Annotated in this window: 36 protein-coding genes and 1 pseudogene; 11 read left to right on the plus strand and 26 right to left on the minus strand. The window is 73.6% G+C overall.

Features of this window, described 5'->3' with window-relative positions; all coding sequences use genetic code 11:
• Positions 1-239 precede the first annotated feature (239 nt).
• Entirely contained in the window at positions 240-602 is a 363-nt protein-coding gene (locus ABD879_RS15615) for a hypothetical protein (RefSeq protein ID WP_345022049.1), read from the minus strand.
• A gap of 188 nt (positions 603-790) precedes the next feature.
• Here ABD879_RS15615 and ABD879_RS15620 point away from each other — a divergent pair, with 188 nt between their 5' ends.
• A complete protein-coding gene (locus ABD879_RS15620; protein ID WP_345022051.1) occupies positions 791-1549 on the plus strand; it encodes a helix-turn-helix domain-containing protein in 759 nt (252 codons plus the stop codon).
• Here the strand turns inward: ABD879_RS15620 and ABD879_RS15625 are convergent.
• Both ABD879_RS15625 and ABD879_RS15630 read right to left on the minus strand, forming a co-directional pair.
• Positions 1524-2888, minus strand: coding sequence for a helix-turn-helix domain-containing protein (locus tag ABD879_RS15625; protein WP_345022053.1), 1365 nt, complete (start codon positions 2886-2888; stop codon positions 1524-1526). The two genes, ABD879_RS15620 and ABD879_RS15625, sit on opposite strands and share 26 nt — an antisense overlap.
• Before the next feature lie 565 nt (positions 2889-3453).
• Positions 3454-3966, minus strand: coding sequence for a TetR/AcrR family transcriptional regulator (locus ABD879_RS15630; protein ID WP_345022055.1), 513 nt, complete (start codon positions 3964-3966; stop codon positions 3454-3456).
• On the opposite strand from ABD879_RS15630, the gene ABD879_RS15635 reads away from it, so the two are divergent.
• Positions 3946-4791, plus strand: a complete 846-nt coding sequence (locus ABD879_RS15635) for an SDR family oxidoreductase (RefSeq protein ID WP_345022057.1) — start codon at positions 3946-3948, stop codon at positions 4789-4791. The genes ABD879_RS15630 and ABD879_RS15635 overlap by 21 nt on opposite strands.
• Positions 4792-5239: 448 nt before the next feature.
• Here the strand turns inward: ABD879_RS15635 and ABD879_RS15640 are convergent, their stop codons facing one another.
• From ABD879_RS15640 to ABD879_RS15665, 6 genes are all read right to left on the minus strand, one after another.
• A complete protein-coding gene (locus tag ABD879_RS15640; protein WP_345022059.1) occupies positions 5240-7987 on the minus strand; it encodes a helix-turn-helix transcriptional regulator in 2748 nt (915 codons plus the stop codon).
• 76 nt (positions 7988-8063) lie between these two features.
• Positions 8064-9311: an ABC transporter substrate-binding protein gene (locus ABD879_RS15645; protein WP_345022061.1), complete on the minus strand. Its 1248-nt coding sequence runs from the start codon at positions 9309-9311 to the stop codon at positions 8064-8066.
• Positions 9308-10426: a branched-chain amino acid ABC transporter permease gene (locus tag ABD879_RS15650; protein WP_345022063.1), complete on the minus strand. Its 1119-nt coding sequence runs from the start codon at positions 10424-10426 to the stop codon at positions 9308-9310. Before ABD879_RS15650 ends, ABD879_RS15645 begins: the two co-directional genes overlap by 4 nt.
• A complete protein-coding gene (locus ABD879_RS15655) occupies positions 10419-11309 on the minus strand; it encodes a branched-chain amino acid ABC transporter permease (RefSeq protein WP_345022065.1) in 891 nt (296 codons plus the stop codon). The genes ABD879_RS15650 and ABD879_RS15655 overlap by 8 nt, the downstream gene beginning before the upstream one ends.
• A complete protein-coding gene (locus tag ABD879_RS32970; RefSeq protein WP_378271206.1) occupies positions 11306-12520 on the minus strand; it encodes an ABC transporter ATP-binding protein in 1215 nt (404 codons plus the stop codon). The genes ABD879_RS15655 and ABD879_RS32970 overlap by 4 nt, the downstream gene beginning before the upstream one ends.
• Positions 12517-13299: an ABC transporter ATP-binding protein gene (locus ABD879_RS15665; protein ID WP_345022121.1), complete on the minus strand. Its 783-nt coding sequence runs from the start codon at positions 13297-13299 to the stop codon at positions 12517-12519. Before ABD879_RS15665 ends, ABD879_RS32970 begins: the two co-directional genes overlap by 4 nt.
• 257 nt (positions 13300-13556) lie before the next feature.
• On the opposite strand from ABD879_RS15665, the gene ABD879_RS15670 reads away from it, so the two are divergent.
• On the plus strand, positions 13557-14741 hold the full coding sequence (locus ABD879_RS15670; RefSeq protein ID WP_345022067.1) for a PucR family transcriptional regulator: 1185 nt from the start codon (positions 13557-13559) through the stop codon (positions 14739-14741).
• A gap of 94 nt (positions 14742-14835) precedes the next feature.
• On the opposite strand, the gene ABD879_RS15675 is transcribed toward ABD879_RS15670, so the two are convergent.
• The 3 genes from ABD879_RS15675 to ABD879_RS15685 all read right to left on the minus strand — a co-directional run bounded on the left by ABD879_RS15675 (position 14836) and on the right by ABD879_RS15685 (position 18627).
• Positions 14836-16428, minus strand: coding sequence for a substrate-binding and VWA domain-containing protein (locus tag ABD879_RS15675; protein ID WP_345022070.1), 1593 nt, complete (start codon positions 16426-16428; stop codon positions 14836-14838).
• A 96-nt stretch (positions 16429-16524) separates the two neighbouring features.
• Positions 16525-17547, minus strand: a complete 1023-nt coding sequence (locus ABD879_RS15680) for an alpha/beta hydrolase family protein (protein ID WP_345022072.1) — start codon at positions 17545-17547, stop codon at positions 16525-16527.
• A 192-nt stretch (positions 17548-17739) separates the two neighbouring features.
• On the minus strand, positions 17740-18627 hold the full coding sequence (locus tag ABD879_RS15685) for a hypothetical protein (RefSeq protein ID WP_345022075.1): 888 nt from the start codon (positions 18625-18627) through the stop codon (positions 17740-17742).
• A gap of 91 nt (positions 18628-18718) precedes the next feature.
• Between ABD879_RS15685 and ABD879_RS15690 the strand changes: the two genes are divergently transcribed.
• Positions 18719-20032: an acyltransferase family protein gene (locus ABD879_RS15690; protein ID WP_345022077.1), complete on the plus strand. Its 1314-nt coding sequence runs from the start codon at positions 18719-18721 to the stop codon at positions 20030-20032.
• A gap of 50 nt (positions 20033-20082) precedes the next feature.
• Complete coding sequence (locus tag ABD879_RS15695) at positions 20083-20715, plus strand: NAD(P)-dependent oxidoreductase (RefSeq protein WP_345022079.1); 633 nt, start codon at positions 20083-20085, stop codon at positions 20713-20715.
• A 24-nt stretch (positions 20716-20739) separates the two neighbouring features.
• Here ABD879_RS15695 and ABD879_RS15700 read toward each other — a convergent pair whose 3' ends face one another.
• From ABD879_RS15700 to ABD879_RS15720, 5 genes are all read right to left on the minus strand, one after another.
• Positions 20740-21366 carry a response regulator gene (locus ABD879_RS15700; protein WP_345022082.1) on the minus strand — a complete coding sequence of 209 codons (627 nt, stop codon included), beginning with the start codon at positions 21364-21366 and terminating at the stop codon, positions 20740-20742.
• The gene (locus ABD879_RS15705) at positions 21359-22513 is read right to left on the minus strand and encodes a sensor histidine kinase (protein WP_345022084.1); all 1155 of its coding nucleotides are present in this window, start codon (positions 22511-22513) and stop codon (positions 21359-21361) included. Before ABD879_RS15705 ends, ABD879_RS15700 begins: the two co-directional genes overlap by 8 nt.
• A 13-nt stretch (positions 22514-22526) precedes the next feature.
• Positions 22527-23267, minus strand: a complete 741-nt coding sequence (locus tag ABD879_RS15710; protein ID WP_345022086.1) for an ABC transporter permease — start codon at positions 23265-23267, stop codon at positions 22527-22529.
• A gap of 1 nt (position 23268) precedes the next feature.
• Positions 23269-24174 carry an ABC transporter ATP-binding protein gene (locus ABD879_RS15715; RefSeq protein WP_345022088.1) on the minus strand — a complete coding sequence of 302 codons (906 nt, stop codon included), beginning with the start codon at positions 24172-24174 and terminating at the stop codon, positions 23269-23271.
• A gap of 98 nt (positions 24175-24272) precedes the next feature.
• Positions 24273-27797: an nSTAND1 domain-containing NTPase gene (locus ABD879_RS15720; protein WP_345022091.1), complete on the minus strand. Its 3525-nt coding sequence runs from the start codon at positions 27795-27797 to the stop codon at positions 24273-24275.
• A 528-nt stretch (positions 27798-28325) separates the two neighbouring features.
• On the opposite strand from ABD879_RS15720, the gene ABD879_RS15725 reads away from it, so the two are divergent.
• The 3 genes from ABD879_RS15725 (at position 28326) to ABD879_RS15735 (ending at position 30630) form a co-directional block, all read left to right on the plus strand.
• Positions 28326-28766, plus strand: coding sequence for a hypothetical protein (locus tag ABD879_RS15725; protein WP_345022093.1), 441 nt, complete (start codon positions 28326-28328; stop codon positions 28764-28766).
• A 277-nt stretch (positions 28767-29043) separates the two neighbouring features.
• Entirely contained in the window at positions 29044-29187 is a 144-nt protein-coding gene (locus ABD879_RS15730) for a hypothetical protein (RefSeq protein ID WP_345022095.1), read from the plus strand.
• A gap of 3 nt (positions 29188-29190) precedes the next feature.
• On the plus strand, positions 29191-30630 hold the full coding sequence (locus tag ABD879_RS15735) for a xylulokinase (RefSeq protein ID WP_345022097.1): 1440 nt from the start codon (positions 29191-29193) through the stop codon (positions 30628-30630).
• A 22-nt stretch (positions 30631-30652) separates the two neighbouring features.
• Here ABD879_RS15735 and ABD879_RS15740 read toward each other — a convergent pair whose 3' ends face one another.
• On the minus strand, positions 30653-31072 hold the full coding sequence (locus tag ABD879_RS15740) for a hypothetical protein (protein ID WP_345022099.1): 420 nt from the start codon (positions 31070-31072) through the stop codon (positions 30653-30655).
• 204 nt (positions 31073-31276) lie between these two features.
• The gene (locus ABD879_RS15745) at positions 31277-32092 is read right to left on the minus strand and encodes an SAM-dependent methyltransferase (RefSeq protein ID WP_345022101.1); all 816 of its coding nucleotides are present in this window, start codon (positions 32090-32092) and stop codon (positions 31277-31279) included.
• Between the two features lie 193 nt (positions 32093-32285).
• On the opposite strand from ABD879_RS15745, the gene ABD879_RS15750 reads away from it, so the two are divergent.
• Positions 32286-33464, plus strand: a complete 1179-nt coding sequence (locus ABD879_RS15750) for a cytochrome P450 (RefSeq protein ID WP_345022103.1) — start codon at positions 32286-32288, stop codon at positions 33462-33464.
• 13 nt (positions 33465-33477) lie between these two features.
• Here the strand turns inward: ABD879_RS15750 and ABD879_RS15755 are convergent, their stop codons facing one another.
• From ABD879_RS15755 to eccCa, 6 genes and pseudogenes are all read right to left on the minus strand, one after another.
• Positions 33478-33864 carry a YchJ family protein gene (locus tag ABD879_RS15755; protein WP_345022105.1) on the minus strand — a complete coding sequence of 129 codons (387 nt, stop codon included), beginning with the start codon at positions 33862-33864 and terminating at the stop codon, positions 33478-33480.
• Between the two features lie 37 nt (positions 33865-33901).
• Positions 33902-35104 (minus strand): MDR family MFS transporter, encoded by a 1203-nt coding sequence (locus ABD879_RS15760; RefSeq protein ID WP_345022107.1) that lies wholly within the window; start codon positions 35102-35104, stop codon positions 33902-33904.
• A gap of 322 nt (positions 35105-35426) precedes the next feature.
• Positions 35427-37205 carry an ABC transporter permease subunit gene (locus ABD879_RS15765; RefSeq protein ID WP_345022109.1) on the minus strand — a complete coding sequence of 593 codons (1779 nt, stop codon included), beginning with the start codon at positions 37203-37205 and terminating at the stop codon, positions 35427-35429.
• Positions 37206-37252: 47 nt separating this feature from the next.
• Entirely contained in the window at positions 37253-38743 is a 1491-nt protein-coding gene (locus tag ABD879_RS15770) for an ABC transporter substrate-binding protein (protein ID WP_345022111.1), read from the minus strand.
• A gap of 16 nt (positions 38744-38759) precedes the next feature.
• Positions 38760-39299 carry a GNAT family N-acetyltransferase gene (locus ABD879_RS15775; protein ID WP_345022113.1) on the minus strand — a complete coding sequence of 180 codons (540 nt, stop codon included), beginning with the start codon at positions 39297-39299 and terminating at the stop codon, positions 38760-38762.
• A 107-nt stretch (positions 39300-39406) separates the two neighbouring features.
• Positions 39407-43369: pseudogene (eccCa, locus tag ABD879_RS15780) on the minus strand (type VII secretion protein EccCa); the annotation flags it as partial.
• Between the two features lie 150 nt (positions 43370-43519).
• Here eccCa and ABD879_RS15785 point away from each other — a divergent pair.
• Complete coding sequence (locus tag ABD879_RS15785; protein WP_345022115.1) at positions 43520-44257, plus strand: DUF6882 domain-containing protein; 738 nt, start codon at positions 43520-43522, stop codon at positions 44255-44257.
• 131 nt (positions 44258-44388) lie between these two features.
• Here the strand turns inward: ABD879_RS15785 and ABD879_RS15790 are convergent, their stop codons facing one another.
• Positions 44389-44649 carry a hypothetical protein gene (locus ABD879_RS15790; protein WP_345022117.1) on the minus strand — a complete coding sequence of 87 codons (261 nt, stop codon included), beginning with the start codon at positions 44647-44649 and terminating at the stop codon, positions 44389-44391.
• A 1681-nt stretch (positions 44650-46330) separates the two neighbouring features.
• Between ABD879_RS15790 and ABD879_RS15795 the strand changes: the two genes are divergently transcribed.
• Positions 46331-47279: helix-turn-helix domain-containing protein (locus ABD879_RS15795; protein ID WP_345022119.1), on the plus strand; the 949-nt coding region annotated here is incomplete at its 3' end.

Genomic DNA, 47279 nt, shown 5'->3' on the forward strand with positions numbered 1-47279 from the left:
CACCGAGACCGCGACAACCCCGTGACCAGCGTGATCAGGATGGAAAAGGCTCACTCACCCGCGAAGGGCCTGCGTGACACGCAAGCCCCGGTGTTGCTGTCCCAGGCGATATCCCGGGTCCCACTGCCGATACGTCACACGCAGCACCTCACCCCGTGACGCTGTCTCGCCCTCCGGAACCGCCACCAGCGCCACCGTCACCTCTGGGACACGGCACCGCAACGCGAGCGCGGCTCCCCTCACAGCGGCGCGACGCCGCCGTAGAACATCTCCACCTGACCGATGGCCGCTCTCAGACCATCCGGGGAGTCGCTCTCCAGCAGGCGAGCCCACGGGTGCGGCACCCGGGGCGTCGCCCAGTAGTGCCCGGTGACACGGCCGAACCACACCACCCAACCCGTCGTTCGTTCGATTTCCCTCGCGATCACGTCCTCCGGCCGTCTCGCCAGCAGAGCACGAGCCGCAGGAAGCGCAACCGCCACCGGGTTCTGTGCCTTCAGCCCGTAGGCGGTGTAGTCCACGACCATTCGACTTGCGGACAAACATGTACCCAACACCGCCAACTGATTGAAGTAGTCTTTTTCGCCCCTAAGATCGGGCATAGGCCGGAACTCCCTCCGGTCAAGGACTCGGCCAACGGGGCAATCGCTGCGTCCGAGCCCGCCTCGTTTTGCGTCTCATGAGGATGCGCCCTCTTTGCCGGACGCTTGAACACCGTTCCCGGGACGTCCAGGACGTTTTCGCGTTACCGTTTAAGAACGTCCCAGACGTCCAACCGAGGGGGCCGGCTGTGGCCAACGACGCACTGCGGCAGGCCATGAACAGTGCCAAACTGACAGAGCAGGAACTAGCCGAAGCGTGTCAGGTTGACGTTAAGACCGTGTCCCGGTGGGTAGCGGATGAAGGTCGCACGCCGCACCCGCGTCACCGATGGGCAGCTTCAGAGGTCTTGGGAGTTGATGAGGCCGTGCTGTGGCCCGACGTCATCCGCAAGAACGTGAAGACCGGACCAGACCGCGAAATCGTGGCGGTATACCCCTATCGGTCGGCTTGTCCGAAGTCCGTCTGGCGTCGACTTATCAGCGAAGCGGGCAGGGAACTTACGTTCGCGGGATACACCAACTACTTCCTGTGGCTGGAGATCCCCAGCCTCCGGACCGTCCTCCGCCGCAAGGCCGAGCGGGGATGCCGAGTCCGCTTCTTGCTCGGAGATCCCGAAAGCGACGTCACGCGGCGCCGGGAGGAACTCGAGCAGGTGCCCCTGACCGTGAGCACCCGAATCAAGATCACCCTTGACGAGTTGTCAAAGATCATCGACGTCCCGGGGATCGAAGTCCGCTTCGGCGATGAGCACATCGCTATGAGCGTCTTCGTCTTCGACGATGAGATGCTCGTGACGCCGCATCTGGCGCACTTGGTCGGCCACGACTCCCCCATGCTGCATGTGCAGCGCCACCAGGAAGACGGCCTCTTCGACCGGTTCGCCTACCACGTTGCCGAACTGTGGAACTGCGGGCGCCTCATCACCGACCAGCAAAACCGTGAGTGAGACGGCGAACCCAGCAGCGAGCGGGCCCGGCCACGAACACGGTCACGCATGACGCGGAAGGCGCCCACGCCGCAGCCAGGCCCGGGCTGTCAGTGCGGGATGCCCATGCGCGAGGCCATGCCCGCAGCTCGCGCGCGAGTCCCGTGGCTCTGACTCTGCCCAGCAGGTAGGTCACGGTCTCGCGGGCCGCCGTGCTGTTGCGCATACGCTGCGGCGCGGCGTTCTCAGCCTGCTTCAGCGTCATGACCGCCTCGCGTTCCTTGCCACGCTGATGCGCCAGGGAACGCCCGACCTCAAGGTTGAACTGGCATCGCCGGTTCCTGGGCAGCGGCGACACGTCGACGTCGCGCGCCAACCCCACGGCCGTCGGATAGTCCCCGGATTCGGCGGCGACCATGACCTGCCACACGCCGACATTCACAGCGTTGAAGGACAGCCCGAACGCATTTCCGCCCCCGGAGAGGCGCCCGGCCAGATCCGCAGCCTCGGCCAAATGGGCGTTCACGCAATCCATGCGGTGGGAGTTGGCGGACGCGGCGAGGGCGGCCGTCAGGTGGAGCATGCCGTACACCTGGATGCCGACTTCATCGGTGACGTGGGGTTCCAGCCTGTTCACGGCGTCTTCGCTGATCTTCAGGATGCGGTCCCACGATCCGGCCCGCGGCGCGGTCATCGCCCGCATGAAGTCGGCGACGCCCTGATAGACCGGATCATCCAGGCAGCGGGCCGCCTCCGCCGCCTGCACCGCCGCGAGCCGCGCCAGATCGGGGTAGCCGAGGATGGAGCAGACGAAGGCCGCCGGGTGCACCACCTCGACGAGCAGCCTGAGCGCGTCCGCGCGCTGCCGCTCGTCACGAGCCGTCGCGACGAGGCAGTGAATCTCATCGATCATGTCGGGCAGAAGGCCCCCCAGGACCGCGAGATTGGACTCCTGCCGAAGTTCGGGCACCGTGGTGACACGGCCGTCGCCCACCTCTACCGTGGTGCGCCCATAAAAGATGTCTTGCAGTTGCGCCGGAGACCGCGCCCGGTCGATGAGAGCGTCACCGATCTCGTTCGTCGCCAGCGCCCTCCGCATAGCGGCGATCTTGGCGTGCGGCCCGTTCTTCCCATCGTCGGCGGTCATGTAGGGCTGGCCGGTCAGATCGACCTCCGACACCCGCAGCGCGGCGGCGACAGCAGAGATGTGCGACCGCCGGTCGAGCATCCGATGACCGTGCTCGACCATCGATATGAACGAGGTCGACAAGCCCGCTTGGTCCGCAAGCTGCGATTGCGTCATCCCCCGCCAACGCCGCAAAGCCCGTAGCCGGGCCCCGATGGTGACCTCGTCATGCATCCGACCCGGCACCTCCCGCGCATCGGCGACACCCACAGGCTAAAACGCGTGATCGTGCACGTCATGGGCCCGGATGTAATGCACCCATATGCCCGTCGGACGCATCGATCCGAAATGCATCGATGCCGCCGGCCAGCCCCCGACAGCGGCCTCAAGGGGGCTGCCCATCCGCCCCCGGTCCGCGTGCACGAGCCGCCCTGAGGCCGGAGCACGATCGGCGGCTGGAAGATCGAGTTCACGATGCCCGTCATCACCCGGATGCGCCGGGAGCAAGCCGCCGCCCAGGTGAGCATCTCCGGCTACTCCCAGACGCGCGCCTCGGGCAGGCCCGCGTCGTTGTTCCAGTGCGGTCCGACCGGAATGAGGAGCCGGTCGGCGGCCGACACGGCGTGAAAATCCCAGCCGTTCAGCGGCCTGGGCGATGGTCACGATGGCCTCGGGACCGGCGTACGGGGCGACGATCGGCAGGGCGACGCCGATGCGCGGTGTCCGCACGGTGGATGCGACCTCCAGAAATGTTGTCCGGAGGTGAGTCGCAGCGACCTGCGGGATCTCGGTCGGGGGCTCAGCGGTCGCGGGTGATGCCGCGTAGGAGCAGGTCGGAGATCTGGCTGCTCGCCGTCTCGTCCAACGGGGCGTGGTTGAGCATCAGCCGGTACCACAGCACCCCGTACACGACGTCGATCACCGTCTCCGGGTCGATGTCGGGTGCGACCTCGCCCCGGGTGGCGGCCCGTTCCAGGATCTTGCGCATCGCGGCGCGGCGGCTGGCCAGGAAGCGGTCGCGGAAGGCTCGGGCGAACGCGGGGTCGAGCAGCGCCTGCGCCATCAGGCCGATCAGCACGGGACGGCGGCCGCGCTGGTCGAACGTGGCCTTCAGGAACGCCATCAGGTCCTCCGGCAGCGACCCCCGGTCCGGGACGGCGATGTGCGTGTCCGCCATGTCGATCAGGGCGTCCAGGACCACGTCCGCCTTGGACTGCCACCACCGGTAGATCGTCTGCTTGCCGACGCCCGCCCGCGCCGCGATCCCCTGGACGGTCAGCGCGGCGTACCCGTGCTCCTCCAGCTCCCGCATGGCCGCGTCGAGGATCGCCCGCCGCGCCGCCTCGCTGCGTGGTCGACCGGGACGCCGCTGCTCGGTCATGCCCGCAGTTTACAAGACGCCCAGTCTCGAATTAGTATCGAGACGCCAAGTCTCGAAAAGGAGTGCGTGATGCGTGCAGTGATCTTGGGTGGCACCTCCGGCATCGGCCTGGCCACCGCCGAGCGGCTGGCCGCCGAGGGCGCGGAGGTGATCGTCACCGGTCGCGATCCGGACCGGCTCGCCGCTGTCAAAGACCGGGTGACCGCAGCGGAGGCGGTCGACGGCACGTCCGAGGAGGATCTTGCGGCGTTCTTCGGACGCGTCGGGGAGTTCGACCACCTGGTGGCGGCGTTCAGCCCGGGTCCGGTGGGCCTGGGGCCGATCCGCGACGTCGCGGCGGCCGATGTCCGCGCCGCGTTCGAGGGCAAGCTGTTCGGCTATCTCGCGGCCGTACGGCACGCCCGGGTCACCGGTTCGATCACCTTCGTCTCGGCGGCGACCGCACGTGCGGCGGTGCCCGGCACGACGGTGCTGGCGGCGGTGAACGGGGCGATCGAACGGATCGTCTCGCCGCTGGCGGCCGAGCTGTCACCGGTCCGTGTCAACGCCGTGGCGCCGGGTGTCATCGACACGCCGTGGTGGTCCTTCCTGCCGGAGGAGCAGAAGCAGGCGCAATTCGAGGAGGCAGCGGGCGGGCTCGCGGTCAAGCGGGTGGGCCGCCCCGAGGACGTCGCCCAAGCGATCTGCCACCTGATCGACGCCACATACGTGACCGGCACGATCCTCCCCGTCGACGGCGGCTTTACCGTCGCCTGACCACGGCGCGGGGTAGACGGCGGTCACGGCGACAAGCCAAGCGATCCGCAACTGCAGGGCGGTCACCCCTACTTGGCCATGCCACCGCCACCCCCCCCGCCCGCTCACCCCAGGCGCGCTACGCCCACACCGCCGCGTCACAGTTCGCGAAGACCCGCACAGCAACACACAAATGGCCACCGGCCTCGCAAGGACCGCAATCACTGCAACAAGACGGCCAACCACAGCTACCGAGCAGCCGACCGCTCCACTCCGGCCGCACCGCCGTCCGGTTCCCGCCCAACGCAGTTCAGCCTGGGCGCGTTCGGCCGACACTGCCGTGTTGTAGTTCGCGAAGACCGGTGCGGCGGCTCGGGTGGACGTCTGGCGGGCCGTAATACAGGTGCGTTGTGGTTGGCGGCTACCTCCACGGTGGTGCGCGTGGACGTTCGGTAGGGCGCCGGTGGTTTCAGGTGAGCAGGCGGGCCAGTTCCACACGTGAGCGGATGCCCAACCGGGAGAAGACATTGCGGAGATGATGATCGACAGTGCGAGGACTGATCGTGAGGCGGGCGGCGATCTCGCGGTTGGTGGCCCCTGCGGCGACGAGCCGGGCGATCTGGAGCTGCTGAGCGGTCAGCCGGTTCAGGCCGGCCGTGCCGCCGCCGTCCACCGCGTCCCCCGCCGCGCGCAGCTCGGCCCGGGCGCGCTCGGCCCATGCCGCCGCGTCGTAGTTGGCGAAGATCTGCACGGCGGTGCGCAGGTGGCCCCGGGCCTCCCGGGGGCGGCGGTCGCGGCGCAGCCGGTGGCCGTACAGCAGTTCCGTGCGGGCCAGCTCGAACGTCGCGTCGCAGTGGCCGTGCAGCCGCAGCGCCTCCTCGAAGTGCTCGGCGGCCGTGTCCTCGTCGTCGGCGAGCAGGGCGTGGCAGCGGTGGGCGAGGGCGCGCCGTCCGGGGCTGCAGGTGTTGCGCGCCCACCGGTCGTACACCTCGAACGCGCGGCGGGCCTCGTCCCGGCGGCCGCAGCGGGCGGCGGCCTCCACCAGGTGGGCGATGGCCAGCACGCGGACGGCGGGATGGGCCGAGTCGGTGCCGGTCAGCAGCCGCAGCCGGGCCAGCGCGTCGGCGGGGCGGTCGTCGGCCAGGTCCAGGCACGCCAGGGCCCAGGACCCGTATGCGGCGGGACGGGCGAGCCCGTGGCGTCCCACGGTGTCGTTGAGCCCGTCGAGGTGGCCGAGCGTGGCGGCGCGGTCGCCGCGGAACGCGGTGACCAGCGCGATCGTGGCCAGGTGGTCGGCGGCGATGTTGCGCTGCCCGGCGGCGCGGGCCAGATGCAGCCCCTCCCGGGCGATGGCGGTCGCCGCCGGGTAGCGGCCCAGGAACAGTTCGGTGTGGGCGAGGATCGCCAGCGCCTGCGGCTCCAGGACGCGCGCGCCGCCGCAGCGCGCGCTCGCCAACGCCCGTGCGGCCAGTTCCCGGGCGTGCCGTCCGTCACCGACCACTATGGCGGCGTACGCCGCGTACATGACGGCCGTGCAGTCGTCGGTCCGGTCGGCGAGTTCCAGTGCCCTGGCCAGGTTCCGGGACGCGACGTCGAACCGTTCCCGGAAGGTCGCCGCCAAGCCGACGAGGTGCGCGGACACCAGCTCGGCGACCGGGCCCCGCGCGTGGAGGGCCGCCGCGTGGTCGGCGATGGCGGCGAACGAGTGCAGGTCGCCGCCCGATTCGGCGGCGTGCGCGGCCTTCATCAAGGTGGTGGCGGCGAGCGTGGGGTCCGCGTCGGCGAGGCGGCCGGCGGCCTCGCGCAGGATCCCGGCGGCGATGGCGGGCGTCCCGTCGTACAGCTCGATCTCGCCCTGGAGCAGCCGGGCGCGGCCGAGCCGCTCGGGGGTGTCGGCGAACGGCAGCACGGGACGCAGCATCGCGCGGGCCCGGCGGGGCAGTCCGGCCGTCCACGCGTCGGCGGCGGCGGACACGTACCGGTCGGCCTTCAGGTCCAGGCCCGTGGTGAGTTCGGCGGCGCGCTGCCAGGTGCGCGAGGCGTCCAGGTACTGGCCGGTCGCGCGGGCGGAGGCGGCGGCGTCGGCGAGCTCGTCGGCGAGGGAGTCGTCCGGGCGGTCCGCGGCGGCGGCGCGGTGGCGGCACCGCCGGGCCCGCTGCCCCTCCTGGTCGAGGACGTCCGCGAGCCGCGCGTGCGCCCACCGCCGTTCGGCGGGCGGGGCGTCGGCGTACACCGACGACCGGACGAGCGGCGGCACCTCCACGGCCTGCCCGTCCACTCGCAGCAGTCCGGAGCCGAGCGCCGCGTCCAGGTCGGCGAGGTCGGCGGCGCGGGCGAGGGTGTCCAGGTCGAGCCGGTCGTCGGCGGCCGCCAGCAGCACCAGCCGCCGGGCCCCGGGCGGCAGGCCGAGGTAGCGCCGCCGGTAGCGGGCGCGCAGGCGGCTGCCGGCGGGCAGCGCCCGGGGCGGCGCCGCCGTGCCCGCGAGCTGCCCGGGGGTCAGCGCCTCGGCCAGCTCGACCAGTGCCAGCGGACGGCCGGCGGCCAGCTCGACGAGTTCCTCGGCGAGCTCCTCCCGGATCAGGCCCCGGGTGAGCCGGTCCAGCAGGCGCATCGAGGCGGCGTCGTCCAGCGGGGGGACGGTGAGCCGGGGCACGTCGGCCGGGCCGTCCCACCCGCACACGGTGAACACCATGGCCACACGCTCGCCGCGGACGCGCCGCGCCGCATACGTCAGCGCCTCCAGCGACACCCGGTCGAGCAGGTGCGCGTCGTCCACCCAGCACAGCAGCGGACGGGCGGCCGCCGCCTCGGCCAGCAGCCCGCACACGGCGGTGTACAGGGTGAACGGCGCGGCCGTGACGCGGCCGCCGTGCCCGAGCAGCGGGGCGAGCACGTCGGCGTGCCGGGAGTCCTGCGCGGGGGACGACCGCCGCGCCGCGTCCGCCAGCGGGCGCAGCAGCCGGTGCAGACCCGCGTACGGCACGGCGATCTCCTGCAGGATGCCCCGGGTGCCGACGGTGCGGAACCGGGGCGGCGCCTGGCGGACGACCGCTTCCAGCAGGGCGGTGCGGCCGATGCCGGGCGGCCCGGCGATCGCCAGCGCGCCGCCGTGTCCGGTGCGAGCCCGGGCGAGCAGCCCGCGCAGGGCCGCCATCTCCTGGTCCCGCCCGTAGAGGGGGGTGGTGGTCGTTGGGGCGAGGTCGGTTCCGAGGGTCATGTCGCACCTCCAGCCGGATGCCGCTCGTGCGATGCGGCTCGCGGCTCAGTGGCTCGCCGACCGGGGCCGCCCGCGGTCAGCCGCGGCTCGGCGCGGTGTACCCCTTGGCGAGGTCGGACTCGGCGGCGTCGCGCACCATGCGGGTGCCGCCCACCGCCTTGGCGTCGGGCTTGACAATGTAGCTGGCGCGCGACGCGGGGCGGTCCCACTTGGAGAAGTCCTGCGGCGCGCCGCCGAAGCCGAGGTCGAAGCCGGTGTTGGAGCGGTGGGCATTGACGATGCCGTCACGTGTGAGGTCCTTGCCGGCGCACGCCTTCTTGAGCGCCTCACCGACGATCCCAGCCGTTGTGTAACCCGAGTAGACGGAGCTGTCCAGAGGCTGCCCCTTGTAGGCCGCCTGGTATTCGCTCGCCAGCTTGCGCACGGCCGGGATGTCGGCGCTGAACGGCGGCGCGGCGGTCAGCACGTAGTAGTCCTTCTGCAGGGCCGCGCCGACCGGGGTGGCCAGCAGCTGCTGCGCGAACGCCGAGTTGCTCGCCGCGAACGGCACGTCCAGCCCGGCGGCCGCCGCCACGCCCACCAGCGACGCGGCCTGCTTGGGGCTGACGCTGACCAGCACGGCCTTCACCCCGGCCTTGCGGAACGCGCCGACCTGCGCGGTCATGTCCGCGTCGGTCGCCTTGACCTGCTGCTCGACCAGCGTCATGCCGAGCTTGCCGGCCGCGTACCGGGACCCGGCGAGGGCGCTCTGCCCGTAGTCGCCTTCCAGGTAGATGTGGCCGACCTTGTCGCCGCGCTTGAGGCCCTTCTCCTGCGCCAGGAACGCCAGCCCGTTGATCATGTCGATGTCGTAGGTGGTGCTGGTGACCTGGATGTAGCGGCTGCCGAGCAGGTCGTGCGCCCACGCCTGCGGGATGGTCAGCAGGTGGTCGGCCTCCACCCGGGCGCGCAGCGCGTTGGTGATCGGCGACCCGATGACCTGCGGCAGCGCCGCCGACCGGGGGGCGACCTCGCTGTAGGCGGCGACGGCCTTCTGCACGTCGTAGCCGTGGTCGCGGACGACCAGCTCGACCTTGCGTCCGCACACCCCGCCGGCCGCGTTGAGCTGGTCGAAGTAGAGCTTCTGCGCCTGGGTGACGCCCTTGCCGAGCGCGGCGTAGGGGCCGGTGAGGTCGGTCAGCGCGGCCACGGTGATCTTGTCGTCGGTGACGCCGGGGCCGGTCTTGACGCCATCGGAGGACGAGCCGCCGGTGGCCTTGCCGCTGCACCCGGCGGCCGTCAGGGCGAGCGCCAGCGCCGTCGCGGCGACGGTGAGGGTTCTCATGCGGGTGACTCCTCGGGTCGGGAGGGGAGGGGGGACGCGGGGCGGCGGCGCGCGCGGAGGCGGACCCGGATCCGCGCGGCCAGGCCGAGCACGCCGCCGGGCAGGTACAGCAGGACGGCGACGAACGCGACGCCGTAGAGCAGCCGGGCGGCCTCGGCGGGCGACATGCCGCCGGACGAGCCGGGCGGGGCGACCAGGGGGACGGCGTCGCCATAGCGGGTGAGCAGCATGGGCAGCACGGACACGAACACCGCGCCGGTGACCGCGCCCGCCACCGTCCCGAGCCCGCCGATGACGATCATGGCGAGGTAGTCCAGGGCCAGCGCCAGGCCGAAGTACTCGGGCACCGTCCGCTGGAACGCCAGCGCGACCAGCACCCCGGCCAGGCCCGCGTACATGGACGACAGCACGAACGCCGCCGCCCGGTACCGCGCGACCGGCACGCCCATCGCGCCCGCCGCGATCTCGTTGTCGCGGATCGTGTTCAGCGCGCGTCCGGGACGGGAGCGCAGCACGCCCCGCGCGAACAGCCCGGCGAGAACGACCAGCAGCAGGGCCAGGTACCAGAGCCGTTCCAGCCCGCCGAACGGCACGCCCAGCACGTACAGCGGTTCGGGGGTGTCGGCGAACCGGAATCCCAGCAGCTCCATCGGCGGGACGGCGCGTCCGTTGACACCGCCGGTCACCGAGTCGGCACGCAGCATCACATGCTGGCCGAGGAAGACCAGTGCGAGCGTCGCGATGCCCAGTGCGGGGCCTTTGAGGCGTCCGGCGATGGGGCTGCACGCGCCGCCGGCGATCCCGGCGGCGGCGACCGCCGCGACCGCCGCCGCCCACGTGGGCCAGCCCAGCCCGGACAGGGTGCGCCCGGCGGCCTCCTCCGGCTCAGCGGCCAGCCACACGTAGGTGTAGGCGCCCACGGCGAGGAAGAACGCGTGCCCCATGGACAGCTGACCGGCCGCGCCGGTGAGCACGTTGAGCCCGATGGCGCCGATCGCGGCGGCCATCGCGAACAGTCCGGCCTGCAACCAGAACGGCCCGGCGTAGAACGGCACCGCCAGCAGCACGGCCAGGCCGACGGCGGCCGCGGCGGCCGTCACACGTCGCTCAGACACGGGCGGGCTCCCTGGTTCCGAACAGCCCGGCGGGGCGGGCGAGCAGCACGACGGTCATCAGCAGGTAGGGCGCGATCTCGGCGAAGCCGCCGCCGAACAGCGCCACGTCGTTCTGGTAGCCGACGACGGCCGCCTCGGTGATCCCGATCAGCACGCCGCCGACGAGGGCGCCGGTGGTGGAGTCGATCCCGCCGAGCACGGCGGCGGGCAGCGCCTTGAGCGCGGCGAACGAGGTCGTCCGGTCCAGACCGGGGGTGGGGAACACGCACATGAACAGCGCGGCGAGCGCGGCCAGCGCCCCGGCGACGGCCCAGGCGCCCGCCGAGACCCGGCCGAGCCGCACGCCCATCAGCGCCGCCGTCCGGCGGTTCTCGGCGGCGGCGCGCATCGCCACGCCCCAGGAGGTGAACCGGAACGCCAGCAGGAACGCGGCGATCACGGCGACCGCGACGATGAACGCGGCGATGCGGGTCTGCGCGATCGTCACGTCGCCGATCCGCACGACGCGGTCGCCCCACGGGTCGCCGAGCGGCAGCACCTCGGTGCCGATGCGGCGGGTCAGCTCGACGGTGAGGACGATGTCCACGCCGATCGTGACGATGCTCAGCGTGGCGTGCCCGCCGGTCCGGACGCGGCGCAGGACCACCAGCTCCACCAGCGCCGCCAGTGCCGCCGTCGCCGCGACGCCCGCCAGGACGGCGCCGGCGAAGCCGATGTCGTCGTGCAGCACCGCGACCAGGTAGCCGCCCGCGAGCAGCAGCGACGGATGGGCGAAGTTGATCACCTCGGTGGCCTTGAAGATCACCACGAAGCCGAGCGCGATGAGCGCGTACACCGCACCGGACGCCAGCCCGTTGACCAGGACCTCCACGACCGTGCTCACCGCTGCTCCCCCTCCCCGGCCGCCGCCGAGGCCCCGGCGGCTTCATCGACCTCGCCGCTTGCGCCGGCGCCGGCCGTGCCGCCGGTCCCGTCAGCGCCTGCAGCGCCGGCGGTCCGGGAGGCCGTCCCGACCGTGTCGGCTGTGCCGGCAGCACCAGCGGATCCGGCGGTGTCAGCAGTCCGGTCGGTCCCGGTAGCCGCATCGGCGGTCCCGGCAGTGTCGGCGGTCCTGGCGGCCGTGCCAGCGATTCCGGCGGCGCCGTCGGCCCCGGCAGCCGTCCCGGCGGTCCCAGCAGCGCCGGCGATCCCGGCGGCCGTGTCGGCGGTTCCGGCAGTGTCGGCGGCTCCGGCCGCGCCGGCGGTCTCCACGGTGTCGGCAGTCCCCGCGGTGTCGGTGGTCCCCACGGTTTCGGCGGCCCCGGCCGTGGCGGTGCGGGGGGTGCCCAGGTAGGCGCGGATGACCTGCGGGTCGCGGCGGACGGCCGCGGGCGTGCCGGTGGCGATGCGGCGGCCGAAGTCCAGGACGGTGACCTCGTCGGCCAGCCGGGCGACCAGGTCCATGTCGTGCTCCACCAGCAGGATCGAGATGCCGAGCGAGGCGCGGACCTGGCGCAGCACGGCGGCCATCGCGCGCCGCTCCGGCGCGTTCATCCCGGCGACCGGCTCGTCCAGCAGCAGCACGCGCGGCTCCAGGCACAGCGCCCGGGCCAGCTCGACGCGCTTTTGCACCCCGTACGGCAGCAGCCCGACGGGCCGGTCGAGGTGCTCGGCGACGCCGACGAACTCGGCGATCTCGGCGACCCGGGCGCGGTGGCGGCGCTCCTCGCGGCGTGCGGCGGGCAGCCGCAGCCCGCAGGCGACGAACCCGGCGCGGGTGAGGCGGTGGCGGCCGAGCATCAGGTTGTCGGCCGTGCTGAGCCGGGGCGACAGCGCGAGGTTCTGGAACGTGCGGGCCACGCCGAGCGCGGCGATGCGGTGCGGCGGCAGGCCGGTCAGCTCGGTGCCGCCGAGCCGGACGCTGCCCGCCGCGGCCCGGTAGACGCCCGACAGCACGTTGAAGCAGGTGGACTTGCCCGCGCCGTTGGGGCCGATGAGCGCGTGCATGCTGCCGGGCGTGACGGTGAAGCCGACGTCGTCCAGCGCGGTGAGGCCGGCGAACCGCACGGTCAGCCCGGTGACCGCCAGTTCGGGGGCGACCGGTGCGGCGGTCATCCGGCCCACCTCGCCAAGGTCCGCTCCGGGACGCCGGCCGGCTCGTCGTCGTCCGCGTCGGCCCCGCCCAGGTAGCGGCGGCGGACCTCCTCGGAGGCGGCCAGTTCGGCGGACGGCCCGGACAGCGCGACCCGGCCGACCTCCAGCACGTAGGCGTGCGCGGCCAGCTCCAGCGCCAGCGCCGCGTTCTGCTCGATCAGCAGCACGGCGGTGCCGTGCCGGTTGATCGCGGCGATCGTCTCGGCGATCCGCTCGACCATGATGGGCGCCAGGCCGAGGGACGGCTCGTCGAGCAGCAGCAGCCGCGGCTCGGCCATCAGCGCCCGGCCGATCGCGAGCATCTGCTGCTCGCCGCCCGACAGCAGGCCCGCCTTCTGCCGGTCGCGTTCGGCCAGCACCGGGAACAACTCCAGCACGCGCGCGCGGATGGCGGCCGTGCGGCGCCGGTCGCGCCGGACGCCCAGCGCCCCGGCGCGCAGGTTCTCGCCGACGGTCATGCGGGCGAACACCTCGCGCCCCTCGGGTACCTGGACGACGCCGGCGGCGACGATCTGGTCGGGGCGCAGGCCGCGCAGCGGCCGTCCGCCGGCGGTGATGTCGCCGGCGCGCACCGTCCCGCCGTGGAACCCCAGCACGCCGGATACGGCCCGCAGCAGCGTGCTCTTGCCCGCGCCGTTGCCGCCGAGGACGGCCACGAACCCGCCCTCGGGCACCTCCAGGGACACCTCCCGCAGGGCTCGGACGGGGCCGTAGTCGACGGTCAGGCCGCTCACGCTCAAAGCGGCCCCGGGACCATGCCGTACGCGCACCTGTGCCTCCTCGCGGTCGCGTCGCGGGGGGTGGGGAGGCTCACACCAACACGGGTCGGCGGGGCAGGTCTAGAGCGCCGTTCTAATACGGGGAGCGGACGCAACCGGCGCCGCCCGCGGTTGTGAGCGCTCACAATGCGGCGGGTCTGGGTCTGGTCACGGCCCCGCCCGGATGCGACCATGAGCGCCCTGCGGCGGCACCTGCGGTGGCGTTCGAGGAGGCGCGCATGGCGATGCTCACGACGGTGCCCGACGGCGCCGACCGGGCGATCGTCCGCCGGGCGGTGGCGCGGCTGCGCAAGCGGCTGCCCGATCTCGCGGGACGGCTGGTCGGCGAGATCCTCAGCGGCGAGGGCGGCGACCGCCCCAGCGGGTCGCGCGAGGACCTGTGGGAGGTCTGCCACACCGGCCTCGGCCACGGCCTCGCGGCGATCCTCGACTCCGGCCGGGGCCGCGCCGACCTGGCGTGGGCCGAGGAGCTCGGCCGCCGCCGCGCCGAGCAGGGCCTGCCGCTGGACCGGCTGCTGCGCTCCTACCGGCTGGCGGGCACCGTGTTCTGGGACGCGCTGGTGGAGACCGTCACCGAGGACGACCCCGCGCACGTGCCCGCGCTCGTCCGGCAGGCGACCCGCACCTGGCAGGCCATCGACCAGCAGTCCAGCACCGCCGCGGCGGCCTACCACCGCACCGAGTACGAGCTGCTGCGGCGCAGCGTGGAGCGGGTCAACGCCGTCGTGGACGCGCTGCTGGAGGGCCGCGGCGACGGCGGCCTGATCGCCACGGCGGTGTCCGTGCTCGGCCTGCCGCCCAGCGGCCGCTACGCCGTGGTGATGCTGCGCCAGGACGAACCGGTCCGGCTCGCCGACCCGGCCGCGGGCGGCATGCGGTTCATCTGGCGGGTGCGCGCCGACGCGCAGGTGGCGGTGGTCGATCTCGGCGAGGCCGGTCTGGACGACCTGGAGGCGGCGCTGCGCCCGCACCTGCGCGCGCACGCGGGCGTCAGCGCCGTCGTGGACGGTCTGGCCGACCTCGGCTCGGCGCGCTGGCTCGCCGAGCTGGCGCTGCGCACCTGCCGTCCGGGCGAGCCGGACATCGCCCGCATCGACCGGCGCCTGCCCGAGGCGCTGCTGGTGTCGCAGCCGGAGCTGGCGGGCAGGCTGCACGAGCGGGTGCTGGGCCCGCTGGCCGAGCTGGACCCCGGGACCCGCGACGTGCTGATCGAGACCCTGACCGCCTGGCTGGAGTGCGACGGGTCGGCCGCCCGCGCCGCGACCCGCCTGTACTGCCACCACAACACCGTGCTGAACCGGCTGCGCCGCGTCGAGAACCTCACCGGCCGGCGGCTGGGCCGTCCCCGCGACCTGGTGGAGGTCGTCCTGGCCCTCGGCTCCCGCCACCTGTCCGGCGACTGAACGGCCGCGCCGCCCGGCGGCCCGCCGCCGGAAGCCGACCGCCGGGCTCGGGCGGTCGGCCGCCAAGGGCCGCCGCCGGCCCGGAAGCCGGGGGTCAGCAGTCGGGGGCGCACATGCGGCGGGCCATGGCCGTCCCGAAGATCTTGCGGATGTCCGCCGGGTCCCGGGCGATGTGCACGCCGCCGCGGGTGACCTCGGTGATCCGCCGCAGCTCGGCCGGGTCGACGTCGGCGCCGAACCCGATCACGATGATCTGCACGGGGCGCCCGGGGTCGTACTCGCGGCGCAGCGCCGCCACGGTCGCGTCGAGCGTGGGGCCGTCGGCGTCGTCGTTGCGGCCGTCGGTCATCACCAGCACCGAGTTGACCATCTCGGGCTTGTAGGTGCGCCGCATGTACCGGAACGCGGCCAGCACCGACTCGTACAGCCCGGTGCGTCCGCCCGGCTCGGGGCGCAGCGCCGCCAGCGTGCTGAGGATGCGCTGCCGCCGCGTCGCCGATCCGACGCGTTCGCCGAGCGGCCCGACCGGGACGGTCTCCCGCCAGTCCCGCGCCCCGTCCAGCCGGGTGGCGAACACCCACTGGCCCAGCTCGGTGTCGTCGGGCTGGAACGCCAGCCCTTCCTGCGCGGCCCGCGTGAGGACCTGCATGCGGCTGGCGCGCGTGCCGGGCACCGTCTGCGCCATCGACCCGGACACGTCCAGCAGCGACAGCATGCGCGTGCCGAGCGACAGCCGCGCCCACGACTGCACCGCGTCCCGCACCTCGCCGGGGTCGAGCACCGCGGGTTCCCGCCCGGTGGCGCGGAACCCGAGCGAGCGGACGGCGCGCCGCGCCCGCCCGTCCCGCAGCGCCCGCTCCAGCATGCGCGCCGCCGCATCCCGCGTCCCGGGCCGCGGCGCCGTCAGGACGACGGGATAGTCCAGGTTGAACGACCCTTCGCTCGGATGCACGGCCGCCTCCCGCCCGGCGGCACGTGACACCGCCTGCTCGGTGGTCAGCACCACGTCGGCGGACACCGCCGTGCGCGCGTCCGGGGTGAGGTTCTGCCGCATGGCCCGCACGACGTTGACGAACACCGCGTCCGGCCGCCGCGTGCCGCGCGCCAGCCACCGGGTGAGCAGCAGCGCGGTGATACCGGCGCCGTCGCGCGCCGGGTCCGGCACGGCGATCCGCTTGGCGGGCTTGTCGTCCCGCGTGCCCAGCAGGTCGTGCCAGGACGGCGGCGCCCCGCCCCTCGGCCGGCCGGGCAGGACGGCCACCAGCGGAGTGGTCGCCACCGACGTGCGCGTCACCACGGCGCCGGACGACGCCCCCGCCAGGTGCGCCCACGCCGAGGTGTCGGGGATCCACACGTCCGGCCGCCGGAGCCCGCCGACCGGCGGGGCGTTGCCCGACAGCGCGGCGGCCATCGCGTACGGCTCCACGGCCCGCACCCGCGCCCGCACGCACCGCCCGCCCGCGACGTGCCGCTCGGCGCCGAACCGCGCGGCGACCGAACGCACGGCGGGCGCGATCTCCGGTGCGGCGGCGACGTCCAGGACCAGCGCGTCCGGGCCGCCGCACCCGCGCACCCGGACGACGCCGTACGCGACGGCCGCCGCCAGCACCGCCGCCCCGGCGGACACGGCGACGACGGCGCGGCGCCGGCGTCCGCCCATGCCGCGCACCCGATGACGGCCGCTCATCGATGGATCGACCTCGCTTCGACGTTCCGCACGAGATGGCCCGGCGGCGGTCGCTGCGGGGGAGAGCGACCGCCGCCGGGCGGATGTGTCACCCGCTCAGACGGGGCAGGTGTCGCGGTAGTCCGAGATGGTCAGGTCGTTGGGGGCCGGGCACAGGAACTGGCTGTAGCGGGTGTCGTCGTCGATGAACCGCTTCATCCAGCTGATCATGTACTTGGCCATGGTGGTGTTGGACGTCTGCGGGAAGAAGTGGCTGGCGCCGCGCAGCTCCAGGTACGCCTTCTCCGGCGCGTTGCTCAGCGTCAGGTAGAAGGGGATGGAGTGGATGGCCACCGGCGCGATGGCGTCGGCCTGGCCGCCGATGATCAGGGTGGGGGTGCGGACCTCGGGCCAGGTCGTGTCGAGGTTCCACGGGGCGATCGGGATGGCGGCCTTGAGCGAGGGGCGGTCCTTGGCGGCCTCCAGCGTGCCGCCGCCGCCCATCGAGTGGCCCGCCACGGCCAGGCGCGAGGCGTCCACCCGGTTGCGGACCGAGCTGCGCTGGGTCAGGTAGTCCAGCGCGGCCAGCAGCTGGGAGCCGCGGCTGTCGGGCTGGTCGAGCAGGGTGTTGGTCTCGATGCCGAACACCACGAAGCCGTGCGAGGCCAGGCGCGGCCCCAGCCAGTCCAGGCTCGCCCAGGTGGCGGTGAAGCCCGGCGAGATGGCGATCGCGCCGAACGTGCCCTCGCTGGTGGTGGTCGGGTAGTAGATGACGCCGCCGCCGAAGCCGGTGACGCTCAGGCGGGACACGACGGTCTGGGACGTCGCGTACGGGCCGCGCGGCGACTCGATGAGGTCCTCGGTCGGGTCGGGCCCGTGCTGGTACGGGCTCACCGCGGTGACGGCGGACGCGGCGGCGGGAGCGGCGTTGGCGGCGGGGACGGCGAGCGCGCCGGTTCCGGCGGCCAGCGTGACCGCCAGGGCCGCCTTGGCGACGGCCCGCAGAGCGCGGAGGCGGGAGGCACGGTGGCGGGGGGCCGGAGCGGTCAGGAGCCCGGATCTGATGGGCGGGGCGCTGTCAGATGGGGTGTTCCGGGACTGCACGTCGATGCACTCCTGTTCGGCGAGGAACCACGGCATGCGGGAGCCATGACGTGGTTCACACGGATATCGACGTGGAGAGCGTGCAACCTCCCGCGCGCGCAGGCATCGGCGAAATCGCCTGCCTCGTTACGCCGTTGGCCCCCACCAGGGCCGTTACCGCCAGGGCCGTTGCGGCCCGGCCGTCCCGCCCCCGCATCGCCCGCAAGGTCGTCGAGTGCCTGGGGAAAGTTACCGCCACCCGTGGGCCGCGGCCTCGGCGTCCCACGCGGCGGCCCCGCCTTTCAGGGGCCACGCCCGCGTCCGCACCTCGTCGTAGGGAACGGCTGCGGCCGTCCGCGCGAACCCTTGGACGAGCGCGTCGATCTGCCGCCGCGCACCGGGTTCCGGCCGCCGCCGCAGCTTCTCGATGGTGCCGGTCACGTGGCCCTCCACGGCCTCCAGGATTGCCCTTTGGCCCGCGGCGTCGATCCCCCGTGTCAGGACGAGCATCGGTGGGGTGACCTGCTCGGCGAGTGCCGCGGCCAAACGGTCGTGACCGTCCAGCACCACATGCCCGTCCAACCCGCTGACGGCCCACAGCAGCACGGGAGGCAGCACACGTTCCCGTACCAGCTTGCGGTATGCCTTCACCCGCCCCGCGTCAGGCGGGGAGAGCGGACGCAACGGCAGGATCCCGCCCCACCCGTTGCCGAGCCAGTCGACGTAGGCGGACGGTTCGGGTTCGGCGCCGACAAGGCCCCACTCCCACCAGTAGGACAGCGGCTCCCAGACGTTCGCGTTGAACATCCGCAGCACCCACCGGCCCTCGTGCAAGGGGGAGGTGTCGGCCTCGTCCAACCACGCGGCGAACCGGTACGCCCAGTCGCGGTATTCGCGCACGCGCGCCTCGGCGGCGCGCAACGGCGGCAGCGGCGAGGCGTAGCGTCCTGTACGGAAGACGCGCACGCCGTACCGGTCCTCGTCCACCAGGCCGAGCAGCACCGCGTCGCGTCCCTGCCGCAGGAGCATGCGACGTGGATGCGCCACCTGCATGCGCAGTCCCGGCACCCGCGCCCGTGCCACGGTCAGGCCGAGCGCGCGCCCGTTGCCCAGGGCTTCGATCTCCACGTAACGCATCACGGCCATCGTCCCACCCGCCCCTGGGTATTCAGGAAACGTTCAGGGAAACGTCAGCATCATTGGAGCGTCCGCATCTAGCGTGGCTCCGATGCTCGTGTCCGCGCTCGCGTCCGTGACGGCGCCCCTCCACCGCTCCCGTCCGCAACCGACCGAACGCATACCGAACAAACGCGCACCGAACAAACGCGCACCGACCGAACGCGTACCGCCCGGTGCGCGGCGCCTGGCGTGGCTGGACGGCCTGCGCGGCCTGGCGGCCATGGTGGTGGTCTTCGAGCACTCGCTGGACGTGCTGTTCCCCGAGGTGCGCCGCACCGCGAGCCCGTGGTTCGACTTCGGCCGGTACGGCGTGTTCGTGTTCTTCCTGGTCAGCGGCTACATCGTGCCCGCGTCGCTGGAACGGCGCGGCGACCTGCACGCGTTCTGGGTCGGCCGCCTCCTGCGCCTGTACCCGCTGTTCGCGGTGGCCGCGCTGCTCGGCGTCACCCTCGCGGCCACGGGGGTGGCCTGGCCGCTGCCCGGCCCGCTCACCGACCGCCCGTGGACGTCCGCGCTCGCGCACGCCACGATGCTGCAGGACCTGCTGGGCGTGCCGAACGTCGTCAACGTCTTCTGGACCCTCTCCTACGAGATGGTGTTCTACCTGCTGGTGACGGCGATGTTCGCGGCCGGGGTGCACCGGGCGAGCGCGGGCGCGGCGGCGGTGTTCGCGGCCGCCGCCGCGGTGGCGGGCGCCGCGCTGCCGATGTGGCTCATCGCGCGCAACTGGCCGACGGCCTCGATCGCGGCCACCGCCCTCGTCTTCGCCTGCGGCCTGCTGGCGGTGATGTACGGCAGCAGACGGCTCCGCCTCTGCGGCGCGCTCGCCGCGGCCGGCCTCGCGCTCGTCCTGCTCGCCGTCAACAGCCGGATCGGCGGCATGGAGAGCCTGGCGATCCTGGCGACGATGTTCGCCGGCACCGCCCTGTACCGGGTCGAACACGGCCAGATCGCCCGCCGCACCGGGCTGGCGCTGGTCGCGCTGGTGCCCGCGCTGACCGTCGCCGCCGGGGCCTGGCCCGCCCTCACTTCGGGCGACGCGTCCTGGGGCCGGCCGCTGGCGGTGACGGCGGCGTGGCTGACGTTCCTGCTCGGCTGGGCCCTGCGGCACCAGCGGACACCGAGGGTCCTGGCCTGGCTGGGCCTCGTCAGCTACTCGCTGTACCTCCTGCACCCGCTGCTGCTCCAGGTCGTGTGGCGTCTGACGGGTGAACCCGACGACATGGCCCTTGCGCACCGCCTGGCCTGGGGCGCGGCGGCCGTCGCCTGCCTGCTCGCCGCCGCGGCGCTCACCTACCGCCACGTCGAACGCCCCATGCAGAACCTGGCCCGCCGCCTCTCCCGCCGCCGAGCGGCTACCTGAACACCGCCCCCGGAGGGCGGGGTGGTGGGGGCACTGCGAACATGGGGGACATGCGACTCACCCTTCTGGGCGCTACCGGAGGCACGGGTCGGGCGCTGCTGGACCAGGCCCTGGAAGCGGGGCACGAGGTCACCGCGGTGGTGCGCAACCCCGACGGGCTGCCGGAAGCCGTCCGCGACCGCGTCACCGTCGTGCGGGCCGAGCTCGCCGACCATGACGCGCTGGCGGCGGCGGTCGAGGGCGCCGACGCGGTCATGTCCGCGCTCGGTTCGCGGGCCGGGCGCGCCCCGACGACGGTCTGCACCGACGGGGCCCGCGCCATCATCCGGGCGACGGGCGGGAAGGGCCGCGTGCTGTTCGTCAGCGCCTCCGGGCTGGAGACCGATGCGGGCGACGGCCCCGCCGCCCGCTACCTGGTGAAACCTCTCATCCAGCGGATCTTCCGGGCCCAGTACGACGACCTGCGGGAGGCCGAGCGGCTGCTGCGCGCCTCCACGCTCGACTGGACGATCGTGCGGCCGGCCCGGCTCGTCGACGGGCCGCGCGGCGCCCGGCCGCGCACGGCCGTCGACCGCAGCGTGCGCGGCGGCCTGAAGACCCGGCGGGCGGACCTGGCGGCCTGCATGCTCGACCTCGTCGACGACGAGACGTCCGTGCGGCACATCGTCTCCGTCGCCTCCTGACGCGCCGCGCGCGGACCGAGCGCGTCAGGGCAGCAGGTGCCGCTCGTAGGCGGCGGCCACCGCCGCGGCCCGGTCCTTGACGTCCAGCTTCGCGTAGATGTGGGTGAGGTGCGTCTTGACCGTGGCCTCGCTGATGAACAGTTCCGCGGCGATCTCCCGGTTGCTGGTGCCGCGGGCCACCAGGCGCAGGATCTCCAGTTCGCGGGCGGTCAACGACTCGCCGCGGGGCTCGCGCACGCGGGAGACCAGGCGGGCGGCGATGGCCGGGGACAGCACGGTGCGGCCTTCGGCGGCGGCGCGGACGGCGTCGAACAGGTCCTCGCGGGGGGCGTCCTTGAGCAGGTAGCCGGTGGCGCCGGCCTCGATCGCCGGGATCGTGTCGGCGTCGGTGTCGTAGGTGGTGAGGACCAGGACCTTGCAGGGCAGGCCGCGGCGGGCGAGTTCGGTGATGGCCTCCACGCCGCCTCCGCCGGGCATCCGCAGGTCCATCAGGACCACGTCGGGGCGGAGCCGTTCGGCGAGGGCCACCGCCCGGCGCCCGTCGGCGGCCTCGCCGACCACCCGGAAGCCGGTGGTCGCGGCGAACATGCCGCGCAGCCCGTCGCGGACCACCGGGTGGTCGTCGACGATCAGCACGGTGATGTCAGCCATGGCGGATCAACGGTACGCGGACGGACACGGCCGTGCCCCGGCCCGGCTCGGATTCGATCTCCAGGGTCCCGGCGACGCGTTCGGCGCGTTCGCGCATGGCGGTCAGGCCGAAGCCGCCGGATGGACGGGTGAAGCCCCGGCCGTCGTCGCGGATGTCGAGCGTCACCTCGTCGTCCATGTAGGAGAGGGTCACGCCGATGCGGTCGGCGTGCGCGTGCCGGGTGGCGTTGGCGAGGGCCTCCTGGGCGATGCGCAGGAGGGCCGCCTCCAGTTCGTCGTGCAGGGGTTCCGCCGTTCCGGTGATGGTGAGGCCGGCCTTTCCGTCGGTGAGCTTCCTGAGGGCCTCGGGGAGCGTGTCGTGCTCCAGTTGGGCGGGTGCGAGGGCGTGGACGGAGCGGCGGGCCTCGTGCAGGCTCTCGCGGGCGAGGGCGATGGCGCGGCGGACGTGCTCGTTGTCGTCGGCGGCCTGGAGCTGGGTGATGATGCCGGCCAGGCCCTGGGCGATGGTGTCGTGGATCTCGGCGGCCAGGCGGCGGCGCTCGTCGGCGACGCCGGCCTCGCGGGCCTGGACGATGAGCTGGGCCTGCAGGGCGGCGTTCTCGGCGAGGGCCTGTTCCAGGCGGGCGTTGGTCCGTTCGAGTTCGGCGATGGTCTCCGCCTGGATGCGGGCGCGCTCGGTCTCTCTCCTGCTGAGGCGGCCGAAGAACAGGACGAGCCCGGAGTTGAGGACGAGCAGGCCGCCGAAGGCGGCCGCCTGGTGGAGGCCGTCCGGCGGCATGCCGCCCGCCTGGGCGCCGGCCATGGTGACCACCGTGACGGCGAAACCGGCCGGCACCCGGCGGCGGGGCAGGTAGTGCGCGGTGTCGAAGTACCCGAGCACGGCGTAGACGCAGAAGAAGGGGTTCAGCCAGGTGAGGGCGAAGGCCAGGGCGCTGCGGGCCCAGTAGTGGACCTGGCCGGGGATCTTCCCGGCGACGTGCAGGATCTGGAGGGCCAGCGCGGTGAGCACGAGGGTGACGGCCGTCCGCTGCTCGGCGGGCGACATGACGGCGTCGCGCACGAGCAGGGCCAGCAGGCTGCCGAGGAGCAGCAGGCCGAACGGCCCCCACCGGTAGAACCGTTCCCACTGCTCCTGAATCGTTGCCATCACCACTATGTTCCTATTCCCAGCGGAACCAGCGCACTGCGGCCGCGATCAGCACGGCGGCCCAGGCGGCGGTGATGCCGAGGTGCGTCCAGTCGGGCGACCCGCCCTCGGCCGCCCGGTAGAGGGCCTGGGAGGCGGCGCCGAACGGCAGGCACTCGACGACGCGGCGCAGCGGCTCGGGCATGGTCTGGACGGGCCCCCAGACGCCGGCGGCGAACATGGCCGGGAACAGCACGACCGAGCCGACCACGGTCGTGGCCTTGACGGTGGGCGTGACCGCGGCGACCGCGGCGCCCATGGCGAGCGCGCCCAGGGCGCCGAGCAGGACCGCCAGCAGGTAGCCCGGCAGCCGGTCGGGCGGCGCGACGTCGAAGGCCAGCCGCCCCACGGCGACGACCAGCAGCGCCGAGCCCAGGGCGGCCGCGAAGTGCAGGACGATCTGCGCGGCCAGCAGCGCGGCGGGCCGCATGGGCGTGGTGGACATGCGGCGCAGGATGCCGCGCTCGCGGTAGCCGGACAGCACCGGCGGCAGCGCCTGCACCCCGGCCATGATCATGGCGAGCAGCACGTTGACCGGGACGTACAGGTCGATGACCCGAGCCCCGCCGAGGCCGGGGTCCGGGGTCCGGAACGACGGGATCAGGCCGAGGACCGCCAGCAGGACGCTGGGGAAGGCGACGATCCAGAACAGGGCGAACGGCTCGCGTCCGAAGAGCCGCAGTTCGGCCTTCAGGACGGCGGTGGAGGCGGACATGTCAGTTCTCCCGGTCGTCGGTGAGTTCGAGGAAGGCGTCGTCCAGCGTCGAGTCGGTGATCCGCAGCCGGTGCGCGGTGATCCGGCGGCGGGCGAGCAGGGAGATGACCGCGTCGACGGTCGTGTCGGTGCCGTGGATGGTCAGGTGCCCGTCGCGGCGTTCGACGGTGGCGGCCTCGGGCAGTCCGGCCAGATCGTCGCGGTCGAGCGGGCGGGACGGGGCGAACGAGATCACGGTGGCGCCGGAGCTGCGGCGGATCAGCCCGGCGGGGGTGTCGAGTGCGGCGACCCGGCCCCGCTTGAACACCGCGATCCGGTCGCAGAGCCGCTGCGCCTCCTCCATGAAGTGCGTGACGAGCAGGACGGTGACGCCGCCGTCGCGGACCTCCTCGATCAGCTTCCAGGTGTCGCGGCGGGCGCGCGGGTCGAGCCCGGTGGTCAGCTCGTCCAGTACGACGACCCGGGGGCGGCCGATGAGGGCCAGGGCGATGAACAGGCGCTGCTTCTGCCCGCCGGACAGCCTGCCGAAGCGGGTGGTGAGCCTGCCGGTGAGGCCGAGGCGCTCGGCGAGCTCGCGCCAGTCGGCCGGGGCCGGGTAGAGGGCGCCGTAGAGTTCCAGGGCCTCCCGCACGGTCAGCTTCTCCTGGAGTTCGCTCTCCTGGAGCTGCACGCCGAGGGTCCGGGTGAGCCGGTCGCGGTCGGCGCGCGGGTCGAGGCCGGCGACGCGGACGGTGCCGGCGTCGGGTTCGCGCAGGCCCTCCACGCATTCGACGGTCGTGGTCTTGCCTGCGCCGTTCGGACCGAGGATTCCGAAGATCTCCCCCTCTTCGACGGCGAACGTGACGCCGTCCACCACGGGGCGGCCCCCGTAGGTCTTGCGCAGGCCGTTGACTTCGATGATGGGCATGGCTTCGAGCATCGCCTCGGGCGGCGCCCGCCCACATCGCCCGAGTCGCTCGTCCCGCCATCAGCCGATCGGTTGATGCCGCCGTACGACCACGGGGTTCAGCCGCAGGGGGCGGGGAGCGAGAAGCGCCGCGACCACCTGCGCAGCGCGGCTCCGTCGGTGGTGGCGCAGACGCGGTCGATGGCCGGTTCGAGCTCGGTGGACCACAGGCGCAGGACGCGGTCGTCCCCGGCGCTGGCCACGGTGCGGCCGTCGGGGCTGATGGCGGCGCTGTCGAGGGCGCCGGTGTGGCCGCCGGTCATGGGGTTGCCGGACGGGTGGGCGTGGGCCGGGTCGAAGACGTTCCACAGCCGCACCGTGCCGTCGTCGCCCGCGCTGGCCAGGGTGCGGCCGTCCGGGAGGAACCCGACCCAGCGCACGGGCAGGCTGTGCCCGACCAGGGGGTGCCCCAGCGCGGCGGGGCGCGCGGGGTCGCGCACATTCCACAGCTGGACGGCGTGACCGGCGCCCGCCGTGGCCAGAAGCCTCCCGTCGGCGGAGAAGGCGCCCCACAGGATCCCGCCCTTGTCGCCGGTGACGATGGACGGCAGCGCGCGGGGGCGTGCCGGGTCGCGGACGTCCCACAACCGCACCTTGTCGTCGGAGCTGCTGCTGGCGAGGGTGCGGCCGTCCGGGCTGAACGCGGCCCAGTGGAGTCTGCTGATGTGCCCGGTGAGGGGCGGCCCCAGCCTTCTGGGGTGCGAGGGGTCGGACACGTCCCACAGCCGTAGCGTGAAGTCGCGCCCCCCGGTCACCAGGACGCGCCCACCCGGGTGGAACGCCAGCGCGTCGGCGACGTCGTCGTCCCCGATGGGGATGGACGACAGGGGGCGGGGACGGGCGGGGGCCGACACGTCCCACAGGCGCGCCGTGCGGTCGCGGCCCGCGGTGGCGAGCATCCGGCTGTCGGGGGTGAACACCGCGCGTGTGACGTCGTCGGTGTGCGCGGTGAGGGGCGGCCCCCAGGGGCGGCGGGTGCGCGGGTCCCAGAGCCGTACGGTGCGGTCGGCGGACGCCGTGGCGACGGTGCGGCCGTCGCGTGCGTAGGCCACCGCGTTGATGGTGCCGGTGTGGCCGGTCAATGCGGTCTGCGGCAGGTTCCACAGCCGCACGGTGCGGTCGTTGCCCGCGCTGGCCAGCCAGCGGCCGTCGGGGCTGAACACGGCCCAGACGACGAAGCCGGTATGGCCGACCAGGGGCGGCCCGAGGGGTCCCGGACGGGCCGGGTCGGACACGTCCCACAGGCGGAGGGTGTGGTCGGCGCCGCCGGTGACGAGCGTCCGGCCGTCCGGGCTGAAGTTCACGGCGAGGATCGTGTCGGTGTGCCCGGTGAGCGGCCTGCCTAGGGGCTTGGCATGGGCGGGGTCGGACACGTCCCACAGCCGCACTGTGCGGTCGTCGCCGACGCTGGCGAGGGTCCGGCTGTCGGGGGAGAACGCGACCGCGTACACGTCCGAGCGGTGTCCGGTGAGGGGCTGCCCCAGCGCCTTGGGGCGGGTGCGGTCGGCGACGTTCCACAGCCGGACCGTGTGATCGTGGCCCGCGCTGGCGACCGTGCGGCCGTCCGGGCTCAACGCCGCGGACGCGACCGAGTCGGTGTGGCCGGTGAGCGGCTCGCCGAGGGGCCTGGCATGGGCGGGGTCGGACACGTCCCACAGCCGGACCGTCCGGTCGTACGAGGCGGTGACGAGGGTGCGGCCGTCGCCGCTGAACGACACCGAGAACGCGTAACCGGTGTGTCCGGTGAGGGGCTGCCCCAGCGCCTTGGGATGGGCGGGGTCGGACACGTCCCACAGCCGTGCCGTGCGGTCGCGGCCCGCGCTGGCGAGGGTGCGGCCGTCGGGGCTGAACTGGAGCCAGTTGACCGCGCTGGCGTGCCCGGTGAGCGGCGCCCCCAGCGGGCGGGGACGGGTCGGGTCGGAGGTGTTCCACAGGCGGATGGTGGCATCGACCCCGCCCGTGGCCAGGGTGCGGCCGTCCGGACTGTAGGCGACCGCGTACACCGCCTGGGTGTGCCCGGTCAGCGGCCTGGACAGGGCGATGTTCTGCGTGTCGAGCAGGCCGGTGCGCGCCTTCTTGGTAGGGCGCAGGCGGTAGGCGGCCAGGTCGAGCCGGGCGGCGAGCGAGGGGTCGGTGCTCGCGAGGTGGTCCGCGCCCGCCATGATCCGCTCGGCGGTGGCGCGGTCGCGTTCGGTGCGGGCCGCCGAGCGCTGCTGGAAGGCGACGGCGGCGGTCACCGAGGCGAGCAGCGCCAGCGCGGCCAGCGCGGCGACGGCGGCGCGGCGCAGGGCGGCGGCGCGCCGCTCGTGCCGGGCCGAGGCGGTGAGGAAGTCGCGCAGCCGGTCGCCGAGCAGCACGTCGTCGCGGTGCCGTTCGGCCCACTCGGTGGCGGCGGCCAGGCGGCTGCCCTGGTACAGCAGGTGCGGGTCGCGGTTCTCGCGCTCCCAGATGCGGGCGGCCTCCGCCAGCCGCTGGTAGGTGAGCAGGTCGGCGCGGTCCTCGTCGCGCCAGCGGCGCAGCCGCGGCCAGGCGTCCAGCAGCGCCTCGTGCGTGATCTCGACGGTGTCGGCGTCCAGCGTGACCAGCCGGGCGCGGGCCAGCGCGTCCAGCACCGCGTCGACGTCGGGGTGCCCGGCGCCCAGGTCGTCGCGGTGGACGCGCCGTTTGGTGTCCCCGGTGCCGTCGCCGAGGGCGACCAGGCGCAGGAAGACGCCGCGGGCCAGCCGCTGCTGCTCGGCGGTCAGGCCGGTGTGGACGGCCTCGGCGGTGCGGGACAGGGCGTGGCGGATGCCTCCGGCGGCCTCGTAGCCGGCGAGGGTGAGGGTGTTGCCGCGGCGGCGCCGCCACGTCTCGCGCAGCGCGTGCGACACCAGCGGCAGCGCGTTGGCCTGGCCGCCCGCGTCGCCGATCACCCGGGCCAGCAGGGCGCCCTCGACCACGCATCCGGCGCGGACGGCGGGCTGGGTGATGGCCCGGCGCAGCTCGTCGGTCGTCATCGGCCCGACCGGCACCTGGGCGTCCCGCAGCGCCTCCACCAGGCCGGGGTGCTGGGAGCAGCGGGCGTAGAAGTCGGCGCGGACGCCGAGGACGACGCGGGTGCGGCTGTTGGGGGCGTGCACGGCGGCGAGCAGGGCGTCGATGACGCGGGCGCGTTCGGCCTCGTCGGCGCACAGCGTGAACACCTCTTCGAACTGGTCGACCACGAGCAGCAGGTCGGCGTCCGCCGGGTGCTCGGCGAGCGTCTGCAGCACCGCCAGGTGCAGGGCCCGCGCGTCCTCGGCCAGCTCCTTGCGCAGCGCGGGCGCCGAGCCGCCGCCGACCGCCGCCAGCGACACGGCGCACTCGTCCAGCGGATGCGGGCCGGGGGTCATCAGCACGGTGGGCCACGGGGCGCCGGACGCCGCCGTCTCGGCGCGGATCCGGGCCAGCAGCCCGGCGCGCAGCAGCGAGGACTTGCCCGAGCCGGACGCCCCGAACACGGCCAGGAACCGCTGCGCACGGACGCGGCGGACCAGATCGTCGGTGAGCCGTTCCCGGCCGAAGAACCATTCGCAGTCTTCCGGCTGAAATGATGCAAGACCCACATAGGGGACTCTTTCCTGACCGTTCGCCGACCCGGATGTGTCAGCAGCCGAATCAGAGGATTCGCCAGGCTCGCCGGAATTGTCGGCCGCCAGTTCCTCGATCGCCCGGCGCCATCGCTCCTCCCATTCCGCGACGTCTCCATCACAAGCCTGGACATATGCGAGCGTGACTGCCAAACTGGGCAATCTGCGTCCAGACGCGGCCTCTGCCAGCGTGGACGCCGAATAATGCGCCCGCCGCGCCAGCTCGCGATAGGGCGGGGAACCCGCTTTCGCCCGCAGCAGCCGAAGATCGGCGGCAAATCGCGTCACCACCCCGCCGTCCTCGTCGAGCGGCCGTTCAGGACGAGGCATCGCCACCCCAAATGGTCGACGTCGCTGCGTTCATTGTCCGGGGCCTGTTGTCCGGTGTCCACTCACCGACACCGGACAACTTTCAGCCGTTACAACTCGATCTCAGAAGGGCCGGCCACACCATCCGGAGGGATATCCGGTCATCAACGAAAACCTGCAAAAGGAGAGAAAACCATGAAGCTGTCCACCACCGCCCGCATCGTGGCGGGCACGGCACTGGGCATCGGCCTGGTGGCCCTCGCCCCGCCGACCGACGCCCCCGCGAGCACCGTCCCCTCCGCGTCCCGGGCGGGCTCCTCCTCCGCTGCCGCGCTCAGGCAGAACTGCTGGCAGGGGCGCCCGGTTTCGATCAGAGGCGCCCGCATGGAGTACCAGGAGTGCCGGCGGGACTACGGGGGCACGCAGCAGACCGCCATCCGCATCCGGGTCAAGGACACCCGCCGCGACGGCAAGTGCGCGGTGGCGCGCGGAGACATCGGCTACACCTGGGACCAGAGCACCGTCCACCCCCGGGTGCGGGTCGTCAGCTGCCGCACGGGCCGCTGGTCGGCCTGGGTCAGAAGCGGCTGGTGGAACGGCAACCAGGGCTACGAGTACGTCTACCTCTACCGCTGACGGCCGCGGCGGCTGACGGCCTCTCCTCCACCTGACGCACGGGTTCCCCTCCACCCCCGGCGGAGGGGAACCCGTGGCGTCGCGACCACATCGTCGTAGGGTGGGCGACCGGCGCGTCACGGCGCCCGCGGCGAACGCGCTCATCGCCGCGGCCGCCGTGCCGCAGCCTGAACGCGGGGAGCGAGGGCGGAGCGACACCCACCTGCCCCGGCGCACCTGCGAGTTCATCACTGCGGACACGCGGCCGCAGTATGAAAGCAGGAAGGAGCGGAGCGACATGGCCAGAGTGGGGCGCGCGCACGCGACCACGTTCGACTGCTCCTCGTCCGCTGTGGTCTCGCCCGCCTTGGACGACGAGGCCGGCGCCCGCGTGGCCCGGCACGCCCACAACAGGTCGGGCTCAGCAGCGGCGCGGGGCTGAGCCATGGGGGTTCCCGTCCTGGTCGGCATCGACCTCGGCACGAGCGGCGTCAAGGTGGTGGCGCTCGGGCTGGACGGCGTGGTCCACGCCGAGGCGGCCCGCGAGTACCCCGTGCACAGCTCCGCCCCGGGGCAGGCCGAGACGCACCCCGAGGACTGGTGGGACGCGGTCGTCGCAGCCCTGGGGGAGGCCCTGTCGTGCGGTGCGCTGGAGGTCGCCGGGGTCGGCCTCGACGGGCAGATGCACGGCCTGGCGCTCGCCGACGAGGACGGTTCGCCCGTACGGCCCGCGCTGCTGTGGGCCGATTCCCGCGCCACGTCCGAAGTGTCCGCGTGGGAGGAGCTACCGGGCCCGCTCCGGCACAGGCTCGCCAACCCGCTCTCCCCCGGTATGGCGGGGCCGCTGCTGCTGTGGGTGCGGCGCAACGAGCCCGCCGCCTACGAGCGGGCGCATGCTGCTCTGCTCCCCAAGGACTGGTTGCGTCACCGCCTCACCGGCGGGGAGTTCGCCACGGACCCGTCTGATGCCTCGGCCACGCTGCTGTGGGACGTCCCCGGCGACGGGTGGGCGGAGGACGTCGTCACGAAGGTCGGCCTGGACGCCGCGTTGCTGCCGCCCGTACGGCCCTCCGGCGCACGGGCCGGTGCGTTGTCGGGCGCCGGGCTTTCGGGTGTGGACGCAGGTGTCCCCGTGGCGGTCGGCGCGGCGGACACGGCGGCGGCCCTGCTGGCCACCGGGCTCACCGACCCAAAGGACCTGCAGATCTCCGTGGGGACGGGCGCGCAGATCGTTCGTCCCGTCCGCGACCCCGTCGTCACTCCGCACCCGCGTACGCACCTGTACCGCTCCGCAGCGAAGGACAACCGGTGGTACGCGATGGCGGCCGTGCAGAACGCGGGGCTCGCCCTGGGCTGGGCACGGCGCGTGCTGGGTTTGAGCTGGGAGGAGCTGTACGCGGCGGCGGACGGTCCCCCGGGCGCGGGTGGGGTGACGTTCGTCCCCTACCTGACCGGTGAACGTTCCCCAGTCCTCAGCGCCCAGGCCCGTGGCGCGTGGCTGGGTTTGGACCTGGCCAGCGACCGCGCGTCCCTGGCCCAAGCAGCCGTCGAAGGGGTGGCGTTCGCGATCCGGCACGCCCTGGAGGCGCTGCCGTCAGCACCGCTGGAACACGCGCGTCTCGTCGGGGGCGGGACCACCGCACCCGGCTTCCGCACGCTCCTGGCCGACGTGCTGGGCATCCCCCTGCGTCCCGTGGGCGTGCGCAGCGCGTCGGCCGTGGGAGCGGCCATGCTCGCCGCGCAGGCCGCGGGGCTTCCCATGCCACCGCCGCCGGTCACCACCGACGCCGTCGTCGCCCCCACCGGCCGCGCCGGGCGGTACGAGGGCCCGTACCAGCGTTACCGGGACCACGCCGAAAGCCTCGCGGGGGCGCGCTCCCCCTGAACCGCCGCCTGCGCCGGGCTCGTCACAGGAACACCGACGTGGAGTCCTTGGCGCGAAGCTGCGCCGTTCCGTTGGTGGCCATGCTGATGACGGCCCCGACGCTCGCCGGCGTCTTCCTCTGCCACCCCCCGACGAAGGTACCGACGGGCTTGGCCGTCACCGGGCGGCTGTAGAGCTTCCCATCGCACGAGGCGGGCACCTTCCCGGCGGCGACCCTCCGCGGCAGCTCGTCCCCACTCTGTGAGACGGCGACGCTGAGGGTGTTCCCCTTGGTGCAGCTGTACGTCACCTTCACCGCCACGTCGCGTCCGCCCTTCAGCACCATGGCCCCGTCGACCCGGACGACGTCGTGCGCGATGGTCTCGGCGGCCGCCACCGGCGCGGTGACCAGCAGCGCGGCCGCAGTGGCGCCGAGCGCGTACCCCCGTTGCCTCGCCTTCATGGGTGCCCTCCACTTCCCTCGTGCACGTGGCCCGTGCCTGCGGCCCGTGCCCGCGGCTTGGTGTGTGCATGGCTCATGTGCGCAGTTCATGCGCGTGGCGTCATGCGCGCGGCTCTGTTTTCCACGCTTGCGGAAGGGCTGCGTTTTCCCAACCAAGCCCGCGCCAATATTTGCGCTGCGCGGCGCAAGGCGGTGCGGGGGCGATCAGGGGAGGTAGGCCACGCCGCCGTACATGGAGACCTTGTCGACGGGCGGGCGCGCTTCCGGCGCGTCCTCGGGGCGCCACTCGACGACCGAGGTGATGCCGGGCGGCAGCAGCTCCAGTCCGTTGAAGAAGCGGGTGAACTCGTCCCGGGAGCGCAGCCGGAACGGCACTCCGCTGCGTTCGTTGGCCGCGACGGCCTCGGCGTACTGCTCGGGCGTCAGATAGTCGCCGGTCGCGTGCGTGATCACGACATGGCTGCCGGGCGGGAGCGGCTCCAGCAGCCGGGCGAGGATGCCGTAGGGGTCATCGTCGTCGGTCAGGAAGTGCAGGATCGCGACGAGCATCAGCGCCACCGGCCGCGTCAGGTCCAGGGTGGCGTGCAGCTCCGGATGCGACATGATCTTGTCGGGTTCGCGCAGGTCCGCGTCCAGGTAGGCGGTCGCGCCCTCGGGCGAGCTGGTGAGCAGCGCGCGGGCGTGCACGAGCACGATGGGGTCGTTGTCGACGTAGACGACGCGCGCGCCGGGGTCGATCTCCTGGGCGACCTCGTGGACGTTGCCCGCCGACGGCAGGCCCGTGCCGATGTCCAGGAACTGCCGGATGCCGCGCTCGGCGGCCAGGTACGACACCGCGCGCTTGAGGAACCGCCGGTTCTCCACGGCCGCCAGGCGCACCGTGGGGAACCCGGAGGCGACCGTCTCCGCCGACTCCCGGTCCACGGCGAAGTTGTCCTTGCCGCCGAGCCAGTAGTTGTACCTGCGGCTGGGGTGCGCCTTGGTCTGATCGATCCCCGGGGGTGCCCCTTCGTTGTCCACGATGACCTCGTTTCGCCGGGAACGCCGCGTGCGGGTGTCGGGTGGGCGCGTCCCATTGTGCCTGGACGCGCACAGCCCGGAGCGTCCACCTTGTCTCAAACGCGAAACTTGTCGGCAAACAGCTGGCGTGTCACTACAAATCAGGACATGATCGGCTCGTTGCGGCGGCCCGCCGAGCCGGAAGGCGTAGACGATGGATCTCTTCTACAGCCCGTACGACTTCGACGTGCAGGAGGACCCGTACCCGGTCTACGCGCGCCTGCGCGAGGAGGCGCCCGTCTACCGCAACGAGCAGGACGACTTCTGGGCGCTGTCCCGGCACGCCGACATCCTCGCGGCGCTGCGCGACTCCGACCGCTTCTCCAGCCGCAACGGCCTGCGCATCGAGCCCGCGTTCTGGGGGCCGGACGCGGAGAAGTTCTTCTCGTTCGTCGCGATGGACCCGCCCAAGCACACCCGCATGCGCGGCCTGGTCTCCCGCGCCTTCACCCAGCGCCGCGTGCAGGCCCTCGAACCGCGGCTGCGCGAGATCGCCCGCGCCCACCTCGAACCGCTGCTGGACGGCGGCGCCTTCGACCTGATGGAGTTCGCCGGGCGCTTCCCCACCGACGTGATCTCCGAGCTGGTCGGCGTGCCGGAGGCCGACCGCGACCGGCTGCGCGACCTCGGCATGGCCATCATGTACCGGGACGAGGAGGCCACCGACCTGCCGCCGGAGGCGCTGCAGGCCATCGGCGCGCTCGTCGGCTACTACACCGAGCTGACCGCCGAGCGCGCCCGCGAGCGCCGCGACGACCTGCTGTCGGGCCTGCTGGACGCCGCCGAGGGCGACGACCGGCTCACCCCCGAGGAGATCGTCGGGGTGCTGATCCTGCTGGTCGGCGCGGGCATCGAGACCACGATGCTGCTGCTCGGCAACGCCTGGCACGCCGCCTGGAAGCACCCGGACGAACGCGCCCGCGCCTTCGCCGGACGCGTCGAGGACTGGATCGAGGAGACCCTGCGCTGGGACCCGCCCACGCAGGCGCTGGCCCGCACCACCAGCGAGGACGTCGAACTGCACGGCGTGAAGATCCCGGCGGACGCGCGCGTCCTGCTGCTGGTGGGGTCGGCCAACCGCGACCCGCAGGTGTTCTCCGACCCCGACCGCTTCGACCTCGACCGGGACACCGGGCCGTCCCTGGCGTTCGGCAACGGCCGCCACCACTGCCTGGGCTCCAACCTGGGCCGCCTGGAGGCCCGCATCGCCCTGGGCGAGCTGGTCGGCGCCATCGCCGACTACGAGATCGACGACGACGCCGTCGAACGCGTCCACTCCTCCAACGACCGCGGCTTCGCGTCCCTGCCGACCCGCATCACGGCCCGCCGCTGAACCACGGCTTCGGCTAGAGCACCTTGCCCTGGACGTAGACCCAGGCGTCGTCGTGCCGGACGAACCGGCTGACCTCGTGCAGTTCGCCCGGCTGCCCGCCCTGCGTGTAGTGGGCGCGGAACTCCACCGTGCCCTTGCGGTCGGACGGCCCGCCGTCGGCGACGCGCAGGATCTCCAGGCGCCGCCAGCGGATGCCGGGGTCGAGTTCCAGGTGCGGGGGCCGCGTCGCGGGATGCCAGCTTTTGAGCAGATAATCCGTCTCCCCCACGGCGAAGGCGCTGTAGCGGGACCGCATGAGCTGCTCTGCCGTCTCGGCCTGCGCGGTGCCCCCGTGCAGCCGTCCGCAACACTGCGCGTACGGCACCGACGTCCCGCACGGACACGCCCGACGTTTCCCCATGTCCCCATTCTGGGGCCGAACGGGAAAGGACCGGCCCCTATGCGCGCTGGGGCCGGGGCAGCAGCACCAGGGACGCCACAGGGACCACCGCGAGGACGAGCCAGGGCACGGCCGGGGGCAGCGCCGAATCCAGCAGTGAGCCCGTGGCCGCGCTGCCGACGAGCACGATGAGCCCGGAGATCGACGACATCGCGCCCGTGTACAGGCCGAGACGACCGTCCTCGGCCAGATCGGGCACCCACGCCCGCGCGGCAGGGGCGACCAGCATCTGCCCCAGGGTGAGCAGGACGACGAACCCCGCAGCGGGTACAAGGCCACCTATGCCGGTCCACCCGGCCGGGCGGACCGCCGCCACCACCGCGAACCCCGCCGAGATGGCCAGCAGGCCCGCGGCCACGGAGCGGCGCAGGTCCAGCCGGTCCGCCGCCCACCGCGTCACCGGCAGTTGCGCCACGACGACCAGCAGGGACGACAACGCGAACAGCCACGCCAGGGGAGCCTGCGAGCCCGCGGCCCGTTCCACCTCTTCGGGCAGGGCGAGGTACAGCTGGTTGTACGCCAGCAGGTAGGCGCCGTAGGCGCAGCACACGGCCAGGAAGCGGCGGTTGCGCAGCATCGGCCGCACGCCTCCGCCAAGGCGTGTCCTGGCGCGGCCGGGGATGTGCTGGGGCAGCAGCCGGAAATGCCCGGCGAGCACCGCCACGAACACGCCCGCCCCGGTGAGGCAGGCCGCGCGGAAGTCCACGGCCAGCAGCAGCGCGCCCAGCAGCGGCCCCACGAACGCCCCCGCCTGGCTCGCCACGGTGAACAGCGCCAGCACGTTCGCGCGGGGGCCGCCTCCCGCCTCCTCCCAGCACACCGCCTGCCGGGCGATCTCCGACTCCACCGCGGGGGAGAACAGCGCGGCGGCGAACCCGATCAGCAGGACGGCCCCGACCACCGCCCAGACGGCCTGCGCGTATCCGAGCCAGGCGAATCCGGCGATCCGCAGCGCGCAGCCCACGAGCACGATCGGCCGCACCCCGAACCGGTCGACGAGCGCGCCCCCGACGACGAACAGGCCCTGCTGGCTGAACGTCCGCAGCCCCAGCACCAGCCCGACCAGCCACCCCGCCAAGCCGACGGTGCCGCCGAGGTGCTCCGCCAGGAACGGCAGGACGGCGTAGAAACCCACGTTGAAGGCGAACTGCGTGAGGATCAGCAGACGCGGCAGCGCAGGCAGGCTCCGCCACGTCCCCATCCGCCGACCCCCGCCACGAACCCGCCTCCGGACCGCTGCCAGGGAGCCGATCACCTGACCTCCTCCAAGACCGCGGGCGACCTCCAGGACGCCACCGACAGCCGCCACAGCGCGAGCGGACTCCACCCCCTCCACACCCGCCGAGACCTGCTACGGGCCCGCCTGGCGGCCACAGCCAGGAAGCGGATCCCGCGGCGTTCCCCGGGGACAGCGAGCGCCCTCCAGAGCGCCTCCAACAGGCACGGCAGCAAGGCCAACTCCGCCAACGTCCGCACTGGCCGGAACCCGCTGCGAGGTCGTCTCGCGGCCGCAGGCAGGGGGATCACGGGGCGTCCGCGGAGGGCACGGTGGGCGCGGTTGCCTGGGCGGCGTTGTGCGGTCGGCGGCGGCGCCACGGGTGGCGCACTCCACCGGCTGCCATTACCGCGAATGCACCCAGCAGCGCCAGGGCGCATGCTGGGGCCAGGACGGCCCAGGGGGCGCGTTCGGCATACGGCTGGTTCTCGGCGAGCAGCAGGCCCCATTCCGGGGACGGCGGTTGTGCGCCCAGCCCGAGAAAGCCCAACGCCGCCAACGCCAGGGCGATGCCCGGCAACCGCAACAGGGCGTGCCGCACGACCGGGGGAAGGATCGCAGGCAGCAGTTCGTACCGCAGCAGGTACCAGCGTCCCGCCCCAAGCGCGCGCGTCGCGGCCAGGTGCACGGTGGCGCGTTCCTGCCGGAGCAGCGCGGACGTGTGCGCGGCCAACGGCGACCAGGCCACCGCCGCCACGGCGAGGGCGGGCGTCCACGGGGTGCCGCCCGCGATCCCGGCGGCGAGCAACCCGGCCAGTACGGGCGGCACGGCGTTGACCGTGTCCACCAGAGGACCGGACAGCCGGGGCAGCAGGCCCAGCAGCACCCCCGCCACCAGGGCGACGGCGCTCACGGCGCAGGCGATGGCGAGCGTGCGGAACGCCCCGTGCCCCACCCGCGCCAGTACGTCCCGTCCCAGCGCGTCCGTGCCGAACGGGTGGGCGAGCGAGGGCGCCTGGAGTCGGGCGGAGGTGTCCACCGCCAGAGGGTCGTGCAGAAGCCCCAGCCCGATGACGCCGAGCAGCAGCCCCCCGTACACCCACGGCAGCACCCGGGGCGCGGACCGCGTCGGCCGGTGCAGCGACTGGAGCGCACCGTCGCGCAGGGCGCGGCCCAGCAGCAGCCGTGCTGCGAGCCGGGCGAGCCCTCCGGCGGTGGCGGCGAGCAGGATGAGGGCGAGTGTTCCGGTCTGCAGGACGGGCAGGTCCTGGGCGATGGCCGCGTCCAGGGTGAGCCGTCCGAGCCCGGGGATGTCGAAGACCTGCTCCACGGCGACCGAGCCGCCGGTCAGGCCCACGGCGAAGACCCCCAGGTTCGGCAGCACACCGGGCACGGCCCGCCGCACCGCCTGCCGCGCGATGCTCCGCCCCGGCAGGCCGCGGGCGGCGGCGGCCAGCGCCCAGGGTTCGCCGAACGCGCCGGGGAGGAGGTCGTCCAGCATGCGTCCCAGCACCGCGCCCGTGGGCAGGCCCAGGGCGAGCGCGGGCAGCACCATCCACCGGGGCCCGTACCAGCCGAGTGCGGGCAGCCAGCCGAGCTGCACGCCGACCACGGTGGCCAGTACGGAGGCGGTCAGGAACTCCGGCAAAGCCGCCAGCACCGCCGCCCCGCCTCCGGCCGACCGCCCGACGGGCCGTTGCCGCGCCCCGAGCCACAGCGTGCGCGCGCACACCGCCGCCGCCGTCAGCGCTGCGACCACCAGTGCCCCGGCCATCAGCAGCAGGGACACGCCCAATCCCTGCGCGACGGCGGGCAGCACTTCGGTCCCCGACACCCACGAGGTGCCCGCGTCCCCGTGCAGCAGCCCGCCGAGCCACCGGCCGAGCAGCCGCACCGGCCCCGCGTCCAACCCGAGTTCGTCCCGGATCGCCTGCAGCACCTCGGGCGTGGGGTCGCGTTCGGCCGAACGCGCCTTCAGGACGGTCAGCGCGGGGTCGGTGCGCGACAGCCAGGGCAGCAGGCCGATCCCGCACAGCAGCACGGCGACGAGCGCCCCCCGCCAGAGCAGAACCGGCCCGTTGCTCATGGCGAATCCCCTGAGGGCGGCACGCATGCTTCCCCCGCCGCGCCCGCTCAGCGCCGTGTTCCGGTGCCGACCAGCAGCCGCTCGTACGGGTCCAGCACCGCCCCCCGCACCGAGGACCCCACCCCGGTGATGACCTTCTGGTGGACGAGCGGGACGACCGCGTCCGTGCCCAGCACCGCCGCCTCCGCCGCCATGACCGCGTCCCGCCGTTCGTCCGCGCCGGCCGCGGAAGCGGCACGCGCCACGGCCTGGTCCACCTTCTCGTCGCACAGCCGCGCCAGGTTGTAGCCGCCGTCGCAGGTGAAGTCGCCGGCCAGGACGGACACCGGGTCGCCGGTGTCGAGCATCATGTTGCGGGCCGCGACGACCGCGTCGAACTTCCCGGCCAGGGCGTCGCTCTCCAGCCGCGAGTAGTCCCGGACGACCAGCTCCACCTTGAAGCCCGCCCGCTGCAGCCGCTGCTGCAGCACCTGGGCGACCTCGGGCAGCTCGGGCCGGTTGTCGTAGGTGGCCAGCGTGATGGCCGCGCCGCCGGGGCCGCTCGGCCGCGCCCGCCCGGACGGCTGCACGCGCCGGTCCGCCGCCCAGGTCAGCGCGGGCCCGAACAGCCCGTCACCGGGGTCGGCGCGCCCCTCGTACACGTCCTTGGCCAGCGCCGCGGGGTCGACCGCCTCACGGGCGGCGGCGCGCCGCGCCGGGTCGCCGAACACCTCCGACCGGGTGTTGAGGTACAGCGCGGTGAGGCGGGGCGTGGCCGTCTCCCGGACGGCGCCCTTGTCCAGCGAGGACGCCTGCGCGACGGGGATGGCCTCGGCGATGTCCGTCCCGCCCGTGCGCACGGCGTTGGCGCGTGCGGTGCCGTCCGGGACGAACCGGGCGTCGATGCCGGAGGCGTGGGCGCGTCCGCCCCAGTAGCCGTCGTAACGTTCCAACGTCGCGCCGCCCGTGCCGCTGACCTTCGCCAGCCGGAACGGGCCGGTGGCCGTGCCGACCGGATTCACCCGGCCGCCCGCGTACGCCTTCGCCGAGAACACCGCCAGGCTCGGGTTGGACAGCCGCAGCGGCAGCACCGGGTCGGGTTCGGCGGTGCTGACCCGCACCCGCCGCCCCTCGGCCGCCTGCGCCGTCAGCGTGACGCCCGACAGCGCGGCCGGAACCGGCTTGGCCTGCGCCGCGCGGTTGAGGGAGGCGGCGACGGCGGCCGGGGTGACCTCGGTGCCGTCCTGGAACGTGGCCTCCCGCACTGTGAACAGCCAGCTGCGGCCGTCGCGCTCGCTGTGCCAGGACTCGGCCAGCGCGGGCACGGCGCTGCCGTTGGCGTCCAACCGGGTCAGCCCTTCGGCGACGCCGAGCCGGGCCAGGGTGACGCCGTCCTGGCCGTAGGGCGAGAAGTTCTGCGTGGGCGGGAACGCGAGCGTGACGCGCAGCCGCGCGCCGCCCCCGGAATCCGCCGAGCCCCCGCCGGACTGGGCGAAGCAGCCGGACAGCAGCGGGACGAGCAGCACACCGGGCACCAGTCGGCGACACAGCGAGAACATGGTTCCTCCCACGGGTCTACCGGCCGGGCATGGGGATCTCGAAGTGGACGATGCCCTGCCCGCCGTCCGGCTCCTCGGCCCGCTCGTCGCACACGACGGTGCCCAGCGACCGCCAGAAGCTCTCCGCGCCCGGCACGGACGGGTCGGTGTGCAGGTAGACCGCGGCGTAACCGCCGTCGGCCGCCGCGAACTCCAGCAGCCCCCCGACCAGCCGCCGGGCCAGCCCGCGCCGCCGGTGCTCCGGGCGCACGTACACCCGCCGCAACTGCGCCGTCTTCCCGGACGGGAACCGCGCGGCCACGCGCCACGGATTCGGCGGGGCCTCGGGCCCGCGCGAGTCCAACGCGGCCGTGGCGACCACGCCGTCGCGCTCGTCCACCGCCACCAGCAGTGTGTGCCGGGGGGACGCCAGGTAGGCGCCCTCCGGGTCGATGATGTCGCGGTGCCAGCGCGGCACGTAGCCCGTGCCGAAGTCGCGGTACACGGTGTCGAGCATCACCGACCGCGCCCCGTCGAGATCGTCCGCCCGCGCCGTCCTTATGCGATATGAGTGCACCTGCGAATGATATGCAACAAGCCGCTAGGGCATCACCGCCCGCCCTCCGGCCCGGGCACCGGAACGCCGCCCGCCGGCTTCGGCGCGTCCGGCTGCGGCGCGTCGGGCTGTGCCTCCGCCACGGCGGTCTGGATCAGCCGCGGCGTGCCGCCCCGCTGGATCCAGAACCCCCTGCCGGGCGGCTGCGGAGCCGGATACAGCGGCGGGAACAGCTGCCCCTCGGACCGGTCGCCCGACATCAGCAGCACCGCCGCGCCCGTCTCCCGGACGGCCAGCAGCAACGGCTCGTACAACCCCCGCGCCGCCCCGGCCACCCGCCGCGCCACCACGAAGTGCAGCCCGATGTCGCGTCCGCTCGGCACGAACGGCACGAACGGTTCGAGCGGCTGCTGCCCGGCCGTCGTGAGCAGGTCGTAGTCGTCGACGAGCACGACCACCCGCGGCCCGCCGCTCCAACGGCCCTCGGCCGAGTCGGAGTCGGGCATCCGGGCCTCCAACTCCTTGGCGACGCCCACGGACAGCCCCGCGGCCGGCCGCGCGCTGCCCGCGTAGCCGCCCAGATACGGCTCCGGCACCACCTCGCGCAGGCGGCGCCGCGGATCCATCACCGCGAACACGACCTCCTCCGGCGAGTACCGGCCGACCAGCCCCTCGGCGACGAGCCGCAGCAGGTTCGTCTTGCCGCACCCGCCGTCCCCCAGCACGATCAGGTTCTGGTCCTGGTCGAACAGGTCGAGCCCGACCGGTTCGAGCGCCCGCTCGTCCACGCCGAGCGGCACCGCGTCCGGCATCCGGGCCGGGCCGGGCAGTGCCGCGGCGGGCAGCCGGTGCGGCAGCACCCGCACCGGCGGCGCGGCCGGGCCGGTCCAGGACGCGCGGACCGCCCGCGCCACCGCCTCCACCACGCCGCCGAGGTCGTCGGTGTCGGGCACGCCGTCGAACCGCGGCAGCGCGACATGCCCGAACAGCCTGCCGTCGGTGAGGGCCCGCCCCGGCAGGTCCGCGGCGATGGTCTCGGCGAGCTTGCGGTCGACGGCCGAGTCGGTCGGGTCGTTCAGCCGCAGCTCGACCCGCTGCCCGAAGTTCGACTGCATGGCGATGCGCACGTCGTTCCAGCGCAGCATCCCGGCCACGACGTGGATGCCGTAGCCGCTGCCGCGCTGCAGCAGGTCCGACACCGGCTCGTCGATCTCCTCGAAGTCGTCGCGCAGCGCCCCGAACCCGTCGATGACCAGGACGACGTCGGCGCACGCGAGCTCGGGCACCCGCCCGGCGGCGTGCAGCCGCCGCAGCCCGGCGACCGAGTCGATGCCGTGCAGCCGGAAGACCTCCTGGCGGTGGTCGAGCATGCCCAGCACCTCCTCGACCGTGCGGCGCACCCGCTCCCGGTCGGCGCGCCCGGCGACGCCGCCGACGTTCGGCAGCCCCGCCAGCGCCTGCAGACCGCCGCCCACCAGATCGACCCCGTACACCGCCACCTGGGCGGGGGAGTGGGTCAGCGCCAGCGACAGCACCAGCGTGCGCAGCAGCGTCGTCTTGCCCGTCTGCGGCCCGCCGATGATCGCGATGTGGCCGCCCGCGGCCGTCAGGTCGAGGTCCCAGCGGCCCTGCCACTGCCGGCGCGGATCGTCCAGCAGCCCGACCGGCACCCGCAGCGGCGCGACCCGCGCGGACGCCCGCATGCCGTCACCGGTGACCCCCACCGGGCCGGTGACGGCGTCCAGCGTGACCGCCGCGGGCAGCGGCGGCAGCCAGATGGTCTGGACGCGCTCGCCCGTCAACTGGCCGACCAGCACGTCCAGCAGCGTGGGCCCGGCCGTCCGCTCCGGCAGCCGCCCCTCCTCGCCGGCGGACGGTCCGGCGCGTCGGCGGCCGCGTTGTACACGGTGTACGGGCGCACCGGCGCGGGCCCCGCGTCCTCGGGCTCCTCCACCACCGGCCCCTGGTACGGCCCCGACACGTACCCGCCCTTGAACCGCTGGTAGAGGCTGGTGTCGACCTTGAGGTACCCGAACCCCGGCAGCGCGGGCAGATGGAAGGCGTCCGGCGTGTCCAGGACGGTGCGGGACTCCTCCTCCGAGAACGTGCGCAGCCCGATCCGGTACGACAGGTACGTGTCCAGGCCGCGCAGCTTGCCGCCCTCGATGCGCTGGCTCGACAGCAGCAGGTGCACGCCGATGCTGCGCCCGATCCGCCCGATCGACAGGAACAGCTCGATGAAGTCGGGCCGCGCCGTCAGCAGCTCCCCGAACTCGTCGATGATCACCAGCAGGTGGGGCAGCGGCGGCAGGTCGGGCCGGTGGTGGGCGCGCTGGTAGTTGTAGTCGCCGATGTTGGCGATGTTGCCGGCGTCCCGCAGCACCTGCTGCCTGCGCTGCACCTCCCCCGACAGGCTCGCGTAGGCGCGCTCGATCAGCCCGGCGTCGTCCTCCAGGTTGGTGATGACGCCCGCCACGTGCGGCAGCTTCTCGAACGGCGCGAACGTGGCGCCGCCCTTGTGGTCCACCAGCACCATGGACACCTGGTCGGGCGGGTGCGACAGCGCCAGCGACAGCACCAGCGTCCGCAGCAGCTCGCTCTTGCCCGACCCGGTGGCGCCCACGCACAGCCCGTGCGGCCCCATGCCGAGCTGCGCCGCCTCCTTCAAATCGAGGATGACCGGCCGCCCCGCGTCGTCCACCCCGATCGGCACCCGCAGGAACGCCCGCTCGCTGCGCGGCGCCCACAGTTTCGCCAGATCCAGCCGTTCGGGCTCGTCCACGCCCAGCAGCCTGGTGACGTCCAGCGTCCCGCCCTGCGACGCCGACTCCTCCTCCCACCGACTCCCGCGACAGCCGCAGCGGCGCCAGCATCCGCGCCAACCCCAGCACGGTCGGCGCGGGCACCCGGTCGAGCGTCCCCTCCAGAACGGCCGGAGCCTCGCCGCGCAGGTCCTCCACCCGCACCTGCTCGCCGTCCACGGTGATGCGCACGCCCACGTCCCCGGGCTCCTGCGTGCGGTCCGCCACCAGGTGGATCACCGTCGCCGCCAGGCCCGCCGGGCCGATCGTCTCGTCCGGCCGCACCAGGTCGGCGGCCACGCCCCCGTACAGGTCGTGTACCCCCACCAGCCGCCGCAGCAGCCGGTACGCCTCCCGCTGCCCCAGGCCGCGCCGCACCTCGGCGGCGAAGTCCGTCCGTTCCTTCAGCTCGTCCGCCAGCAGCGCGCTCAGCGCACGGGGAGTCGGCGCGACCAGCCGCAGCGGCGCCCCGCCGTCCCTGCGCCTCGGATCGAGGACGTGCGGCAGCCACTTCACCCAGTCCCAGTCGCCGATCCGGTCCGCGTCGGCGGCGACTGCGAACGCCGCGTCCTCCGGCGCGTGGAACGCGGCGAGCTGCGCCAGCAGCGCCCGCATCACCGCCAGCACGTCGTCCCGGGAGCCGATGACGCTGACGTTGCCCGCCATGTCCAGGGGCACCGTCAGCGGCATGTCGGGGGCCGTGCCGAACCGGCGGACCGCCCCCCGGGCCTCCGCCAGCATGAACGGATCGCTCGGCGCCAGCGCCGTGCCGCGCTCGCGCAGCTTCAGCTCCGCCCCCGGCATCGTCCCGGTGCCGATGCGCACCCGCAGGAAGTCCGGGTCGCGCCGCCGCCGCTCCCACAGCCGCGCCGGGTCCCGCACGACGTCGTACAGCGCCTCCGGCGGCGGATCCAGCAGCCGCGCCCGCGTCCGCGCCTCCCGCTCGGCCCGGCCGAGTTCCTCGCGCAGCTCCTCCAGGTACTCCAGGTACCGTTCCCGCTGGTTGCGCCGCTGCCGGGTGACCTGCCCCCGCCGGGAGAGCAGCAGCGCCGCCCCCACCAGCACCGCCGCGACGAGCATCACCGCCCCGAGCGCGATGAACGCCGGATTGCGCAGGACGGTCATCACCGTCAGCGACCCCATCATCCCGACGATCGGCAGGATCGCGAACACCTGACCGCCCACTCCGCCTGCCTCGGGCAAGGTCGGCGGCGCCTCCACCTCCCGCGTCTCCTGCGCCGCCAGCGGCTGCACGGTCCGCGCGGGCCGATGCACGATCCGGACCGTCACGACTCCTCCCCGCCACCCTTGACCCGATCAGACAAGCCGTGTCATGCGGGAAGCGTATTACGCGCCTCCGACATCGCCCTGGCCCGCTTTCCCCGTCGCCCCTTGCGCCCGGGTCACCGCCCGTCGTACCCCTCCAGTAGCCTGCCTCGCATGTCCGAAACGATCACTCTTGCCAATGTGCTCGATGACGCAGCGCTACTCTCCCTGGAGCACCAGCTGCACTTCGCGGAGGTCGTCGGCGAGCACAACTGGAGCGTCGACCTGCGGGAACAGCGGTTCGAGTTCACCGGCAGCCGCAACCTGACCTGCACGCGCGTCCACCTGCTCGGCAGCGCCGCCCCCGGCCCGCAGTCGTGGCTGTGGGCGTGGGCGAACCCGACCGGCTACCCCGAGTCCCTGACCGCCGCGTCCGCGAAGGTGCGCGACTTCGGGCGGCAGTACGGCATCCCCGAGCTGGCGTCCGCGGAGGTCCCGTTCAGCGCGCTGCCCGGCCGCTCCGCCGACTTCCGCCTCGAACCGGCCCGCGTCGCCGCGATGCTCCTGGACGCGGCCAAGGTCGTGTCGGGCGTCTGGACCTACTACCACGCCGACGTCGGCCGCGGCACCCGCGCCGCGTTCCTCCTCGAGCACCCGGAATTCCAACTGCCGCGCCCGGAGTTCCCCCGCGTCATGCGCATCCTGCAGCAGGCCGTCACCGAGGCGCCCCTCACCGACCACCGGCGCGCGATCCACAGCTACGCCCGCCTGCGCGGACTCGGCGCCGCTTTCACCCCCGACCGCAGCGGACTCACCATCACCGGCCCCGACTTCACGATCGAGGCCGCCTTCGACCCCCACGGCCGCCTCAGCAACCTCACCGCCCAGAACACCCCGCCGAGCGCTCGCTGACGAGCCCCGCCGATAGCGCGCCGACGCTGGTCACGGGAGCACCAGCGTCGGCCGCTATCCGGCCGGACCCCCACGAGCGACGGCTCGCCGTAGGGGAACCCGTGTTCAGGCGGGACGCTGATACTTCGCGACTACGGCTCAATCCAGAACACCGCTCCGGTCACGTCGTCGCGCCATGCCCATCCCACCGTCCCGAGACGGTCGTACGCGGGCTCCCCGGACAAGCTGAGCGCCACCCGCCACACCGCCCCTCTCGCCGCTCCCGACGCGCCCTGGAGGACGGCGTGCACATTGCGCACCGCGGCGCTCCGGTCGTCGGTCACCCCTCCCACGCTGAGCCGCTGCCCCTGGACGTCCCACGAGAACAGCACGGGCCACCGGTCCGCCCTCATCGCCCGGGCACCAGAGCCGCGCCGAACACCCGCCGCCAGAACCCCACCCTTCGCGGCGCAACGTGCCGCCCACCGCCGGACTGTGAGAGCCACCCCACCCAAGCCGAACGCCTCCGCCCTCCAGGACCCGTCCGCCCCTCGGAGGCCGGAAGCACCCCCACGTCGGAAGCCGGGTGCGAGCGCGATCCGGGAGCCGGACGCCCCAGCGCTCCAGGAGCAGAGGGCACCTGCATCTCCGAAGCCGAACGCACCCGCCGTCCGGAAGCCGGACGCGCTTGCATGCCCGAGGCTGTGACCGCCCCCATCCGCGTCGCGGAAACGGGACGCTCCTGCACCCCAGCCCCCGGACGCCGCCGCGCTCCGGAAACCGAAGACTCCCACACGGCCGGAGCCGGCCCCGTCCGCATCTCAGAGGCGGGACGCCCCTGCATCTCAAGCCCCGGAGACGCCCCCACCTCAGGAGCTGGGCGTGTCTGCATCGCAGAAGCCGGACGCCCCCGCTCTCCAGGCTCCGAAGGCACCCCCATCACGGACACCGAACGCGCTTGCACGCCCGGAAAGGAACGCGCCTGCGCTTCGGAAGCCGAAGACTCCCGCATCCCAGAGGCCGGACGCTTCCGCACCCCAGAAGCCAAGGGTGTCTGCACTACCGGAAAGTCCATCCCAGCCCCCGGGCGCGCCTGCGCTTCAGTCCGCTCCGGAGCCGGCCCCTCCCGCGTCTCAGACGCCGAACGCCCCTGCGTCCCAAGGGCCGAAGGGGGCTGGACCGCAGGAGCCGGACGCGCCTGCACTGCCGCGCCCGTCCCGCCGTGAGCCGGGGGCGTGCTCCCCGCAGAACCCCGCATCCCTTCCCGAGGCGCGTCATCCCTCGCTCGTCCCCTGGGATGAGAGGCACCGTCTGACACCGCGGAGGCACCGGAATGCATCCTCTCCAGCCACCACGCAAGCTCCTGTGGCGACTCGGCCTCCAACAGCCGGTCCCGTCCGTCCTGCTCCACCAGGGCCCAGAAGTGCTTCGTGTACAGCCCCCACCACAGGCACACGCCCGGGAAGCGGCGCCGCAACTCCGCAAGCGCGCGCTCGACCTGAACGCTGAACGGCGCCGTCATCACGTCTCCCCCCGGCCGGGCCAAGTACCCCCGGATCGCCACGACCGCGTCGGTGACGTTGTCGATGGGCGCGATCGGTCCCTGCCAGTTCGTGTAGAACCACGGCGCGTTGCCGTCCTCGGGACGCGGCCTGCACGTGACGACGACCCCGGCCGCCTCCGCGCCACAGCCCTCCACCTGCGGACTCGTCACCCGCAGTCCACGTGCGGTCAACTCGGCCACCAGCCCCCCGGCGGAAAGCCGCATGGCCAACAGCCCCAGCGGATCGGTTTCGCCCCTAAGCTCATGCATGGGTTCGGACCCCTTCTGTCCGGATCAAGGGCCCGGTCGGCGCCGCATTCGCCGCGTCCGGGCCCGCCTCATGTCTGGGCACCCGCCTTCGCGGGCCGCTCACGAGCGTGACGGGACGATCACCGTCCGCCAACACCTGTTCAGCCCATGAGGATCACGGACCTATAGGCCACATTGGCCTACCCGCCAAATGAGCACCGGAGATGATGATGTTGATGAATTGCTTAGAGTGACGCCGAAGACTCGACCGACCACAACCGAATTGATCGGGAAGGGGTGCGATGAACGAGCAGACGAATGATCGAATCTGCCCGGCATGCCGAATCACCCGATTGAGCCGCTACAACCCCGACCCGCTGTGCGCGCCCTGCCTCCCCCAGGTGCGCGACAGCGGCGCGAACCCCCTCTGGACCTGGGATTCGGTTCCCCTCCGCAAGGCCCTCGCCCGCACCGACATGCCCGCCGTACTCGCGATCATCCGCGGGGCCACCGGCCTGAGCCAGATGGAATTCGGCCAGCTCATCGGCTGGTCCCAGTCGGTGGTCTCCAAGATCGAAAGACGCAAGCGAGACACCTTTTACGACATCCGAGAGATCCTGCGCATCGCCGATCTTCTGGGCATGCCACGCAAAGCCCTCGCTCCCCTCCTTCTCGGCGACCGAAATGGCATCCTGGGAGAGGACGACTACGTCGAGCCCCAGGGAGCCGGTATGGACATGAGCCGCCGAGAATTCCACGAGATGACGGCCGGACTGGCGGCCGGAGCGATGCTCCCCACGTTCAGCATTCCCGAAAGCGCCGACATGGGGCACGTCCGCTACCTCCAAGCCTGCCGCCTGAAGGTGGAAACCGCCTTCGACACCTCGGGCAGCGTCGCGGCCCTGGAGCAGGCCCGGCGTCACTTCGCCTGGGCTCGCCATCTGCTGGACGAGGCCGACTACACCGAGACCGTCGGCCGCCAACTCCTGGCGGCAGGAGCCCAGCTTGGCGAGATCACCGGCTTCATGGCCTTCGACCGCAACGACCAGCCGCTAGCCCAGCACATCTACGCCCAGGCCGCGGAAATGGCCGAGCACTGCGGCGACCCGGCCGTCCAAGTCGAGTCATACACCGATCGCGCCCAGCAACTGACATTCATCGCACGCGAGACCGGCAATCGAGGCCCCGCTCGCAAGGCCCTACGGTTGACGTCCCGAGCCGCATCCGCCGCCCAGCACCTCCCCTCCCCAC

It is taken from the genome of Actinomadura keratinilytica, assembly GCF_039539665.1.
GTDB lineage: Bacteria > Actinomycetota > Actinomycetes > Streptosporangiales > Streptosporangiaceae > Spirillospora > Spirillospora keratinilytica.

What these genes read in the sequence shown, in the direction of transcription:
- ABD879_RS15770 (WP_345022111.1), bottom strand. Translation starts at nt 38,743, where the DNA reads ATGTTCTCGCTGTGTCGCCGACTGGTGCCCGGTGTGCTGCTCGTCCCG.
- ABD879_RS15615 (WP_345022049.1), bottom strand. Translation starts at nt 602, where the DNA reads ATGCCCGATCTTAGGGGCGAAAAAGACTACTTCAATCAGTTGGCGGTG.
- ABD879_RS15755 (WP_345022105.1), bottom strand. Translation starts at nt 33,864, where the DNA reads ATGGGGAAACGTCGGGCGTGTCCGTGCGGGACGTCGGTGCCGTACGCG.
- ABD879_RS15630 (WP_345022055.1), bottom strand. Translation starts at nt 3,966, where the DNA reads ATGCGGGAGCTGGAGGAGCACGGGTACGCCGCGCTGACCGTCCAGGGG.
- ABD879_RS15765 (WP_345022109.1), bottom strand. Translation starts at nt 37,205, where the DNA reads ATGAGCAACGGGCCGGTTCTGCTCTGGCGGGGGGCGCTCGTCGCCGTG.
- ABD879_RS15785 (WP_345022115.1), top strand. Translation starts at nt 43,520, where the DNA reads ATGTCCGAAACGATCACTCTTGCCAATGTGCTCGATGACGCAGCGCTA.
- ABD879_RS15680 (WP_345022072.1), bottom strand. Translation starts at nt 17,547, where the DNA reads ATGCCGTGGTTCCTCGCCGAACAGGAGTGCATCGACGTGCAGTCCCGG.
- ABD879_RS15760 (WP_345022107.1), bottom strand. Translation starts at nt 35,104, where the DNA reads ATGGGGACGTGGCGGAGCCTGCCTGCGCTGCCGCGTCTGCTGATCCTC.
- ABD879_RS15705 (WP_345022084.1), bottom strand. Translation starts at nt 22,513, where the DNA reads ATGGCAACGATTCAGGAGCAGTGGGAACGGTTCTACCGGTGGGGGCCG.
- ABD879_RS15735 (WP_345022097.1), top strand. Translation starts at nt 29,191, where the DNA reads ATGGGGGTTCCCGTCCTGGTCGGCATCGACCTCGGCACGAGCGGCGTC.
- ABD879_RS15750 (WP_345022103.1), top strand. Translation starts at nt 32,286, where the DNA reads ATGGATCTCTTCTACAGCCCGTACGACTTCGACGTGCAGGAGGACCCG.
- ABD879_RS15700 (WP_345022082.1), bottom strand. Translation starts at nt 21,366, where the DNA reads ATGGCTGACATCACCGTGCTGATCGTCGACGACCACCCGGTGGTCCGC.
- ABD879_RS15670 (WP_345022067.1), top strand. Translation starts at nt 13,557, where the DNA reads ATGGCGATGCTCACGACGGTGCCCGACGGCGCCGACCGGGCGATCGTC.
- ABD879_RS15685 (WP_345022075.1), bottom strand. Translation starts at nt 18,627, where the DNA reads ATGCGTTACGTGGAGATCGAAGCCCTGGGCAACGGGCGCGCGCTCGGC.
- ABD879_RS15625 (WP_345022053.1), bottom strand. Translation starts at nt 2,888, where the DNA reads ATGCATGACGAGGTCACCATCGGGGCCCGGCTACGGGCTTTGCGGCGT.
- ABD879_RS15730 (WP_345022095.1), top strand. Translation starts at nt 29,044, where the DNA reads ATGGCCAGAGTGGGGCGCGCGCACGCGACCACGTTCGACTGCTCCTCG.
- ABD879_RS15740 (WP_345022099.1), bottom strand. Translation starts at nt 31,072, where the DNA reads ATGAAGGCGAGGCAACGGGGGTACGCGCTCGGCGCCACTGCGGCCGCG.
- ABD879_RS15675 (WP_345022070.1), bottom strand. Translation starts at nt 16,428, where the DNA reads ATGAGCGGCCGTCATCGGGTGCGCGGCATGGGCGGACGCCGGCGCCGC.
- ABD879_RS15695 (WP_345022079.1), top strand. Translation starts at nt 20,083, where the DNA reads ATGCGACTCACCCTTCTGGGCGCTACCGGAGGCACGGGTCGGGCGCTG.
- ABD879_RS15710 (WP_345022086.1), bottom strand. Translation starts at nt 23,267, where the DNA reads ATGTCCGCCTCCACCGCCGTCCTGAAGGCCGAACTGCGGCTCTTCGGA.
- ABD879_RS15645 (WP_345022061.1), bottom strand. Translation starts at nt 9,311, where the DNA reads ATGAGAACCCTCACCGTCGCCGCGACGGCGCTGGCGCTCGCCCTGACG.
- ABD879_RS15715 (WP_345022088.1), bottom strand. Translation starts at nt 24,174, where the DNA reads ATGCCCATCATCGAAGTCAACGGCCTGCGCAAGACCTACGGGGGCCGC.
- ABD879_RS15690 (WP_345022077.1), top strand. Translation starts at nt 18,719, where the DNA reads ATGCTCGTGTCCGCGCTCGCGTCCGTGACGGCGCCCCTCCACCGCTCC.
- ABD879_RS15790 (WP_345022117.1), bottom strand. Translation starts at nt 44,649, where the DNA reads ATGAGGGCGGACCGGTGGCCCGTGCTGTTCTCGTGGGACGTCCAGGGG.
- ABD879_RS15725 (WP_345022093.1), top strand. Translation starts at nt 28,326, where the DNA reads ATGAAGCTGTCCACCACCGCCCGCATCGTGGCGGGCACGGCACTGGGC.
- ABD879_RS32970 (WP_378271206.1), bottom strand. Translation starts at nt 12,520, where the DNA reads ATGACCGCCGCACCGGTCGCCCCCGAACTGGCGGTCACCGGGCTGACC.
- ABD879_RS15640 (WP_345022059.1), bottom strand. Translation starts at nt 7,987, where the DNA reads ATGACCCTCGGAACCGACCTCGCCCCAACGACCACCACCCCCCTCTAC.